52 protein-coding genes, 1 tRNA gene and 1 pseudogene (1 of these 54 running past the window's edge) are annotated in these 57671 nt (G+C 55.3%); 8 read left to right on the top strand and 46 right to left on the bottom strand.

The features are described 5' to 3' along the window. Window positions 1–620: the 3' portion of a TIGR01777 family oxidoreductase gene (locus BFG58_RS19995; RefSeq protein ID WP_045908733.1), read on the top strand. 274 nt of this gene lie to the left of the window's left edge; 620 of the gene's 894 nt are visible here — the last part of the coding sequence; the start codon falls outside the window, past its left edge; its stop codon occupies window positions 618–620. A gap of 44 nt (window positions 621–664) precedes the next feature. Next, complete coding sequence (locus tag BFG58_RS19990; RefSeq protein ID WP_048029674.1) at window positions 665–1174, top strand: GNAT family N-acetyltransferase; 510 nt, start codon at window positions 665–667, stop codon at window positions 1172–1174. Between the two features lie 98 nt (window positions 1175–1272). Here BFG58_RS19990 and hisP read toward each other — a convergent pair whose 3' ends face one another. From hisP to pdxB, 15 genes are all read right to left on the bottom strand, one after another. Further along, window positions 1273–2046 (bottom strand): histidine ABC transporter ATP-binding protein HisP, encoded by a 774-nt coding sequence (gene hisP / locus BFG58_RS19985; protein ID WP_045908735.1) that lies wholly within the window; start codon window positions 2044–2046, stop codon window positions 1273–1275. 8 nt (window positions 2047–2054) lie between these two features. Further along, complete coding sequence (locus tag BFG58_RS19980) at window positions 2055–2771, bottom strand: ABC transporter permease (RefSeq protein WP_008502590.1); 717 nt, start codon at window positions 2769–2771, stop codon at window positions 2055–2057. After that, on the bottom strand, window positions 2768–3454 hold the full coding sequence (locus BFG58_RS19975) for a histidine ABC transporter permease HisQ (RefSeq protein ID WP_014832782.1): 687 nt from the start codon (window positions 3452–3454) through the stop codon (window positions 2768–2770). The genes BFG58_RS19980 and BFG58_RS19975 overlap by 4 nt, the downstream gene beginning before the upstream one ends. A gap of 88 nt (window positions 3455–3542) precedes the next feature. Next, the gene (gene hisJ / locus BFG58_RS19970) at window positions 3543–4325 is read right to left on the bottom strand and encodes a histidine ABC transporter substrate-binding protein HisJ (RefSeq protein WP_008502592.1); all 783 of its coding nucleotides are present in this window, start codon (window positions 4323–4325) and stop codon (window positions 3543–3545) included. 226 nt (window positions 4326–4551) lie between these two features. Continuing rightward, entirely contained in the window at window positions 4552–5334 is a 783-nt protein-coding gene (argT, locus tag BFG58_RS19965) for a lysine/arginine/ornithine ABC transporter substrate-binding protein ArgT (RefSeq protein ID WP_069720440.1), read from the bottom strand. A 291-nt stretch (window positions 5335–5625) separates the two neighbouring features. After that, window positions 5626–6195: a UbiX family flavin prenyltransferase gene (locus tag BFG58_RS19960; protein ID WP_045908736.1), complete on the bottom strand. Its 570-nt coding sequence runs from the start codon at window positions 6193–6195 to the stop codon at window positions 5626–5628. A gap of 89 nt (window positions 6196–6284) precedes the next feature. Further along, entirely contained in the window at window positions 6285–7802 is a 1518-nt protein-coding gene (purF, locus tag BFG58_RS19955) for an amidophosphoribosyltransferase (RefSeq protein WP_021241570.1), read from the bottom strand. A gap of 33 nt (window positions 7803–7835) precedes the next feature. Further along, a complete protein-coding gene (cvpA, locus tag BFG58_RS19950) occupies window positions 7836–8324 on the bottom strand; it encodes a colicin V production protein (protein ID WP_000262116.1) in 489 nt (162 codons plus the stop codon). A gap of 165 nt (window positions 8325–8489) precedes the next feature. After that, complete coding sequence (gene dedD, locus BFG58_RS19945) at window positions 8490–9188, bottom strand: cell division protein DedD (RefSeq protein WP_045908737.1); 699 nt, start codon at window positions 9186–9188, stop codon at window positions 8490–8492. Continuing rightward, window positions 9178–10446: a bifunctional tetrahydrofolate synthase/dihydrofolate synthase gene (gene folC, locus BFG58_RS19940; RefSeq protein ID WP_069720439.1), complete on the bottom strand. Its 1269-nt coding sequence runs from the start codon at window positions 10444–10446 to the stop codon at window positions 9178–9180. Before folC ends, dedD begins: the two co-directional genes overlap by 11 nt. A 70-nt stretch (window positions 10447–10516) precedes the next feature. Beyond that, the gene (accD, locus tag BFG58_RS19935) at window positions 10517–11422 is read right to left on the bottom strand and encodes an acetyl-CoA carboxylase, carboxyltransferase subunit beta (RefSeq protein WP_023312564.1); all 906 of its coding nucleotides are present in this window, start codon (window positions 11420–11422) and stop codon (window positions 10517–10519) included. 154 nt (window positions 11423–11576) lie between these two features. Beyond that, window positions 11577–12236, bottom strand: a complete 660-nt coding sequence (locus BFG58_RS19930; protein WP_069720438.1) for a DedA family protein — start codon at window positions 12234–12236, stop codon at window positions 11577–11579. Between the two features lie 28 nt (window positions 12237–12264). Next, a complete protein-coding gene (truA, locus tag BFG58_RS19925) occupies window positions 12265–13077 on the bottom strand; it encodes a tRNA pseudouridine(38-40) synthase TruA (RefSeq protein WP_008502600.1) in 813 nt (270 codons plus the stop codon). Then, window positions 13077–14090 carry an aspartate-semialdehyde dehydrogenase gene (locus BFG58_RS19920; protein ID WP_032646629.1) on the bottom strand — a complete coding sequence of 338 codons (1014 nt, stop codon included), beginning with the start codon at window positions 14088–14090 and terminating at the stop codon, window positions 13077–13079. The genes truA and BFG58_RS19920 overlap by 1 nt, the downstream gene beginning before the upstream one ends. Before the next feature lie 67 nt (window positions 14091–14157). Continuing rightward, the gene (gene pdxB, locus BFG58_RS19915) at window positions 14158–15294 is read right to left on the bottom strand and encodes a 4-phosphoerythronate dehydrogenase PdxB (protein ID WP_069720437.1); all 1137 of its coding nucleotides are present in this window, start codon (window positions 15292–15294) and stop codon (window positions 14158–14160) included. 113 nt (window positions 15295–15407) lie between these two features. Here pdxB and flk point away from each other — a divergent pair, with 113 nt between their 5' ends. Continuing rightward, on the top strand, window positions 15408–16412 hold the full coding sequence (gene flk / locus BFG58_RS19910) for a flagella biosynthesis regulator Flk (RefSeq protein WP_063622179.1): 1005 nt from the start codon (window positions 15408–15410) through the stop codon (window positions 16410–16412). A 90-nt stretch (window positions 16413–16502) separates the two neighbouring features. Here flk and BFG58_RS19905 read toward each other — a convergent pair whose 3' ends face one another. Then, on the bottom strand, window positions 16503–17681 hold the full coding sequence (locus BFG58_RS19905; RefSeq protein WP_039023974.1) for an MFS transporter: 1179 nt from the start codon (window positions 17679–17681) through the stop codon (window positions 16503–16505). A gap of 208 nt (window positions 17682–17889) precedes the next feature. After that, complete coding sequence (gene fabB / locus BFG58_RS19900; protein ID WP_014832795.1) at window positions 17890–19107, bottom strand: beta-ketoacyl-ACP synthase I; 1218 nt, start codon at window positions 19105–19107, stop codon at window positions 17890–17892. A gap of 158 nt (window positions 19108–19265) precedes the next feature. Between fabB and mnmC the strand changes: the two genes are divergently transcribed. Next, window positions 19266–21263, top strand: a complete 1998-nt coding sequence (mnmC, locus tag BFG58_RS19895) for a bifunctional tRNA (5-methylaminomethyl-2-thiouridine)(34)-methyltransferase MnmD/FAD-dependent 5-carboxymethylaminomethyl-2-thiouridine(34) oxidoreductase MnmC (RefSeq protein WP_069720436.1) — start codon at window positions 19266–19268, stop codon at window positions 21261–21263. A gap of 36 nt (window positions 21264–21299) precedes the next feature. On the opposite strand, the gene BFG58_RS19890 is transcribed toward mnmC, so the two are convergent. The 6 genes from BFG58_RS19890 to prmB are packed head-to-tail and all read right to left on the bottom strand — an operon-like array spanning window position 21300 to window position 25851. After that, entirely contained in the window at window positions 21300–21578 is a 279-nt protein-coding gene (locus tag BFG58_RS19890) for a YfcL family protein (protein WP_048029667.1), read from the bottom strand. Between the two features lie 13 nt (window positions 21579–21591). Further along, window positions 21592–22137 (bottom strand): elongation factor P hydroxylase, encoded by a 546-nt coding sequence (locus BFG58_RS19885; protein ID WP_048029666.1) that lies wholly within the window; start codon window positions 22135–22137, stop codon window positions 21592–21594. Then, entirely contained in the window at window positions 22137–22946 is an 810-nt protein-coding gene (locus BFG58_RS19880; protein WP_045908744.1) for a sulfite exporter TauE/SafE family protein, read from the bottom strand. The genes BFG58_RS19885 and BFG58_RS19880 overlap by 1 nt, the downstream gene beginning before the upstream one ends. Beyond that, the gene (gene mepA, locus BFG58_RS19875; protein WP_069720435.1) at window positions 22946–23770 is read right to left on the bottom strand and encodes a penicillin-insensitive murein endopeptidase; all 825 of its coding nucleotides are present in this window, start codon (window positions 23768–23770) and stop codon (window positions 22946–22948) included. The genes BFG58_RS19880 and mepA overlap by 1 nt, the downstream gene beginning before the upstream one ends. 2 nt (window positions 23771–23772) lie before the next feature. Next, complete coding sequence (aroC, locus tag BFG58_RS19870; RefSeq protein WP_069720434.1) at window positions 23773–24858, bottom strand: chorismate synthase; 1086 nt, start codon at window positions 24856–24858, stop codon at window positions 23773–23775. A gap of 60 nt (window positions 24859–24918) precedes the next feature. Beyond that, window positions 24919–25851 carry a 50S ribosomal protein L3 N(5)-glutamine methyltransferase gene (gene prmB, locus BFG58_RS19865; RefSeq protein ID WP_008502612.1) on the bottom strand — a complete coding sequence of 311 codons (933 nt, stop codon included), beginning with the start codon at window positions 25849–25851 and terminating at the stop codon, window positions 24919–24921. A 145-nt stretch (window positions 25852–25996) separates the two neighbouring features. Between prmB and smrB the strand changes: the two genes are divergently transcribed. After that, complete coding sequence (gene smrB / locus BFG58_RS19860) at window positions 25997–26548, top strand: endonuclease SmrB (RefSeq protein WP_008502613.1); 552 nt, start codon at window positions 25997–25999, stop codon at window positions 26546–26548. A 49-nt stretch (window positions 26549–26597) separates the two neighbouring features. Here the strand turns inward: smrB and sixA are convergent, their stop codons facing one another. The 4 genes from sixA to BFG58_RS19840 all read right to left on the bottom strand — a co-directional run bounded on the left by sixA (window position 26598) and on the right by BFG58_RS19840 (window position 31313). Then, window positions 26598–27083 carry a phosphohistidine phosphatase SixA gene (gene sixA / locus BFG58_RS19855; protein ID WP_032623034.1) on the bottom strand — a complete coding sequence of 162 codons (486 nt, stop codon included), beginning with the start codon at window positions 27081–27083 and terminating at the stop codon, window positions 26598–26600. 209 nt (window positions 27084–27292) lie between these two features. Then, the gene (gene fadJ, locus BFG58_RS19850; RefSeq protein ID WP_069720433.1) at window positions 27293–29440 is read right to left on the bottom strand and encodes a fatty acid oxidation complex subunit alpha FadJ; all 2148 of its coding nucleotides are present in this window, start codon (window positions 29438–29440) and stop codon (window positions 27293–27295) included. After that, window positions 29440–30750: an acetyl-CoA C-acyltransferase FadI gene (gene fadI, locus BFG58_RS19845; protein WP_069720432.1), complete on the bottom strand. Its 1311-nt coding sequence runs from the start codon at window positions 30748–30750 to the stop codon at window positions 29440–29442. Before fadI ends, fadJ begins: the two co-directional genes overlap by 1 nt. 278 nt (window positions 30751–31028) lie before the next feature. Beyond that, a complete protein-coding gene (locus BFG58_RS19840; RefSeq protein ID WP_023336445.1) occupies window positions 31029–31313 on the bottom strand; it encodes a YfcZ/YiiS family protein in 285 nt (94 codons plus the stop codon). 372 nt (window positions 31314–31685) lie between these two features. Between BFG58_RS19840 and fadL the strand changes: the two genes are divergently transcribed. Next, window positions 31686–32969, top strand: a complete 1284-nt coding sequence (fadL, locus tag BFG58_RS19835) for a long-chain fatty acid transporter FadL (protein ID WP_045908748.1) — start codon at window positions 31686–31688, stop codon at window positions 32967–32969. 44 nt (window positions 32970–33013) lie between these two features. On the opposite strand, the gene mlaA is transcribed toward fadL, so the two are convergent. After that, window positions 33014–33766 carry a phospholipid-binding lipoprotein MlaA gene (gene mlaA / locus BFG58_RS19830; RefSeq protein ID WP_023336447.1) on the bottom strand — a complete coding sequence of 251 codons (753 nt, stop codon included), beginning with the start codon at window positions 33764–33766 and terminating at the stop codon, window positions 33014–33016. 315 nt (window positions 33767–34081) lie between these two features. Between mlaA and BFG58_RS19825 the strand changes: the two genes are divergently transcribed. Together BFG58_RS19825 and BFG58_RS19820 are read left to right on the top strand one after the other, a co-directional pair. Beyond that, window positions 34082–35011 (top strand): formate/nitrite transporter family protein, encoded by a 930-nt coding sequence (locus tag BFG58_RS19825; RefSeq protein ID WP_069720431.1) that lies wholly within the window; start codon window positions 34082–34084, stop codon window positions 35009–35011. 75 nt (window positions 35012–35086) lie between these two features. After that, a tRNA-Arg gene (locus BFG58_RS19820) sits at window positions 35087–35158 on the top strand. Between the two features lie 49 nt (window positions 35159–35207). On the opposite strand, the gene BFG58_RS19815 is transcribed toward BFG58_RS19820, so the two are convergent. The 18 genes and pseudogenes from BFG58_RS19815 to BFG58_RS24135 all read right to left on the bottom strand — a co-directional run. Beyond that, complete coding sequence (locus tag BFG58_RS19815) at window positions 35208–36545, bottom strand: VasL domain-containing protein (protein ID WP_069720430.1); 1338 nt, start codon at window positions 36543–36545, stop codon at window positions 35208–35210. A 46-nt stretch (window positions 36546–36591) separates the two neighbouring features. Next, a complete protein-coding gene (locus BFG58_RS19810) occupies window positions 36592–37836 on the bottom strand; it encodes a GIY-YIG nuclease family protein (protein ID WP_069720429.1) in 1245 nt (414 codons plus the stop codon). Between the two features lie 605 nt (window positions 37837–38441). After that, on the bottom strand, window positions 38442–38912 hold the full coding sequence (locus BFG58_RS19805; protein WP_069720428.1) for a hypothetical protein: 471 nt from the start codon (window positions 38910–38912) through the stop codon (window positions 38442–38444). Between the two features lie 14 nt (window positions 38913–38926). Next, window positions 38927–39376, bottom strand: coding sequence for a type VI secretion system baseplate subunit TssE (gene tssE / locus BFG58_RS19800; RefSeq protein WP_139125334.1), 450 nt, complete (start codon window positions 39374–39376; stop codon window positions 38927–38929). A 444-nt stretch (window positions 39377–39820) separates the two neighbouring features. After that, a complete protein-coding gene (locus tag BFG58_RS19795; RefSeq protein ID WP_069720427.1) occupies window positions 39821–41608 on the bottom strand; it encodes a DUF2235 domain-containing protein in 1788 nt (595 codons plus the stop codon). 14 nt (window positions 41609–41622) lie between these two features. After that, window positions 41623–42147, bottom strand: coding sequence for a DUF3304 domain-containing protein (locus BFG58_RS23575; RefSeq protein ID WP_083261545.1), 525 nt, complete (start codon window positions 42145–42147; stop codon window positions 41623–41625). A gap of 22 nt (window positions 42148–42169) precedes the next feature. Further along, on the bottom strand, window positions 42170–42667 hold the full coding sequence (locus BFG58_RS19790; protein ID WP_069720426.1) for a DUF3304 domain-containing protein: 498 nt from the start codon (window positions 42665–42667) through the stop codon (window positions 42170–42172). Window positions 42668–42712: 45 nt separating this feature from the next. Further along, window positions 42713–43540, bottom strand: a complete 828-nt coding sequence (locus tag BFG58_RS19785; RefSeq protein ID WP_069720425.1) for a DUF4123 domain-containing protein — start codon at window positions 43538–43540, stop codon at window positions 42713–42715. A 2-nt stretch (window positions 43541–43542) separates the two neighbouring features. Then, window positions 43543–45885 (bottom strand): type VI secretion system Vgr family protein, encoded by a 2343-nt coding sequence (locus BFG58_RS19780; protein WP_069720424.1) that lies wholly within the window; start codon window positions 45883–45885, stop codon window positions 43543–43545. Between the two features lie 4 nt (window positions 45886–45889). Continuing rightward, window positions 45890–46417, bottom strand: a complete 528-nt coding sequence (tssJ, locus tag BFG58_RS19775) for a type VI secretion system lipoprotein TssJ (protein ID WP_069720423.1) — start codon at window positions 46415–46417, stop codon at window positions 45890–45892. Between the two features lie 76 nt (window positions 46418–46493). Continuing rightward, window positions 46494–47573 (bottom strand): type VI secretion system baseplate subunit TssG, encoded by a 1080-nt coding sequence (gene tssG, locus BFG58_RS19770; protein WP_069720422.1) that lies wholly within the window; start codon window positions 47571–47573, stop codon window positions 46494–46496. Then, a complete protein-coding gene (tssF, locus tag BFG58_RS19765) occupies window positions 47537–49306 on the bottom strand; it encodes a type VI secretion system baseplate subunit TssF (RefSeq protein ID WP_069720421.1) in 1770 nt (589 codons plus the stop codon). Before tssF ends, tssG begins: the two co-directional genes overlap by 37 nt. Window positions 49307–49382: 76 nt before the next feature. Next, entirely contained in the window at window positions 49383–51002 is a 1620-nt protein-coding gene (gene tssA, locus BFG58_RS19760; RefSeq protein WP_069720420.1) for a type VI secretion system protein TssA, read from the bottom strand. After that, the gene (locus BFG58_RS19755) at window positions 51003–54374 is read right to left on the bottom strand and encodes an ImcF-related family protein (RefSeq protein ID WP_069720419.1); all 3372 of its coding nucleotides are present in this window, start codon (window positions 54372–54374) and stop codon (window positions 51003–51005) included. Window positions 54375–54400: 26 nt separating this feature from the next. Next, window positions 54401–55561 carry a hypothetical protein gene (locus BFG58_RS19750; RefSeq protein WP_069720418.1) on the bottom strand — a complete coding sequence of 387 codons (1161 nt, stop codon included), beginning with the start codon at window positions 55559–55561 and terminating at the stop codon, window positions 54401–54403. Between the two features lie 2 nt (window positions 55562–55563). Continuing rightward, window positions 55564–55821 (bottom strand): PAAR domain-containing protein, encoded by a 258-nt coding sequence (locus BFG58_RS23570; RefSeq protein ID WP_072000524.1) that lies wholly within the window; start codon window positions 55819–55821, stop codon window positions 55564–55566. A 25-nt stretch (window positions 55822–55846) separates the two neighbouring features. Beyond that, on the bottom strand, window positions 55847–56668 hold the full coding sequence (locus BFG58_RS19745) for a hypothetical protein (RefSeq protein WP_254665210.1): 822 nt from the start codon (window positions 56666–56668) through the stop codon (window positions 55847–55849). 5 nt (window positions 56669–56673) lie between these two features. Further along, window positions 56674–57671: pseudogene (locus BFG58_RS24135) on the bottom strand (hypothetical protein); the annotation flags it as partial.

Genomic DNA, 57671 nt, shown 5'->3' with positions numbered 1-57671 from the left:
CCGAAAAGCTGGTCGAGCTGATCCGCAACAGCCACACGCCGCCTTCCGTGCTGATTTCGGGTTCCGCCGTGGGCTACTACGGCGATCTTGGCGAGGTGGTGGTGACCGAGGAAGAGCCGCCCCATAACGAGTTTACCCACAAACTCTGTGCCCAGTGGGAGCGTATCGCCAGTGCGGCGCAAAGCGATCGAACCCGCGTCTGCCTGCTGCGGACCGGTGTCGTTCTGGCGCCGAAAGGCGGCATCCTGGCGAAGATGCTTCCCCCTTTCAGGCTCGGACTCGGGGGCCCCATTGGTAATGGCCGTCAGTATATGGCCTGGATCCATATCGACGATATGGTCAACGGGATTCTCTGGCTACTGGATAACGATCTGCGCGGGCCGTTCAATATGGTTGCGCCGTATCCGGTGCGTAATGAACAGTTTGCTCACGCGCTGGGGCATGCCCTGCACCGTCCGGCAATTTTGCGCGTGCCTGCCACGGTCATTCGTCTGCTGATGGGTGAAGCGTCTGTTCTGGTATTAGGCGGACAGAGAGCGCTGCCAAAACGACTGGAAGCGGCCGGGTTTGCGTTCCGCTGGTATGAATTAGAAGAGGCGCTGGGGGATGTGGTGCGGTGAATATGGTACAGTGACAGGCCATTTTCCGAAGATATGGCGTCACAATGGCAACCATCACCACACCCCGACTTCACCTCACCCCTTTCGAACCCACTGACTGGGCCTTCTTCCGCTCGCTGCGTGAAGATCGCGCCATCATGCGCTATATGGCCGCCATCGCCCCGGAAAAAGAGACCCGACGCGTGTTTGCCGCGCGACTCGCTGCTGCTCATGTGTTTGTCATTCGCGCCCGGGATGATGATACGCCGCTGGGCGATATCGGCCTGCAAATCAGCGCAGAGAATCGTGAAGAGGCGGATATCGGTTATACGGTTGTGCCTGCCGCGCAGGGGAAAGGTATCGCCAGCGAGGCGCTGCGCGCGGTGTGTGATTACGCGTTCAACCAGACTGGCGTGAAGGCGATTAACGCGTACGTGCTGGCGGACAACGGCGGTTCGGTGCGGGTGCTGGAGAAAGCCGGGTTTGTGCGTATGCAGGTGCTGGAAAAGGCGTATGAGATTGACGGCGTGCGCTATGACGACTGGGTGTACCGGCTGGAGTGTCGTGCGGCCTGAATGCCGGGCGGCACTGCGTTTGCCCGGCCTACGGTTTTGTAGGCCCGGTAAGCGAAGCGCCACCGGGCGATTGGCCTGCACTACGGTCTGATGCCCTCTTACTTCAGGGAGCCTTTAAGGAACTGCTGCAAACGCGGACTTTGCGGGTTCGCCAGCACCTCGTCCGGGTGTCCCTGCTCTTCAATTTTCCCCTGGTGCAGGAAAATCACGTGGTTCGAGACGTTACGGGCGAAGCCCATCTCGTGCGTCACCACCACCATCGTTTTGCCCTCTTCAGCCAGCTTCTGCATGATGCGCAGCACTTCGCCAACGAGTTCCGGGTCGAGCGCGGAGGTCGGTTCGTCGAACAGCAGCACCTCGGGCTCCATCGCCAGCGCGCGCGCAATGGAGACACGCTGCTGCTGACCGCCGGAGAGATGCACCGGGTATTTCATTTGCTGGCGCTCGTCGATGCCCACTTTTGCCAGGTATTTCACCGCGCGCTCGCGGGCTTCATGCTTGCTCAGGCCAAGCACCTGAACCGGCGCTTCCATCACGTTCTCCAGCACCGTCATGTGGCTCCAGAGGTTAAAATGCTGGAACACCATCGTCAGACGCGTACGCAGCAGACGCAGCTGGTGCTTATCGGCCACCTTCAGCTGACCGTCTTTGTCACGCACCAGGTTGATGTTCTGCCCGCTCACCACAATCGAGCCTTCGCTCGGCTTTTCCAGGAAGTTAATGCAGCGCAGGAAGGTACTTTTACCCGAGCCGGATGAGCCGATGATACTGATCACGTCGCCCGCGTTAGCCTGCAGCGACACCCCTTTCAGCACTTCATGTTCGCCGTAGCGTTTGTGCAAATCAATAACGTTTAATTTGTTCTCAGCCATCATCTTTCTCAGTGCGTCGAAGAAGGTTTTATATGCTGCAACCAGCGTTTTTCAGCCTTACGGAACAGGCTAATCAGAACATAAGAGATAATTAAATAGAGCACCGCCGCAATGCCAAATGCGGTAAACGGCTGATAGGTCGCGGAGTTAATATCGCGCGCGATTTTAAGCAGATCCGGCACCGTCGCGGTAAAGGCAAGCGCGGTCGAGTGCAGCATCAAAATCACCTCATTACTGTACGCCGGTAACGCGATACGCAAGGCCGACGGCAGAATGATGCAGCGGTACAGTTTCACCGACGAGAAGCCGTAGGCCCGCGCGGCTTCAATCTCACCGTAAGGGACAGAGCGAATTGCCCCCGCGAAAATCTCGGTGGTGTAGGCGCAGGTGTTGAGCGTCAACGCCAGCACCGTACAGTTCAGACCGCTGCGGAAGAACGCATTCAGCATCTCAGTGCCTTTTACGATCTCAAGCGTGTACATCCCCGAGTAGAACACCAGCAGCTGCACGTACAGCGGCGTACCGCGAAACACGTAGGTGAAGAGCCAGATCGGGAACTGGATAAATTTATTGTTCGACACGCGGCCAATGGCGAGAAACACCGCCAGAATTCCGCCCATTACCACGGAGGAGATCAGCAGCCAGAGCGTAATCGCCACGCCGGTAAAGCGGTAGCCATCCGTCCACAGCAGCGATTTCCAGTATTCCTGAATAATCTCAATCACAGGTCAGCCCTCTTCACACCCACGGAGTAGCGACGCTCGAGCAGAAGCAGCACACCATTGGAGACGGTCGTAAAGACCAGATAAATCACGCCACAGACCACCGCAAAGTAGAACGGCTCCCAGGTACTCTTGCCCGCCAGTTGAGTCGCTTTCACGACGTCTTCCAGACCGAGCAGCGAGACCAGCGCTGTCGCTTTGAGGATAACCTGCCAGTTGTTGCCGATGCCCGGGAGCGCATAACGCATCATGGCCGGGAACATAATCCGACGAAACGTTTGTGATGAGGTAAAACCAAATGCGGTTGCCGCCTCAATGTGACCTTTCGGCACGGCCATGTAAGCACCGCGGAAGGTTTCGGTGAAGTAGGCGCCGTAGATAAAACCGAGGGTAATAATACCGGCCACCATTGGGTCGATATCAATTTGTCCCATGCCCATCGCGTCCGTCACGCTGTTCAGCGCAATCTGCAGACCGTAAAAGATAAGCAGCATCAGCACCAGATCGGGAACGCCGCGAATAAGCGTGGTGTAGCCTTCAAAGATCAGCGCCAGCGGTTTGTTAGCCGAAAGCTTCGCCCCTGCGCCTGCCAGTCCTATCAGCACCGCCAGCACCACGGAGCTGATAGCCAGCTCAAGGGTGACAAGCGCGCCCTGTAAAATAACGCCAGAAAATCCGTACAGCATACCGCGAGCCCTGTCGTATCGTGAGTGGTGGAACCGTGTCTTTTCCCCTCCCGCCGTGGGAGGGGCCGCACGTTATATGACGGGGCGATTAGCCGCCGTAAACATTAAAATCAAAGTACTTTTTCGCCAGCTTGTCGTAGGTGCCGTCAGCGCGCATTTCAGCGAACGCTTTGTTCAGCGCCTCACGCAGTTCGTTGTCTTCTTTGCGCAGGCCCATACCGGTGCCCACACCAAACAACTTCACATCCTTAATGGACGGGCCGCCAAACTTGTAATCTTTACCCACCGGCGTTTTCAGGAAGCCTTCGCTAGCCGCGACTTCATCCTGGAATGCGGCATCAATTCGGCCTGCCGTCAGGTCAGCGTAGATATTTTCCTGGCCCTGATAGGAGACAATTTCAATCCCCTTCGGTGCCCAGTGTTCGTTACCGTAGGTTTCCTGAGTAGTGCCCTGCAGCACGCCCACGCGTTTGCCCTTCAGCGACTCCAGCGTTGGCTGAATGTCAGACGATTTCGCCACCACCAGACGTGAATCGGCCGCGTAGAGTTTGTCGGTGAAGGCAATCTCCTGCTGGCGTTTTTCGGTGATGGAGAGGGAGGACATGATCACGTCGATTTTTTTCGCTTTCAGGGAAGGGATCAGCGCATCCAGCGGGTTCTCAACGTAGGTACACTGTGCTTTGATGCGTTTGCACAGCTCATTGGCCAGATCGATGTCAAAACCGACCAGTTCACCCTTTGAATTCTTCGATTCGAACGGCGCATAGGTAGGGTCGGTACCAATGCGAATTTTCTGCGGAATAGCTGCGAATGCCGCGGTGGCGCTGGAAAAGGCCAGTACCAGTGATAATGACAACACGAGTTTTTTCATATTTGTCCTCAACAAACTGTCTTCATACGGGATTTTTACGACGACGGGGTGGTGCTAATGTGCCATTAATCCCCTCAGTCAGGCAAAGATTAATGCCTTTCAGGCGGGAATTTTTGCATTATAAATGCGTAAGTATGCACAAAGCGATCCAATACGGTGCAACACATGCACCGTATTGGGTCAACCGCTCCCGTAACGCACCGTAACGGTGCGTTACCGCCAGGTGTTATTCACCGTATACGTTGAAGTCGAAGTATTTCTTCGCCAGTTTGTCGTAAGTACCGTCTTTACGCAGCTCCGCAAAGGCTTTGTCAAAGGCGGCTTTCAGCTCGGTATCATCCTTACGCAGGCCAATCCCGGTGCCGTCACCAAAGTACTTTTTGTCTTTCACCGACGGGCCTGCAAACGCGAATTCTTTGCCCGCAGGCTGCTTCAGGAAGCCTTCGCTCGCGGCGACTTCATCCTGGAATGCCGCATCCAGACGGCCTGCCGCCAGGTCAGAGTAAATCAGATCCTGGTTCTGATAAGCCACCACGTCTACGCCCTTCTCACGCCAGTTAGCATTGGCATAGCCTTCCTGCGTCGAACCCTGAAGCACGCCGACGTGTTTGCCTTTCAGCGAGTCGATGTTGGGCTTAATCGGGGAGCCTTTAGGGGCAATCAGGCGAGAATCCGCGGCGTAGAGCTTGTCAGAGAAGGCAATCTCCTGCTGGCGTTTTTCGGTGATGGAGAGAGAAGAGATAATGGCGTCGATTTTCTTGGCTTTCAGCGACGGAATTAACGCGTCAAAGTCGCTGCCCACCCATGTGCATTTCACCGCAATACGCTTGCACATTTCATTACCCAGATCGATATCAAACCCCACGAAATCGCCTTTCGCATCCTTGGAAGAGAATGGCGCGTAGGTTGCGTCTGTACCGATACGTACCGTCTGTGGAAGCGCTGCGTAGCTACCTGCTGCCGCACTTAACCCCACGAGCAAAGACAGAGCCAGAACCGTCTTCTTCATACATTTACCCTCAAGTACCGTGATTTTATTATGTATTGTGTTGTGTGTTGTGTTGCAGGCTTCATCTTGCAGGTCTTATGCCACATTGCCGTCTGGTCAAAACTTCGACGTTAAATATGTTAATAAAACGTTGCGATATTGCCTTAATGGTGAAAGATAGCAGGTCTGCCGAACGAACCGGAGAGAGAAAAAGGGAAAAAACGAATTAAATGTCGAGGATATGATCGCCGTTGCATAATTGCCCTGAAACAGGGCAACTTGTCTTTTCATGCACCTGGTTTGTGCACAGATTCAGGCACCCTGCCAGCGGGTGAAGAGATCGTCGGGCAGGTCGATGTCAAACTGATCGAGCACCCGGTTAACCGTCTGATTGATGACGTCGTCCAGCGTTTGCGGGCGATGGTAGAACGCGGGTACCGGCGGCATGATGACCGCGCCCAGCTCCGCAGCCTGCGTCATTAAGCGCAGATGGCCCAGGTGCAGCGGCGTTTCCCGCACGCACAGCACCAGAGGACGCCGCTCCTTCAGCACCACATCCGCCGCGCGCGTCACCAGGGTGTCCGTATAGCTATTCACAATGCCGGAGAGCGTTTTAATTGAACAGGGCAGGATAACCATGCCGGCTGTTTTAAATGAGCCTGAGGAGATGCTGGCAGCGATATCACGGGCATCGTGAACGACATCCGCCAGCGCCTGAACATCGCGCAGGGAGAGATCGGTTTCCAGCGAGAGGGTCTGCCGCGCCGCCTGGCTCATCACCAGATGGGTTTCGACGTCCACCACGTTACGCAGAACCTGTAACAAACGTACGCCGTAAATCGCGCCGCTGGCGCCGCTGAGCCCAACTATGAGTCGTTTCATGATTTTCGCCCTTACTGATTTCAGGGCAGACTGTGCAGGATTTTCCGGGGAGTTGCAAGTGAGGGCATACGCCCTCACCTGCCAGAGCATCAACCTTCGTTGTGCATCTCCAAGCTTTCAAGATCGTTCTGCAGCTGGACGGCTTTGGCGTCGTCGTTGCGCAGCGAATCAAGATAGTCGAGGTACTGCTGGTCAACGTCCTTGGTCACGTAAATACCGTTGAACACGGAGCATTCAAACTGCTGAATTTCTGGATTCTCGGCACGTACCGCGTCGATGAGATCGTTCAGGTCCTGGAAAATCAGGCCATCAGCGCCGATGATCTGGCGAATTTCATCCACTTCACGGCCGTGAGCGATCAGCTCGTTGGCGGTTGGCATATCAATACCGTACACGTTCGGGAAGCGAATCTCCGGCGCAGCAGAGGCCAGATAGACTTTCTTCGCACCCGCTTCGCGGGCCATCTCGATAATCTGCTCAGAGGTGGTGCCACGAACAATGGAGTCATCCACCAGCAGAACGTTCTTATCGCGGAATTCCGCGCGGTTGGCGTTCAGCTTGCGACGCACGGACTTACGGCGCAGATGCTGACCCGGCATGATAAACGTGCGGCCAACGTAGCGGTTCTTCACGAAGCCCTGACGGTATGGCTTGTCCAGAATGCGGGCGATCTCCAGCGCGATATCGCAGGAGGTTTCCGGGATAGGAATCACCACGTCGATGTCCAGATCGTCCCACTCGCGGGCAATCTTCTCGCCGAGCTTCGTGCCCATATTGACGCGCGCGCTGTAGACGGAAATCTTGTCGATGAACGAATCCGGACGGGCAAAGTAAACGTATTCAAACAGGCACGGGTTGCTGACCGGGTTGTCGGCACACTGGCGGGTAAACAGCTGGCCCTTCTCGGTGATGTAGACCGCTTCGCCCGGCGCCACGTCGCGCAGGAATTCAAAGCCCAGGGTGTCCAGCGCCACGCTCTCAGAGGCAACCATATATTCAGTACGGCCATCGCCGAGGTCGCGCTTGCCGAGCACCAGCGGACGAATGCCGTTTGGATCGCGGAAGGCGACCATACCGTGACCGATGATCATCGCAACGCAGGCGTACGCGCCGCGGATCTGACGGTTTGTCGCGGCAATCGCGGCAAAAATGTTGTCTGCTTCCAGCGGATAGTGACGGAAGTTATCCAGCTCACTGGCGAACACATTGAGCAGGATTTCAGAATCAGAGGTGGTGTTAATGTGGCGACGTTTCTCTTCGAACAGCTTTTTACGCAGTTCATGCGCGTTGGTCAGGTTGCCGTTATGAGCAAGGGTGATGCCATACGGTGAGTTGACGTAGAAAGGCTGTGCCTCAGAGGCGCTGGAACTGCCAGCAGTAGGATAACGAACGTGACCGATCCCCATATTACCTTGCAGACGCTGCATATGGCGGGCTTCAAACACATCGTTTACCAGGCCATTCGCCTTACGTAAACGGAAGCAGTTGTTTGCATCAATGGTGATGATACCCGCAGCATCCTGCCCACGGTGCTGAAGCACCGTTAACGCGTCATAAATCGACTGGTTTACCGGCATGAAACCGGCGATACCGACAATACCGCACATTCGTCTTTTCCTCGTTAAGCCACATCTCAGGGTTTATGCCCTGGGCAAAAAACTCGACGAGCTTTGCAGATAGTCAAAGAACCATCTGATGATGAAGCTGAACTCTGGAATGAGCTGCGATTTCTGCCAGTCTTCGCTTTTGGAGAACCCGGTGAAGGTATCCAGGAAGAACAGAATCGCGGCCACAATCAGCACGCCTCGTAATGCCCCGAAACAGATCCCGAGCACCCTGTCCGTTCCTGACAGACCGGTTTTCTCGACCAGCTGACCTATCACGTAATTCACGATAGCGCCGACAATCAGCGTTGCGATAAACAGCACCGCGATAGCGATTCCATTTCGGACCAGTTCATCTTCAAAGCCCGTGAACCAGACAGACAGGTAAGTGTAGTAATGACTGGCGACAAAGAAAGCACAACCCCAGGTCACCAGCGATAACGCTTCACGAACAAAGCCACGGATCAGGCTAACCAGACAGGAAAAACCAATCACCGCAATGATGGCGTAATCAATCCAGACCATATGTGTCCCACGATTTAACGCCCTGTCATCCAGTTCGGGGCGAATTCTAACAGAAAAAGAAAACGTTTGCGTAGGGATTTCCTTCCCGCGCGTAAATAAAAAAGGCGCTGAAAAAATGTTCAACGCCGTGGCTTATCGCCTCTCTCTTAAAGGAGCAGGTCGTACTTAGTTTGCGCTGTAGCCCATCACCACACCGCTCAGGCCGGAGATCTGCTTCAGCTCACCCAGCGACCCTTTCAGTTTGTCTTTAGACGCTTCTGGCCCCACGAGGATACGCGTAATTTTACCCTGCACCGGCGTGGAAGGTGAAGTGTAAACACGATATCCCGCACTGCGCAGTTTGCTCACGACCTCGTTGACTTTATCGGCATTTTTCAATGCACCGAGCTGCACCACATAGGCTTTACCCGTTGGGGCAGCAGCGTCCTGCTGCGTCGGTTTTGCTGGCGGAGGCGTCTCTGACGCCGCGGCGAGCTGTTCTGCCGCTTTATCACGCTGCGGTTTCGGCTGCGGCTTCTCAACCGGCTTCGGTTTTTCAACCGGTTTAGGCTGCTCGACCGGCACAGGATCGATATCGCTGTTGCTCGTGGCCGCCAGGCGAGACGGGTCGAGCGACGGTGCGGCGGCATCACCCGCGCGCACTTCTTCCGCCGCGCCTTCCGGTGGCTGAGCAGGCAGCGCCTGCGTCGCCGCGGGCAGCATATCCGGCTCATCGCGGTCACCCGGTTTCGGCACCAGAGGAATCGCGGCAAACTCATCCTGATAATGCTTTTTCTGCCCGTCGAGCAGCCCGGGAAGAATAATCACCCCGAGCGCGACCAGCACAATGGTTCCTGTTAAACGGTTCTGAAACTTACTCGCCACCGGTTCTCCCCGCGTCCATCACTTCCATGACATGTGCCACCGTGTGGAATGAACCACACACCAGCACGGTATCTTCTGGTTTAGCATCCGCCATCGCGGCATGCCAGGCCTGCGCCACGCTACTGTAGATTGCGCCTTTGCCGAGATGTTCCATCAGCTGCTCAGCCGTCGCGCCGCGAGGCCCCTCCAGAGGAGCACAATACCAGCTATCGACCACACTCTCCATGCAGGCCAGCGTCCCGCCGATATCTTTATCATGAAGCATACCGATAACCGCCAGCACGCGCCCGGTTTTTAGTAACGATTTGAGACGTCCCGCGAGATACGCCGCCGCGTGGGGGTTGTGCGCCACATCCAGGATCAGGCGCGGTGACTCGCTGACTAACTGAAAACGTCCGGGCAGAATCGCGTTTTGTATGCCCTCGCGGATCGCCTGTTCGCTGACCACGAGGCCGCTGGCGCGCAGTGCCGCCAGCGCGGTGGCTGCGTTCGGCTGCGGCACCTGGGGCAGCGGCAGGTTGTCAAGCGCCCCCTGCGCATCGCTAAAGCGCCAGCCGTTGTCCTGAACCTCATACTGCCAGTCAACACCGCGGCGCAGCAGCTGCGCGCCCTTCTCCTTCGCCACGTCAGCAATGGTATGCGGCATATCCGGCTCGCCGACCACCGCGGGCTTATTTGCCCGGAAAATACCGGCCTTCTCACGGCCGATACTTTCACGATCGGGCCCCAGCCAGTCGACATGATCCAGCGCGATGGAAGTCACCACCGCCACGTCCGCATCCACGATATTGGTCGCATCAAGACGTCCGCCGAGACCGACCTCAAGGATCACCACATCCAGTTGCGCCTGTTTAAACAGCCACAGGGCCGACAGGGTACCGTATTCAAAATAGGTTAATGAGATCTCTCCGCGCGCGGCTTCAATTTCAGCAAACGACGCCGTATGCGCGGATTCCGGCAGCTCGCGGTTCTGTACGCGAACCCGCTCGGTGTAGCGTACCAGGTGTGGAGAGCTGTAAACGCCAACCCTGTAACCCGCCGCCATCAGGACGGATTCCAGCGTACGGCAGGTCGTGCCTTTGCCGTTGGTTCCCGCGACGGTGAACACGAAAGGCGCCGGTTTGAGCACGTCAAGACGCGCCGCAACCTGGCTTACGCGTTCAAGCCCCATATCGATGGTTTTACTGTGCAGGTTTTCCAGATAAGAAAGCCACGTGGCCAGGGGCGACGTGGCTTGGGGAATGCTTTTATTTTCCATAATGCCCGGTTGTCATTAACAGATTAGAAAGCAAAAGGGCAGCGCCAACCGGCCCTGCCCTTTTCAGTTATCAGGCCTCGGGTTCCTGATCCGGTACCACCACGCCTTCGCGCGGTTCATCCGGGTTCGGCGCTGGCAGATTCATCAGCTTCGCCAGGATGCTCGCCAGCTTCAGGCGCATTTCCGGACGGCGGACGATCATGTCGATGGCGCCTTTCTCGATGAGGAACTCACTGCGCTGGAAGCCCGGCGGCAGTTTTTCACGAACGGTCTGCTCGATAACGCGAGGACCCGCAAAGCCGATCAGCGCTTTTGGCTCAGCGATGTTCAGATCGCCCAGCATCGCGAAGCTCGCGGAGACGCCGCCCATGGTTGGGTCGGTCAGCACGGAGATATACGGCAGACCGCGCTCCTGCATCTTCGCCAGCGCTGCAGAGGTTTTTGCCATCTGCATCAGCGACATCAGCGCTTCCTGCATGCGCGCACCGCCGGAGGCAGAGAAGCAGATCAGCGGACAGTTGTCTTCCAGCGCCTGCTCAACGGCACGCACGAAGCGCGCACCGACCACGGAGCCCATTGAGCCGCCCATAAAGGAGAACTCAAACGCAGCGGCAACAGCTGGCATCCCGTGCAGGGTGCCTTTCATGACGACCAGCGCGTCTTTCTCGCCGGTCTCTTTCTGTGCAGAGGCCAGACGATCTTTATATTTTTTGGAATCGCGGAACTTCAGCACGTCTTTTGGCTCAAGCTCGCTGCCCAGTTCTACCAGAGAACCTTCGTCCAGCAGGCTATGCAGGCGGTTGCGCGCCGACATACGCATATGGTGGTCACACTTCGGACACACCTCAAGGTTGCGCTCCAGCTCTGCGCGATACAGAACCTGGCCGCAGCTATCACACTTCGTCCATACCCCTTCAGGAATGCTCGCTTTACGCGTTGGGGTAATGTTGCTTTTAATTCGTTCAATCCAGCTCATTGATAACCTTTCTGCCTGAACCTGGTCGTATGCCAGTTTTGCTATAAGAGGCGAATAATGCCATTTTTGCCTCCAACAGACCATGAATGTTGCACATTAAAACATAACAGCCCGAAACTTTGGATAAAAAAGTGGTCGAACCGCCAGTGTGCATTTACTTCGCTTGCTTTGCCGCCGCACGTTTATGACGAATGATTTCGATAACGCCCGGCAGTACGGAAAGCACAATAATCGCTACAATCAGTAACTTAAGATTTTCCTGAACCACCGGGAGATCGCCAAACAGGTAGCCTGCATAGGTAAACAGCAGCACCCACAACAGCGCCCCCACGACGTTATACATGGCAAAATGACGATAGGACATATGCCCCATTCCCGCCACAAACGGTGCAAATGTGCGCACAATAGGCACAAAGCGCGCAAGGATAATGGTTTTTCCGCCATGGCGTTCATAAAACGCATGGGTTTTGTCTAAATAGCTGCGACGGAAAATTTTTGAATCCGGATTACTGAACAGCCGCTCACCGAATACGCGTCCAATCGTGTAGTTGACCGCATCACCGACGATGGCGGCAATCACCATCAGCACCACCATAAGATGCACGTTCAGATCGTTGGTGGGCAGCGCCGATAACGCCCCGGCAACGAACAGTAGAGAATCCCCCGGCAGGAACGGGGTTACAACCAGCCCGGTTTCACAGAACAGAATGAGGAACAGAATAGCGTAAACCCAGACGCCATACTGCGCGACCAGCTCCGCCAGGTGAACATCAATATGCAGGATGAAATCAATTATAAAACGAATTACGTCCATATTGTCTAAGCCCTAATTGCACCTTTGTTTAGTCCGCTAAAAACAGCGGACCCATTGGCGGTTTCGGCAGGTCAAACCGATCCGGATAGTCTACCGAGACCAGATACAACCCTTCCGCTTTCGCCGTGGCTGCCGCAAGCGTTCTGTCCTTCGCTGCCAGCAGGTCTGCAATCCAGCTCTCCGGCTGGTGTCCGGCACCCACTTCCATCAGGCTGCCCACAATATTCCGCACCATATGATGTACAAAGGCATTGGCTTTGATATCCACCACCACATACGCGCCAAAACGGCTGACGTTGATGTGCATGACGTTACGCCACGGCGTGCGGGACTGACACTGCACCGCACGAAACGAGGTAAAGTCATTCTCCCCAATCAGACACTGCGCCGCGCGATGCATACGTTCCGCATCGAGCGGTTCATAAAAATGCGTCACGCCCTGGCTTAACACCGCCGGACGCAGACGCTGATTGTAGATGACATAACGGTAGCGACGCGCGGTGGCGCTGAAGCGCGCGTGAAAATCATCCGGCACAGCTTTCACCCAGCGCACCGCAATGTCACCAGGCAAATTCGCATTTACCCCCAGCGTCCAGGCGGCATCCTTACGCACGGCGGTGGTTTCAAAGTGCACCACCTGCCCCGTGCCGTGAACGCCCGCATCCGTACGGCCTGCGCACAGGACGTTAATCGGCTCGTTTGCCACCTGAGAGAGCGCTTTCTCCAGCTTCTCCTGGACGCTGCGCACCTCATTCTGACGCTGCCAGCCATAATATTTACTGCCATCGTACTCAATACCGAGGGCAATTTTATGAACCGGCTTTTGTTCCACGTCTGACATCAGTACAGGTACTCCTGCACCAGTTTTTCAGCGATCTTGACCGCCATCAGCGCGCCGCCGAAACGAACGTTGTCGGCAACGGACCAGAACTGGACCTGCTCCGGCATACCGTAGTCGTTACGCACGCAGCCAACGGAAAGATGCGCGCTGCCGGTGGCATCGCCCACCTGGGTCGGGAACTCGCTCTCTTCAGAGAGGACGATGTCTTCCCCGCGGCCAAACGCATCGCGCGCCTCTTCTGCCGCCAGCGGACGCAGCGCTTCAAAGCCGACCATCTGCGCGTGGCCGTAGAAGACCGGGGACTGCACGACGCTTGCGGAGATCATCAGGCCATCGTCCTGCAGAATTTTACGCACTTCATCGACGATACGACGCTCTTCGCGCACGGAACCCTCGCGGTCCGGCAGCAGCGGCAGCATGTTGAACGCCAGCTGGCGGCCAAAGAAATCATCTTCGTCAATCGGAATGCCGTTCAGCAGCTTCGCGCTCTGCCCGGCCAGCGCGTCAACGGCCTTTTTGCCGTTTGCGGACGCGGACAGCAGACTGGTGACGGTAATGCGCGACAGGCCGCCGTCGTCGATCAGCGGTTTCAGGGCGGTCAGCAGCTGGCTGGTCAGGCTGTTCGGTACCGCAATGACGTTACGGTTGCGGTAATCAGCCAGTACAAACGGGTTCACGTCCGGCACCACCAGCGGCACATCCGGCTCCATGGAGAACAGGCCGCTAAGGTCGATGACCAGGCAGCCTGCGTTGGTCGCCTCTTCAACGTACGCCGCAGTGGCTTCAGCGCCTGCGGCGAAAAACGCCAGCTGCGCCTGCGTCCAGTCGAACGCCGCCGCATCCTGAACCATGACGGATTTACTGTTAAAACGCAGATGCTCACCCGCGCTATCGGTACGCGCCAGCGCATAGATATCGCCCACCGGGAACTGACGCTCAGCAAGCGTTTCGAGCAGGGCTTCGCCCACGGCACCCGTGGCACCTAAAATGGCAATGTTCCAGCCTTCAGACATGGTGGTTTACTCCAGAAATAAAAAAGCGTCCCTGTCGGAGTATCCGACAGGGAGCATTAAGAAGACATTAATGCGCCGGGTGATGAACGGCGTTAAACCCCAGCTTGTGCAGCAGCGTCGCCGCCGACGCATCGTCGCACATGACATACAGGGAAGACCACTCGCGGCGCTCAACGTAGTGCTTGCGCAGCTTATCAAACTCACCCGGGATCCCTGCCACTTTACGCAGCAGCGCATCATCGCGGCGCACATCATACACCAAATGCACCAGCCTTTTCAGCGTTGCCTGATCGAGCGGGCCGTGAAGGGTAATGCGGCCAAATTCAGGCGCGGGGAGTAAGGTATCCAGCGCCACCTGCTGCGGATGACCGATAAAGGCGCTGTAGGCCTCGAAGACCTGCGTCGTGCCGCGGGCTTTCCCTTCGAGGGTATAACCGGCGATATGTGCGGTGCCCACGTCCACCTTGTTAAGCAGCTCAACGTTGAGGTCCGGCTCCGGCTCCCAGACGTCCAGCACCACGCTGAGATCTTGTCCTTCGTTCAGACACGTCAGCAGCGCGGCGTTATCGACTACCGGACCACGACAGGCATTTATCAGAATAGTGCCAGCCTTCAGACGGCGAATGAGCGCCTCATCGGCAAGATGCAGCGACTTATACGGCCCCTCTTTAAACAGCGGCGTGTGGAACGTCAGCACGTCACACTGTTCAACCAGCTCGTCCAGCGAGCGGAAATCCCCGTCATCGCCATTGTCTTTGCGCGGCGGATCGCACAGCAGCGTGCGGATCCCTAACGCTTCCAGGCGCTTTTGCAGGCGCCCGCCGACGTTACCCACGCCGACAATCCCCACGGTGCGGTCTTTCAGCGCAAACCCGTCGCGCTCGGCCAGCATCAGCAGCGAGGAGAAAACGTATTCCACGACGGCAATCGCGTTACAGCCCGGCGCGGCGGAGAAACCGATTCCGGCCTGCTTCAGCCATTTATCATCCACATGATCGGTCCCTGCCGTTGCGGTCCCAACGAACTTAACCGCCTTACCGGCGAGCAACGCCTCATTTACTTTGGTCACCGAGCGCACCATCAGGGCGTCGGCGTCGTCCAGTTCGTTGACCGGGATCGGGCGACCAGGAACAGCCTTAACGTTACCCAGGCGGCTAAACAGCTCACGGGCGTAAGGCATATTTTCATCAACGAGGATTTTCACGTCTGAGTACCTGTTTGAGAGGAAGAAAACCTGCCAAGTGTGCCATAATCTGGCCGCCAGGCATATACGTCTGCCAGGTTTACGCTGAGTTTTGACTTTAAGGATTTTTGACGATGCAGCCCATTTCAGGTACGCCGCCACGCCCTCCGGGTGAAGGCCCTGTCACGCCAAACGTTGCCGGTGAACAACCGCTATCCACGCAACAGCGCACCGTGCTGGAGCGACTGATCACGCGCCTGATTGCGCTGACTTCGCAGCAAAACGCGGAAGTCTGGGCCGGGGTGAAGCATGATTTAGGCGTGAGGAACGACGCACCGCTGCAGTCGCGTCATTTCCCCGCTGCCGAGCAAAATCTGAACCAGCGTATTACGACCGCGCAGCAGAACCACACCACGCGCCAGATTGTTTCTCAGCTGACGGAGCTGCTGGGCCAGGGAAATAACCGCCAGGCGGTGAGTGATTTTATTCGCCAGCAGTATGGTCAGACCGCGCTGGGCCAGCTGACGCCCGATCAGCTCAAAACCGTGCTGACGCTGCTGCAGAACAATGAGCTGTCGATTCCGCAGCCGCAGGTACGCCCGGCGACCGAGCGTCCGCTGCTGCCCGCCGAGCACAATACGCTCAAGCAGATGGTGACCAAGCTGGCCGCGGCCACCGGCGAGCCGACGAAGCTCATCTGGCAATCCATGCTGGAGCTGTCCGGCGTGAAGGCGGGCGAGCTGATCCCGGCCAAACAGTTTACCCATCTGGTGACCTGGCTCCAGGCACGCCAGACGCTCAGCACCCAGAGCGCCCCGACTCTGCATACTGTCCAGGCCGCGCTGAAACAGCCGCTTGAACCACACGAGTTCGAGGTGATTCGGGATTATGCCCAGCAAAACTGGCAGGCCACGCCGCAGACGGTACTGACTACCGCGCAGGTGCAAGACCTGCTCAACCAGATCTTCGTTCGCCGCGCCGAACGTGAAGGCGGCGTGCCGGAGGTGAGAAATGTTCAGCCGATTTACAGCCCGCTGTTTGCACCGGTCGTGGAGACCTTCAGAACACTTTCTGCGCGTCCGGGATTGATGTTTATTGCACTGCTGATTGCGCTGGCGATTTTCTGGCTGGTTGCCTGATATTTTGCCCGGTGGCGCTGCGCTTACCGGGCCTACAACGGCTCGAACCGTAGGCCGGGTAAGGCGCAGCCGCCACCCGGCAACAAAGACTCACGTTCTGCGAAACGCCACCAGCGTCACCACGATCCCCACCACCGCGGAAACCGCACCGGCCAGGAAGACGGACGGATAGCCAAACGAGGTCGCTAACAGCCCGGCCAGCGGCCCGGTAACGCCGTATGAGATATCCTGAAACGCCGCATAGCCGCCCAGCGCCGTCCCGCGCACCTGAGGGGCCACGCGCTTCACCACTTCAACGCCCAGCGCCGGGAAGATCAGAGAACAGCCGCAGCCGGTCAGCGCCGCCCCCAGAAGCGCCACGGATGCCACGGGTGCGTTCCATAACAGCAGAAGACCGATGGTTTCAATGACCAGCGACGCCACCGCTACCTTCACGCCGCCGAAGCGATCCGGCATCCAGCCAAAAAGCACGCGCATCAGCACAAACGCGCCGCCAAACGCAGTAAGCGTAAAACCGGCCATCGCCCAGCCGCGGCTCATAAAATAGAGCGAGACGAACGTCCCTATTACCGCAAAACCCACACCCTGCAGCGCCAGGCCCAGGCCCGGCTGCCAGATTTGGCCGACCACGCTCCACAGGGAAGGACGCTCGCCTTTGTGCGCGGGCACCTTACGCACCGAGCCGTTAAACGCCCATGCCACCAGCGGCAGCGCCATGGTGGTGGCAGCCAGCGCCGCAAAACCAAACTGGCTGTTGATCAGCAGGCCAAGCGGTGCACCGGCGGCCAGCGCGCCGTAGATGGCCATGCCGTTCCAGGACATCACCTTGCCGGAACGTGCTGGCCCCACCAGCCCCATTCCCCAGGTCAGGGTGCCGGTCAGCAACTGGCTTTCACCGAAGCCAAGAATTAAACGGCCCAGCACCAGCAGCGCAAATTTATACGCCGCATCGACCGGCAGAAGAGCCGCCAGCAGCCAGGCGCCGCCCGCCAGCCCGCAGGCAAACATCCCCTGCAGCGCCGAGCGTTTGGCACCGTGCTGATCCGCCAGCCGTCCAGCGTATCCGCGGGTTAATACCGTGGCTAAAAACTGAATGCCCACGGCAATGCCGACCATGGTGTTGCCATAGCCCAGCTCCTGATGAACGAACAGCGGGATCACCGGCAGCGGCAGGCCAACGGTCATATAGGTCAGAAATACCGCAAAGGCGATACGGAACAGCGAGACGTTCGCTGAAGGGGTTGTTTCTGTTTGAGTTACTGCAGTCATGCTTTACTCCGAAATGAAGAGTAAGGCGGGGAAATGCCACGCCCCCTCTACCTGATTATCAGGATTAAGGTGCGTTGGTTGACGTTAAACGCTTACGCATTATCGTGAGGATAATGTTGAGTGGTGAAGTTTGCCTGTGAGATCAGCTGCTTGTCAATGCATAAAAAAAGGGAGCCTTATGGCTCCCCTTCTGAATCAAACATAAAACTTATGCTTTCAGCTTACGCATGACCAGCGTGGCGTTGGTGCCGCCGAAACCGAAGCTGTTGGACATGACAGTAGTCAGCGTCGCTTCCGTTGGTTTGGTCACGATGTTCAGGCCAGCAGCCTGCTCGTCCATCTCTTCGATATTGATGCTTGGGGCGATAAAGCCGTTTTCCAGCATCAGCAGAGAGTAGATCGCTTCCTGAACGCCAGCCGCACCCAGAGAGTGACCGGTCATGGCTTTGGTCGCAGAGATCGCCGGGCTGTTGTCGCCGAAGACTTCGCGGATCGCACCCAGCTCTTTCACGTCGCCTACCGGCGTAGAGGTACCGTGAGAGTTCAGGTAGTCGATTGGAGTGTCAACGCCGTGCATCGCCATCTTCATGCAGCGCACCGCGCCTTCGCCGGATGGCGCAACCATGTCGGCGCCGTCAGACGTTGCACCGTAGCCCACGATCTCAGCATAGATGTGCGCACCACGTGCCAGGGCGTGCTCCAGCTCTTCAACCACAACCATACCGCCGCCGCCCGCGATGACGAAACCGTCACGGTGCGCATCGTAGGTACGAGAAGCTTTGTCCGGAGTCTCATTGTACTTGGTGGACAGTGCGCCCATCGCGTCGAATTCACAGGCCATTTCCCAGCCCAGCTCTTCGCCGCCGCCAGCAAATACGATGTCCTGTTTACCCAGTTGGATCTGCTCAACAGCATTACCGATGCAGTGCGCGGAAGTCGCACACGCAGAGCTGATGGAGTAGTTCACACCGTGGATTTTGAACGGGGTCGCCAGGCATGCGGAAACCGCAGAACCCATGGCTTTAGTCACCACGTACGGACCTACCGCTTTCAGACCACGCGGGCTACGCATTGCGTCAGCACCAAATACCTGCGCTTTAGATGAGCCGCCGGAACCGGCGATCAAACCCACGCGCGGGTTGTTCTGATAAACCTCTTCGCTCAGGCCAGAATCTTTGATCGCTTCCTGCATGGAGAGATAAGCATAAATAGAGGCATCGTTCATGAAACGAACCACTTTGCGGTCAATCAAACCGGTGGTGTCCAGTTTGACGTTACCCCATACGTGGCTACGCATACCTGAATCTTTAAACTCTTCAGAGAAAGTGATCCCGGAGCGTCCTTCACGCAGAGATGCCAGGACTTCCTGCTGGTTATTACCGATGCTGGAAACAATGCCCAGGCCAGTAATCACTGCACGTTTCATTCAATACCTCTGTAAGTCGCACTATAGTAAGTTTCGAGTCGCACAATAGCGTACACTTGTACGCCGAACAAGTCCGATCAGACATTTTCTGCGGAAATTTGCACCGATGGACTCACATCGTTAAGATCGTGCCACTGCCTGTCAGACGAGTAACTTACGTGAAACAAAACGCTATACAACCCGCCAACCTCGAATTCAACGCTGAGGGTACACCTGTTTCCCGAGATTTTGATGATGTCTATTTTTCTAATGATAACGGACTCGAAGAAACTCGCTATGTTTTCCTCGACGGAAACCAGCTCAGCACCCGCTTCCCGGCGCACCCCCGGAGCCTGTTTGTGGTCGCGGAAAGTGGATTCGGCACCGGGCTGAATTTTTTAACCCTCTGGCAGGCGTTTAACCAGTTCCACGCTGCTCACCCCGAGGCTACGCTACAAAGATTACATTTCATCAGTTTCGAAAAATTCCCGCTTACCGCGCACGATCTGCGGCTTGCCCACCAGCGCTGGCCGGATCTTGCGCCCTGGGCAGAGCAGCTTCAGGCGCAGTGGCCACCCCACATCGGCGGCTGTCATCGTCTGTTGCTGGACGGCGGACGCGTCACGCTGGACTTATGGCTCGGCGACATCAACGACCTGACCGACAGGCTCGATGATTCGATGAATCAGAAGGTCGACGCGTGGTTCCTGGACGGTTTTGCCCCTGCCAAAAACCCGGACATGTGGAGCCAGCATCTGTTTAACGCGATGGCGCGGCTGGCTCGCCCTGGCGCAACGCTTGCCACCTTCACCTCGGCGGGCTTTGTCCGCCGTGGGCTGCAGGAGGCGGGCTTTACCATGCAGAAGACCAAAGGCTTTGGCCGCAAACGCGACATGCTGGTCGGCAGGATGGAGCAGACGCAGGAGATCCCCGCTCAGACGCCCTGGTTTGCGCGCCGCGCCAGCGCATCGCGCGACGTGGCGATCGTTGGCGGTGGGATCGCCAGCGCCCTGCTTTCGCTCGCGCTTCTCCAGCGTGGCTGGCAGGTCACGCTCTACTGCGCTGACGACGCGCCCGCCAGCGGCGCGTCCGGCAACCGTCAGGGGGCGCTCTATCCGCTTTTAAGCGCGCACGACCCGGCCCTGTTCCAGTTTTTCCCGGCAGCGTTTACCTTCGCCCGTCGCCTGTATGACGCGCTTCCGGTGGCGTTCGACCATGACTGGTGCGGCGTCACGCAGCTTGGCTGGGATGAAAAGAGCCAGCAGAAGATCGCGCAGATGCTCTCTCTGGGCCTGCCCGAAGAAATTGCCCGCGCGGTGAGCGCGCAAGAGGTGAAAGACACCGCTGGCGTGGAAACCGGGTGTGGGGGCATTCAGTATCCGCTCGGCGGCTGGCTGTGCCCGGCTGAACTGACCGCGGCGGTCATTGCCCTGGCGCAGTCGCGCGGGCTGATGGTGCAGTATGGCCACAAGGTGGCATCGCTCACCCGGACAGAACGCTGGGATCTACGTTTCGCTGATGGCAGGGAGGCGAGCCATGCCAGCGTTGTGCTGGCCAACGGGCATCACATCAGCCAGTTTATTCAGACAGCGACGTTGCCGGTTTATCCGGTCGGCGGCCAGGTGAGCCATATCCCGACCGCGCCTGCGCTCGGCAAACTGCGCCAGGTGCTGTGCTATGACGGCTATCTGACGCCGCAAAATCCGTCTAACGGCCATCACTGCATCGGGGCCAGCTATCATCGTGGCGAAACGGAGATGCACTACAGCGAGGCGGATCAGTTGCAAAACCGCCAGCGCCTGATTGACTGTTTCCCGGATGCGGCGTGGGCGAAAGAGGTCGACGTTAGCGAGGGTGACGCGCGCTGCGGCGTGCGTTGCGCCACCCGCGACCATCTGCCGATGGCGGGCAACGTGCCGGACTACGAGGCGACGCTTGCGGCCTATGAGGATCTGGCTGAACACCAGGAAACGGCGGTGACTTCACCGGTCTATCCAGAGCTGTTTATGCTGGGCGGACTGGGTTCCCGCGGGCTGTGCTCTGCCCCGCTGCTGGCCGAAGTGTTAGCCGCGCAGATGAGCGACGAGCCGATTCCGCTGGACAGGGTTACGCTTGCGGGCCTGAATCCGAATCGATTATGGGTACGGAAACTGCTGAAGGGGAAGCAGGTTAAGTAGGGTGCCCTCTCCCACCGGGAGAGGGAGGTGAAACGCTTACTTCGCTTTCGCCTGCTGGAACAGGTTGTCCCACATGCCCAGCACCAGAGACTGGTCGCGCGGAGAAAGTTCCCCGGCCTGAATGGCTTTCTCCAGACTGCGGGTCACTTCCTCATGAACAGCATCGGCAGAGTGATCGTCACCTGCTTCCAGCTCAGCTACCGCGAGCGTCAGGTGACCACGCAGATAACCGCTGGCGAACAGCTCATCATCGCTGGCGTGTTCCACCATGTCATCAATTAACGCCAGAATGCGTGATTCAAATTCTGCGATCATCTTCTTTCCTCTGTTAAAGATCTTCCGGCCAAGGGAAGCATTCCGCCGTGATCACCGGCGTGTGGTAATAATTCTGTAAGGCCTCAATCAGGCGCGCCGGACGTTCCGGGATGCCTTTCTCAAGATAGTCCATCACCTGCGCATGCACGCGGCGCTGGAAGACGATACGGTCTGGCTCGAAGTCGCCTTCGAGGTTGTCACAGCTCACATTGAATGGGAAACCCGCCGCGACGCAGAATAGCCATTCCAGCGCCTGCGGCTTCACTTCCACATCCTCAAACTGCCCCTGCGTTGCGGCGTCACGCCCGTCCGGGCAGTACCAGTAACCAAAGTCCACCAGCTCGCGACGCGCTTTTCCGGCGATGCACCAGTGCGAAATTTCGTGCAAACCGCTGGCGTAAAAGCCGTGCGCAAAGACGATGCGGTTATACGGAACCTCTGCATCAGCAGGAAGATAGATCGGTTCGTCGTCGCCTTTAATCAGACGGGTATTAAAATCGTCAGCAAAACAGCCGTCAAAAATCTCAATCAGCTGTTCGTATTTATGCGTACTGTTCATTAATGCATCCCCAACCAGGTGAGGATCTCCTGTCCATGGCTGTCATAAAGAAGTTTGGCGCTCATTACGGCCGAGACGATGACGATCATCGGTCGAATCAGCTTTTGTCCTTTGCTTAATACCAGACGCGAACCCGCGCGCGCGCCCAGGAACTGCCCTGCCATCATGACGAATCCGGTTGCCCAGATGACCTTGCCGCCAATGATAAACAGCAGCAGACCGCCGAGGTTCGACGTCGCGTTGAGCACTTTGGCATGAGCGGTCGACTTGGCGAGGTTAAACCCGGCCAGCGTCACGAACGCCAGCGCGTAAAACGAGCCCGCCCCCGGGCCGAAGAAACCGTCGTAAAAACCGACGCAGCCACCGGCAATCAGGGCAAACGGCAGACCGTGCAGACGACGCTGGCGGTCTTCCTCGCCGAGCTTCGGCATCAGCAGAAAATAAAGCCCGATGCAGATGACCAGAACCGGCAGGATCTGGCGCAAAATATCCGACTGCACGTGCTGAACCAGCAGCGCGCCCGACGTGGAACCGATAAAGGTCATCAGGATATTGAGCTTCTGGTCGGCCAGGCTCACCACCTTGCGGCGGATAAAATAGAGCGACGCTGAGAGCGAGCCGCCGCAGGCCTGCAGCTTGTTGGTGGCAAGCGCCTGCGCCGGGCTCATGCCCGCCGCCAGCAGCGCGGGTACGGTTAATAACCCACCGCCGCCCGCAAGGGCATCAATAAAACCGGCCAGCATGGCCACGAAGAACAGCACCACCAGCAGCAGCGGTGACACCATAAACAGATCGACGAAATTATCCATTAAAGTACATGCTCATCCAGTAGCGCCTGGCAGGAAGGCGGCAACGGAGGCGGTGTCTTCTTCTCAGGCTTAGAGGTTCCAGGTTTTGCCGGTTCAAACCAGCTTTGCAGTTCCGCACCGCAGCCATCGCCTGGCGGCGGAAGCGGCTGATCTTCACATTCCAGGCTGTTCGCCGGGCAACGCAGGCGAACGTGCATGTGCGCGCGATGCTGGAACCACGGGCGCACTTTGCGCAGCCAGTCGCGGTCCGTTCCGGCATCCAGGCAGAGCTGCTGCTTGATGGCCGGGTTGACGAAAATCCGCGTGACGTCGTTATCTTCTGCCGCCAGCTTGATCATGCTGGAGACCTCTCGCGTCCACAGGGACGGCACAACGCGCTTGCCGTCGCTCGCCACCAGATCCAGCGCCTGCGGCTTCAGCAGCTGCGCTGAACTCCAGCGCGCTTTCGGCAGCTGCAGGAAGATATCGACATCCAGTCCGGTCTGGTGACTGGCGTGTCCCCCATTAAAACGCCCGCCGGCAGGCATCCCCATATCACCGATCAGCATCGTGCCCAGCCCCAGGTTATGCACCTGGTTGCCAAGACGCTGAATAAACAGCACCAGATCCGGGTGGCCAAAATAGCGACGCTGGTCGGTACGCATCACCTGATAGGTGTCTGATTGCAGTGGAAGTTCCTGCGCGCCGACGATACAGCCGTTGGAAAAGGCGCCGATGGACTGCGCGCTCCCCGCCACCGGGTGGGTGATTTTTTGCCATGGCGTCGCGGCCAGACTGGCTCCACTGGCCAGCAGCGCCAGCAGAGCAATTGCGGTTTTTTTCATGTTTACCAGCGTGGAATGGTGGTCGTCACATCCGCATTCTGCGCGCGCTGGCGCAGGAAGTGATCCATCAGCACGATCGCCAGCATCGCTTCTGCGATCGGCACCGCGCGGATCCCCACGCACGGATCGTGACGTCCTTTGGTGATCATCTCAACTTCTTCGCCATCGCGGTTAATCGTGTGGCCCGGCACGGTAATGCTGGAGGTTGGCTTCAGCGCGATGTTGGCAATAATCTGCTGCCCGCTGCTGATACCGCCCAGAATGCCGCCCGCGTGGTTGCTCTGGAAGCCCGCCTTCGTGATCTCGTCACGGTTCTGGCTACCGCGCAGGGATACCACGTCAAAACCGTCGCCAATCTCAACGCCCTTCACCGCGTTGATGCTCATCAGCGCGTGGGCGATGTCGGCGTCGAGACGGTCAAATACCGGCTCGCCCCAGCCTGGCGGGACGCCGTCGGCCACAACGGTCACTTTCGCCCCGATGGAGTCGCCCTCTTTTTTCAGGCCCCGCATCATTTCGTCCAGCGCGTCCAGCTTGTCGGCATCGGCACAGAAGAACGGGTTTTGCTCGACCAGATCCCAGTCTTTGATCGCCAGCGGAATGTCGCCCATCTGGGTCAGACAGCCGCGGATAACGATGCCAAATTTCTGCTGCAGGTATTTTTTGGCAATGGCGCCAGCCGCCACGCGCATCGCGGTTTCACGCGCAGAAGAACGTCCGCCGCCACGATAGTCGCGGAAGCCGTACTTTTGTTCGTAGGTATAGTCGGCGTGGCCCGGACGGAACACGTCTTTGATGGCGCCGTAATCCTGGGAGCGCTGATCGGTGTTTTCAATCAGCAGACCAATGCTGGTGCCTGTAGTGCGTCCTTCAAAGACGCCGGAGAGAATTTTGACCTGGTCCGGCTCGCGACGCTGCGTGGTGTAGCGAGAGGTGCCCGGACGACGACGGTCGAGGTCGTGCTGCAAATCGGCTTCGGTCAGTTCGATGCCTGGCGGTACGCCATCAACGATACAGCCCAGCGCCAGCCCGTGCGACTCGCCAAAGGTGGTCACGCGGAATACCTGTCCAATACTGTTTCCTGCCATCACGGCTCCGATGTTGTTGTTTGTGTTTGAGCGTTGTGAAACGGGCCGAAGCCCGCTGGATTAATCTTTATAGATGCTGAAGTGTTCGCGCGCGTCGAGCAGCTGCGCTTTGGTCAGCATAAAGACGCCGTCACCGCCGTTGTCGAACTCAAGCCAGGTGAACGGCACATCCGGGTACTGCTCTATCAGATGTACCATGCTGTTGCCCACTTCACAAATCAGAACGCCGTCGTCGGTCAGATAATCCGGCGCGCAGGCCAGAATGCGGCGGGTCAGCTTCAGGCCGTCAGATCCTGACGCCAGACCCAGCTCCGGCTCGTGACGGTATTCGTTCGGCAGATCGGACATGTCTTCCGCATCGACGTACGGCGGGTTGGTGACGATCAGATCGTACTGCAGCGTCGGCAGATCGCGGAATAGATCGGAGCGAATTGGCGTGACGTGATGGATCAGGCCGTGCTCTTCAATGTTGTGCTCGGTCACGGCCAGCGCGTCGGTGGAGATATCGACGGCATCGACTTCCGCTTCCGGGAAGGCGTAAGCGCAGGCAATCGCGATACAACCGCTGCCGGTACACATATCCAGGATGTGTTGCGGCTGATGGCCGATCAGGCCTTCAAAGTGGTTGTTAATCAGCTCACCAATCGGCGAGCGCGGCACCAGCACGCGTTCATCGACATAGAACTCGTGACCGCAGAACCAGGCTTTGTTGGTCAGGTAGGCGACCGGGATGCGTTCGTTGACGCGACGGATCACGCGCTCAACGATGCGGTGTTTTTCGCTGGAGGTCAGACGCGCGGTGCGCATGTCTTCCGGAATATCCAGCGGCAGATAGAGTGACGGCAGCACCAGCTGTACGGCCTCATCCCACGGGTTGTCGGTACCGTGTCCGTACCAGATATTGGCGGCGCTGAAGCGGCTAACCGACCAGCGCAACATGTCCTGTATGGTATGCAGCTCGTTTACTGCTTCATCGACAAATATTTTATCCACTCTTTCCTCCAGGGCATGCTCGCATAATTTTCGGCGGCTAGTTTGCCATGAAGACGGCGATAAATCAGCAATGACGCGTACCGCTTGAGGTTAAAAAATGCGTTTAGTCGGGTACACTATCGGAAATACGAGATGAGAATGACGAATGAAAAAGAAAACATCGCTCAGCGAGGAGGATCAGGCGCTCTTCCGCCAGCTAATGACCGGGACGCGGAAAATCGCGCAGGACACCATCGTTCATCGCCCGCAGCGTAAAAAAATCAGCGAAGTCCCGGTCAAACGGCTGCTGCAGGAGCAGGCGGATAACAGCCACTATTTTTCAGATGAATTTCAGCCGCTGCTCAATACGCAGGGTGCGGTGAAGTACGTGCGCGAAGACGTCAGCCATTTTGAACTGAAAAAGTTACGTCGCGGAGATTATTCGCCGGAGCTGTTTCTCGATCTGCATGGTTTAACGCAGATGCAGGCAAAACAGGAGCTGGGGGCATTGATCGCCGCCTGTCGCCGCGAACATGTTTTTTGCGCCTGCGTGATGCACGGCCACGGTAAGCATATCCTCAAGCAGCAGACGCCGCTGTGGCTGGCTCAGCATCCACACGTGATGGCGTTTCATCAGGCACCCAAAGAGTACGGCGGAGATGCCGCATTGCTGGTGTTGATTGAAGTGGAAGAGTGGCAGCCGCCAGAATTACCCTGACAGGAAGGCGGGAGGCCTGTTTTGCGCCCCCGCACAATCACACGTCACGTCAGATGGCTTTTGCCATCCTCAGGTTGCACGGACTCATTTGCCAGTTAAAGACACCTTTACCCGTTTCGTCCAGAGACACATTGGCAATGGCGGATGTCGTGAACATCGGCGGCGTTTCGCCCGGGCACAACTCAGATACCAGATAGCCAACCAGTGGCAGGTGGGAAATGACCAGCGCGGACGCAACACCTTCATTGCACAGCGCCTGAAGATAGGCACTGACAAGGCCTACATCGCCACAGGGGGTGAGTTCAGGAAGAACATCCACGCTGGCAGGCAGGTTCATACACTCCCCTACCACCTCCAGCGTCTGTTCAGCACGCAGGAACGGACTCACCAGAACACGTTCGATGTCCACTTTTTGACCTTTAAGCCAGGTCGCCATCTGACGAGATTCGTCGCAGCCACACACGGTCAAAGGACGTACTGAGTCACTGGCGGCATCGAGTGCCGCGTCGCCGTGACGCATGATAAAAACTTGCATATTGCACCGCTTTTGTTAACCAGAATCACCGGCGTTAACTACCCGCGATAAATGCTGAGAGGTAGAAAACCCGATGGCCGGGCATTGTGCCTGATCCATTCGGTGAATGAAACGCTGTTTTTTACCTCAATGGCGTAAGTATAGTCAATCTCTGTTTACAAAATCGCCAAAACAGGTTCATTCACTTCAGGATTTACCCTTCTTTGACCTCAGCTTACGAGGACAGTTTCCCTTGCAGGCCAAAATGTCTGGCCCCGTTCCGCCATCTGCAATAATTCGTCACACGGTGTAAAGCGTGGACCATATTGCGAAGCCAGACGTTGCAGGATAGCAACCACTTCACCCGCGCCGAGCGTATCCATGTAACGGAACGGGCCGCCAAGGAACGGCGGGAAACCTATGCCAAATACCGCGCCGATGTCGCCATCGCGCGCGCTTTTGATTACCTGCTCACCAAAGCAGCGCGCCGCTTCATTGAGCATCATCATCACGCAGCGTTCAGCGCACTGTACGGCGGACAGTTTTCCCTGACCGGTGGTCGAAATAAGCCCATAAACCGAAGGGTCGACCTGTTTCTTGCTTTTACGCCCTTTCGCGCCGTAAAGATAGAAACCGCGTTCATTTTTTCTGCCTTTGCGATCGTCCTTCAAAATTGCAGAAACAATGTTTGCAGGCGGGCTAAAACGATCGCCATAAGCCGCCTCCAGTACAGGTATAATTTTAGTGCCGGTGTCTATTCCCACCTCATCCAAAAGTTGGATTGGGCCCACGGGGAAACCAAACTTTACCAGCGCCTCGTCGACGTGCTCGATCTTCTCGCCTTCCGTCAGCAGCCGCATGGCTTCATTAATATACGGCGCCAGAATACGGTTGACGTAGAAGCCAGCTTTGTCTGCGACCACGATCGGCGTTTTACCCTGCTTCTTCGCAAGTTTGACTACCGTGGCGATGGTTTGCGGACTGGTGGTGGCATGTGGAATAACTTCCACCAGCGGCATTTTTTCTACCGGGCTAAAGAAGTGCAGTCCGATCACCTGCTCCGGACGCGCGGCTTTTGCTGCGATATCGCCAATCGGTAATGACGACGTGTTAGAGGCAAAAATGGTGTGCGGGGCGCAGTGCTGCTCAACGTCTGCCACCATCTGCTGCTTAAGCGCCAGATCCTCAAACACGGCTTCAATCACCAGATCGCGATGCGCAAAACCGCTGTAATCCGTTGTGCCGGAGATCATCGCCAGGGTTTTATCACGTTCGCTTGCCTTGATATGGCGGCGCTTGACCTTTTGATCAAGGTTCTGCCAGCTGTACTGCAGCGCGTGGTTGATTCCCTTAGAATTAATGTCTTTGATGCGTACAGGCAATTTGCCTTTGCTTGCGGTAACAAAAGCGATACCGCCGCCCATAAGCCCCCCACCCAGCACGCCAATGGCACGTAGCGGCGCAGGCGATGCCTCGCTGCCCGGGTCTTTTTTCACCTCTGTGCTGGCGAAGAAGATGCTGCGCAGCGCCTGTGACTGGGGCGTCATCGCCAGTTCGCCAAAGGCTTTGGCCTCCGCGGCATAGCCGCTGCTGCTGCCCTGCGATAGCCCGATTTCGATCACGTCCAGGATCCGCTTTGCCGCCGGGTAATTGCCTTTGGTCTTTTGTTCGGTCTTTTTGCCCACCATGTTGAACAGGAGCGTTCTGCCCAGCGGGCCGGCCAGCACGCGCTCGCGAACCGGCAGAGGACGTCTTGCCTGACGCCCTTTCAGCGCAAGCTCAACGGCGGCCTCCAGCAAAATGGACTGCGGCACGACGTCATCGACCAGACCGGCTTTCAGCGCCTGACGGGCACGCAGCTGTTTACCGGTTAAGATCATCTCCAGCGCCGTGCTGACGCCCACCAGGCGCGGCAGACGTTGCGTTCCGCCGGAGCCAGGCAGCAGCCCCAGCTGCACTTCAGGCAGGCCCAGAATGGTTTTCGGATCGTCGGTACATATACGGCTATGGCAGGCCAGCGCAAGCTCCAGCCCACCGCCCAGACACGCCCCGTGGATCGCGGCGATAACCGGGATTGGCAGGCTGTTGATCTCCGCCATCACCTGCTGGCCTTGACGCGCCAGCTCTTCGGCCTCCAGCGCGCTTTGCGCCCGGGCGATCATGTTGATATCTGCCCCGGCTATAAAGTTGTCGGGTTTGGCAGAGATAAACACCAGACCGCGAATGGCTTTGTTGTCGCGGATCTGCTTTAGCATCGCGCGCACCTGAACGCCAAATTCGGCCTTCAGGGTATTCATCTTTTCATCAGGCACATCAATAGTGATAACGGCCACGTTATCGAGGCGAACCGTCATATTAAATGCAGATGGCATATCCATTATTCAGCCTCCAGAACCATTGCTGCGCCAAGGCCGCCCGCCGCACAGGCGGTTACAAGGCCAAACCCGCCGCCACGGCGACGGAGTTCATGTAATGTTTGCGTGATCATTCGCGCGCCGGTGGCGGCAAACGGATGACCGTAGGCGATAGAGCCGCCCAGCACGTTGAATTTACTCTGTTCCACTTCGCCTGTGGCATGGGCGCGGCCCAGCACATCGCGTGCGAAACGCTCGCTTGCCAGCAGCTGGACGTTTGCCAGGGTTTGCGCGGCAAACGCTTCGTGCATATCAATCAGGGTTAAATCAGCCAGCGTCAGCCCCGCGCGATCCAGCGCCAGCGGCGTGGACCACGCCGGACCTAACAGCATGTCCTGCCAGACGTCAATGGCGGTGAAGGCGTAGCTGCGTAAATAGCCCAGGGGAGTAATGCCCAGCTCCTTCGCACGAGATTCGGTCATCAGGATCACGGCGGCAGCCCCGTCCGTCAGCGGCGTACTGTTCGCCGCCGTCACGGTGCCGTGCTTGCGGTCAAATGCCGGGCGCAGTTTGGCGTAATCCGCCAGCGTTGAGGTGCCGCGAATATTGTTATCTTCCGCAAGCGGTTCGCGATAGGGCGGAATGTAGGCGGTCATGACCTCGTCGGTCAGCTTGCCTTCCGACCAGGCTTTTGCCGCAAGCTGATGCGAGCGATGCGCCAGCGCATCCTGCTGTTCACGGGTAATGCCGTAGGTTTTCGCCATCTGCTCGGCGGTATCGCCCATGCGCAGGCCGGTGGAATATTCCGCTACGGCAGGGGGGACAGGCATCAGATCGCGCAGACGTAAACGCGAGAAGAGTTTGAGCTTCTGACCCGTCGTGCGGGCTTTGTTGGCATCGACCAGGATACGCGCCAGCTTTTTACTGACCCCAATCGGCAGTACCGAAGAGGAGTCCGCTCCACCCGCTATCCCGGCGCGAATGGTACCCGCCATCAGACTTTCGGCGACATTCGCCACGGCCTGGAAGCTGGTTGCGCAGGCACGGCTGACGCTGTAGGCGTCGGTATGAACATTCATCCCGGTACCGAGGACGATTTCCCGCGCGATGTTGGGGGCTTCAGGCATCTGCACGACCTGGCCAAAAACCAGCTGTTCGATGACCTCCGGCGGAATTTCGCTGCGAGCCAGCATCTCCCCCACTACCATTTTCCCCAGGTCGACGGCCGGTATGCCATGAAACGCCGTTGCCTGACGCGCAAATGGCGTGCGCAATCCACTGACGATGGCAATGCGATCGCCCTGACGGGTAATAAGCGGTAATGCCTGACTCATAACACTCCCCTGTAAAAAAATTTTCGCAAACGCAAAGTGGTCTGACCTGATAATAGTCTTAACCATTTTTTTACATTCAGCCAATCGGGGAAACGAAAAAATGCGAGCTAAAACACAGAGAAGAAAAAGAAAATGCCCCTGCATGGCAGGGGCATTTGTGCGGTATGTTGCCGGGTGCGCAAGGTAAAAGCAAAACGGTAACCCGTAGGTTACCGTTTTTAATGTTTGCGCCCTCTCCCGTGGGAGAGGGTCGGGGTGAGGGCATCAGGCCGCAGAAATTAACGCAGACCCAGCTGGAATATCAGCGTTTCTGCTTCGCAAGCGAAAACAAAGTCGATGTCCAACTTCACGCCGCCTTCCACTTCGGTAAAGGTCGACTTGATTTCACACGGATCGGATTCAACATCACGCGCACGCTTGCTCAGCGCGGCCAGGGTCTCTTCCGCTTCGGCGCGGTTGGTGAACACACGGCTGTAAGACGCGGTGCAATCGGTGTTGTCCATGATGGTCCCAACATCCATACAGCAGCAAACCGGGGTTTCATCAGCACTGCATTTACTCATAGCTCAATTTCCTCTGTATTCGCGCAGCGCGCGAGATAAACACGATGCTGCTATTTTACGCCCCGGCTCGGGCTCTCTCCAGCCGTTAATGGCGCAAAATCGGATAAGTGACCAATATCACACTAAAAAATGATCTAAAACAAAAACCACCCTTTTGGGTGAGTCGCGATGGTCACAATTTTGCCAACCAGATCTCGTTTCACGAAACATGTTTGAAAATATTAATAAACAAACTTGCAACATTCAGGCTGGTCGGACCTATACTCTGGCCACTGGTCTGATTTGTCTGTCATACCTCAGACCCTACACTTCGCGCTCCTGTTACGGTATGTAACAATTATTGAATAAAAATAACTCAATGAGGTTATGGTCATGAGCCAGAAAACCCTGTTCAACAAGACTGCGCTGGCAGTCGCAGTGGCACTCGTCTCCACTTCCGCATGGTCAGCGGGCTTTCAGTTAAACGAATTTTCTTCCTCTGGCCTTGGCCGCGCGTATTCGGGGGAAGGTGCGATTGCGGATGATGCGGGTAACGCGAGTCGTAACCCTGCATTGATCATGATGTTTGATCGTCCGACCTTCTCTGCTGGTGCGGTTTATATCGATCCTGATGTCAACATTTCAGGCAAGTCGCCTTTCACTGGTGCGAGCCTTAAAGCGGACAATATTGCCCCAACAGCATGGGTCCCTAACCTGCACTTCGTTGCACCTATCAATGAACAGTTTGGCTGGGGAGCATCCGTAACCTCTAACTACGGCCTTGCTACCGAGTTCAATAGCAACTATCCGGCTGGTGAATACGGCGGTAAAACAGACCTTACTACGCTGAACCTGAACCTGAGCGGTGCTTATCGCCTGAACGATAACTGGAGCTTTGGTCTGGGCTTTGATGCCGTCTACGCCGATGCCAAAATTGAACGTTACTCCGGAGAGCAAACTGCTCGCCTGCCAAAAAACAGCAATAAAATTGCCAGCCTTGAAGGTGATGAGTGGGGCTATGGCTGGAACGCCGGTATCCTGTACGAGCTGGACAAAAACAACCGTTGGGGCCTGACCTATCGTTCCGAAGTGAAAATTGACTTCGACGGCGATTACAAGAGCGGCATCCTGAAGCCGGTGAACAACCTGGTTCCTGGTGCGGGTACCACCATTCCTTGGGGAACGTCAAACCAGACCGTTCCAGGTTCACTGTCACTGCATTTGCCAGAAATGTGGGAAGTGTCCGGTTACAACCGCGTTGCACCTCAATGGGCGATCCACTATAGCCTGGCCTATACCAGCTGGAGCCAGTTCCAGGAGCTGAAAGCGACCGGAACCAATGGTCAAACGCTGTTCTATAAGGACGAAAGCTTCCACGACGCCTATCGTATTGCGTTGGGTACCACCTACTACTACGATAAAAACTGGACTTTCCGCTCCGGTATCGCATTTGACGACAGCCCGGTTCCGGCAGACAAGCGTTCTATTTCCATTCCGGATCAGGACCGCTTCTGGTTAAGTGCTGGCGCGACATATGCGTTCAACGAGAATGCATCCATCGATGCGGGCGTTTCTTATATGCACGGTCAGAAAGTTACGTTCCAGGAAGGCCCTTACGAGTTTACCTCTGAAGGTAAAGCCTGGCTGTTCGGTACGAACTTCAACTACGCGTTCTAATCGTACTGGAATCAAAAAAGGTGAGCATTGCTCACCTTTTTTATTTACTCGGAATCGATATCTTTTAGTTCGTTTTCGATAGCCTTCGCGTTTGGATTTTCTTCCGGCTTCAGCTTACCGCCGTTGGCAATAAAGTCATGATTCTGGAAGTACGCTTCACGCACCATAATGTACGGGTCAGAAGACTGGCGCAGCAGACCGTCAGAGTCAAGCAGTTGCGCACGGGTTTCAATCCCTTCCACCGTCCATTTACCTACCGACAGCGGCCAAGTCAGCCACGACAGAACCGGATACAGCGTATCGACCATATCACCGCCATCATCACGCACGGTGAAGCTGCCATAGAACGGCAGATGAACATAAGGGCCGTAGCCGACACCATAATGCCCCAGCGTACTACCAAAACGGTGCGGCTGTTCACGCTGCAGTTTCGGGTTCGCCATGCCAGCGACGTCAATAAAGCCGCCCATACCCAGAATGGAGTTCAGGAAGAAGCGGGTAAAGTGCACCATCCCCTGATACGGGTCGCCCTGCAGGAAGTAGTTCACCATTACCGCAGGCTCTTCGAGGTTGCTGGTAAAGTTACTTAACCCGTTACGCGCGGGTTGTGGAACATAATCGCGCCATGCCACTGCCACCGGGCGAACCACATACGGGTCCAGCACGTTGTAGTTAAAGCTATACATGGAGCGGTTAAATCCTTCGAGAGGATCGGAGCGTCCCGTTTGCTCCCCGGAGCTGGCGCAGCCCACAAGCATCGTCGCGCCCAGCGCAAGCGCCGACAGCCGAAGTTTCATAAATATCTCCCTGTTCAGTATGGCTATCGTTGATTGCCATCCGTAACGGAGCCGTTGACGCTCCGTCTGTAAACGTGCAAGCGATTGTAACAGCACGTTTACCGATGTCTATGAGCACAATTACGGGCAGTAACCACCGTGACTCTGATCTCAGCATAGCCTGGCTTTTGGAATTCGTTTCGCTGGCAATTTTATAATGTCTTTGAAAGAGATGTATCACCTTTGTTGTCATTGCCGCCAATTTAAGAGCATCCCCACAGGCATCCCGATAAAAGCCGCTACGCTTAACAGAAAGATCAACCTCCGGGAGCAGATATGAAAGAAGTGGGCGAAGAAAAAATTGGCGAGAGCAATGAGGAAATTGAAATTGAAAGCGAGGAGAAAGCGCGTGGCGAGAAAATAGAAATTGATGAAGATCGCCTGCCTTCCCGCGCGATGGCCATCCACGAGCATATCCGCCAGGACGGTGAAAAAGAGATGGAGCGCGATGCCATGGCCCTCTTCTGGTCAGCTATCGCCGCTGGGCTCTCAATGGGCGCATCTTTGCTCGCCAAAGGGATATTTCATGTTCAGCTGGAAGGCGTACCCGGCGGATTTTTACTCGAGAACCTCGGCTATACCTTCGGCTTTGTGATTGTCATCATGGCCCGCCAGCAGCTGTTTACCGAGAACACGGTGACCGCCGTTCTGCCGGTAATGCAAAACCCCACCATCGGCAATTTCGGTTTATTGATGCGTCTGTGGAGCGTCGTCCTGCTGGGTAATATCATCGGCACAGGCATCGCGGCCTGGGCGTTTGAATACATGCCGATCTTTGATGAACCCACCCGGGACGCGTTTGTAAAAATCGGCATGGATGTGATGAAAAACACGCCGGTGGAGATGTTCTCGAATGCCATCATCTCCGGCTGGATCATCGCCACAATGGTCTGGATGTTTCCTTCAGCAGGGAGCGCCAAAATTGTGGTGATTATATTGATGACCTGGCTGATTGCGCTGGCTGATACCACGCATATCGTGGTCGGTACCGTTGAAATACTGTATCTGGTCTTTAACGGTACGCTTCACTGGAGCGATTTTTTCTGGCCGTTCGCCCTACCGACGCTGGCGGGTAACATCTGCGGCGGAACGTTTATCTTCGCGCTGTTAAGCCATGCCCAAATCCGTAACGACATGTCGAACAAACGCAAAGCTGAGCTTAAGGCACGGGAAAATGATGATAAATCGACAAAAAAACCGTCCTGAATGGTGACTCTTTGAGCAGTCAGGCGGCGATGCGCTTAACGCATAGTGTAAATAAGGCTATACTCGTGCCGCCTCGTCCCCTTAGTTAAATGGATATAACGAGCCCCTCCTAAGGGCTAGTTGCAGGTTCGATTCCTGCAGGGGACACTTTGAACTCCACGCGTTGTTGAACACATTCGCCTGTCCACCGCAGAATTCACTGCGAAGAAGAATCCCGTTTTATTTGAGCGTAACGCGTTGCCAGCTGTTTAAGACGCAACTCCAGCTGGGTCTTTTCAGCTTCAGGAAGCACACCTCCTGCGGGATGCTGTGACAGGCGTCTGAGTTGTTCTTCAGCCGGTATTGTTTGGTTAAATGACTGTATAGTCGAAAAAACCACCGATTTAAGCTCACTCACGGTGATATATTTTCCCTTTTGCTCATCCAGACTACTCAGCCGATGGCTCAGTTGCTGAAGCTTCATCATTCCCTGGTACCAGCTGTTCATGGCCTCAGCAGGCAACGCTGCCGCGTTAAATTTTTGCTGCCACTGCACGGCGAGCGGCTTCGCCTCCTCCGGCCGCACCGTCTGGAGTTGCGCTAACAACTGAAGGCTGTAGGAAATATTCCAGTCAGGAGGCAGCTTATCCAGTCGGGCAAGCTGCTGCTGCGTTTCAGTGATAAATGTGGACGGTAAAGTGCCTCGCTGTGCTAACGCCTCTTGCTGAGCAGGTGTAAGCGCTTCAGGTAACGGCACCAGCGAGGCAACAGCCTGAATCGTTAAGGGATCGGGTCTGGACAGAAAGCCCCCTTCCCACGCCACGGCGACGCAGACCACCAGCATAGAACACATCCCGGCGACAAAGGGCTTCCATGGTCTGACCGACCCGTGCGCTGTCGTAAGCCCCTCTGCATCAGGCTGATTTTCCGGCTGCACAACATAGACCCATTTCACTTCGTCAACCGGCTCTGCCCTTTCCTGAGGTATTTCGCAACCGGGCATCATGCGTGCATTCTGATCTGATGCGTCATTACTGCTTTCCAGCCGTTCAGCATTCGAACGTATCATTGTTCGTAACGTATCGAACTGGCTTAGGTGTTTCAGTTCAAGACGCTGGAGCACCGCACTCAGCCGGGTAAGCAACGTTTCAGCACTGTAAAGCTCACTTAGATGGCTGTTGTTGAGTGGAAGCATACGCATGCGCTGCTGCAGTCGCTGGCTCAGGCCGGTAAGGATCTCCAGACGAGTATGTAACGTCTTCGGCCAGAAAACGTCCCACTGATGGCTAATCAGGGCCTCCAGAATCGCCAGCCCTTCGTTCAGGCCAGCCAATCCAGACAGGTGAGTCCGGGCAAGGGTGTACCAGGCCGCAGTCTGCAACTCCACACCGTTTTGTTCAAACAGAGAGAGACAGCGTTTTTCGACATATTGCCAGTTTACATCCGGGCGAGCAGGATGCGTCAGCTTGCTGAGTTCATCGCGGAGAGCAGCGTAATCTGGCAGCGTGCGCGGGTCGCCGCCGGTTTTAATTTTACGTGGGATGATATTATTCATGACCATATATCCATTTGATGTGGCTTGAACCAGACGAAATTAACGTTTATGCGGCTTCGCTTTCTGCGTATTCGAGACTCTGCAGATACTGTAGCGCCACCGGGTCAGCAATATATTCAACCTGCCCGTGGTGACGCTCCACCTCATCGATAATTCGACTAAGCTCTACCCGGAAAAACTCCTTGCGCAGATTAATTCGGTTAATCCGGTAGCGTTCCAGATGGTCATGTAACGTCTTTTCAAGCGCAGGGGCGTCATCGCAGGAAATCATGGCATGGACGTCAAAATCAAACGGCACTGCTGCTCCGCTCAGTTCTTTCACGCGCTCCATAGGCTCCAGTCGTCGGGTCATACCGATTTTAAATACGTTTTCACCGAAGGAGCCAATATTCGAAATCACATATACGTGTCCCTGCTTCGTGAGCTGGGCCATGGATTTGGCGCGTTCATACTGTTGATGCACGTCCTGGATTTTCTGCTCCAGCTCCAGACGCTGTCTTTCCAGCTCTTCCCTGTGCGCACCTTCAGCGGCGAGCAGAGCGTCTTCCAGTAAACGCTGCTGCTCAGCAAGGCGTTGCTCCTCCTCTTCCGCTTCTCGCTGCTGCTGCTCCAGTTCATCCTGACGCTGTTTCTCTTCCCGCATCTGACGCTTGAGCTCAGCCTGATATTCTTTTTCTTCCTGCGCTTTTTCCAGCAGAGCTACCTTATTCAGAAACTGCTGTTTTACGCCTTCCCAGTCGGCATTATCTTCCAGTTCCAGAAAGGTAATTTTCTCGCTTATAGCAGCATAAGCGTCTCTCTCTTTTCTGAGCTGGTCGTACTTGCTTTGCCAGTTATTTACCGTGGTGCCGGAAAGCAGGGTTTTGACTTTGAATTTATACGCGGAGTCCACAATACGCTGTAGTGCCCGGGAGGCTTTATTTCTGGCATTGTGAAAGTCATCCCATTGACCGGAAAGCTCTTTCTTTTCCTGATACAGGCCACGAGCCACTTCAGTACTGACCGTTTCGTCAAAGGCTTTCTCTTTCTGGGCCAGGTCCGACATGGCCTGCTCGAGTTCTGCTGTTTTCTTCCGGAAACCCCGGTAAATGAAAACCCGGATTATCAACGCAACGGCTATCAGTAAACCAAAGAACAGACCGATGATTCCGGCCGGATTCGACACAGATTCAATAAATCGCTCATTGATATTGATTAATGCTCTTACCGCAACATAAATACCCCAGACAACGACGCCAATAATAACCAGAATAATACCCGCAGCATTGTCATCTTTTTTTCTTCGTGCCATATTTTATTTTTTTCCTTTTTTCTTTTAATCCTGACTATTTAATCTTTACAACGGGCAGGGAATCTTTTCCATATCCGATTAATACTGATTCCCTGAACAAATCGGTAAATGGGTATATCCGGGCTTACTGGCCATATAGAGGGGCGCGCATGTGGGCGGTCGGGGTTGGGTACTGACCGGTTCGTCGTTCTCTTCAACACGTTGCGGGTCCTGCTTTTTCGCCGTTGTCACTTTTTTCGTCTTAGCTTTGCGGGTGGAAGTGGACGGTCTTACCGGATTGCTGGTTTCTGAAGAACGATACCCGGAACAGAATCGTTTCGACTGACTCAGACTCCCGTCATTACAGACAAAGCGTCCATCCGATGTGCAGTGCGCTATACCCCCCTTTGAACCGGAACAGGGCTGCCTTCCACGCGCAGCATCAGCCTGTGCTGTAAAAAAAATTTCTGAAACCAGAAGGAAGATTAATTTTCTCATTTCCATATCCGTAATTTATTTCGTAATTTTGTGGCTCTGTTCTCCGTCAGCTATTAACTGTTTCGCCAGGTAATTATGCAATGACTGACAGGCAAAAAAATATATAGCTATTGCTCATTCCGGTTGCACTATGGAAGGAGCACCAGAATCAAACCAAAAAAAGTGCTCTCATCAAAACCCTGCCCTGGGCGGGATAAAACACCAGGCGGAATAAAGGTCCAGTTGTTCACCCTTCCTGACCGCATGAATAAACGTCCCAGTGAAGTCCTATGTCTCCCATCATGGAAGGTCGCCTCCACGCACCCGGTCACACCCTGACCATAAAGGAACGCTGGCACAAATTTTACAGACCGGTCATCGATACGCAGAACGAGGGCGGTAATCTCAAAAGTCCCGTTCTTCACCAGCAGATCCGTAACGGATGTACTGTACGCTTCCACGCTTAGTCCGGTACTTTCCAGCCACACGTCCATCTGCTCCTTAAGTTGCGTCATTCGCAGGCAAAACTCAGCTATATCGGCCTGACTCTTACTGACAGATGAAGCCGGAGCAGACTGTCTGGTCTGCAATTTATCAAGAAACTGTGATTTTACTGACATGATGCTCTCTGGCCTTACAGATGGGTTGCAGTATCGATATACTGCTGTTGCTTAAGATGGCGTAACATTACTCGTCCCTCCGGCATAAACTCAGTGCCATAGCGCACCAGACCAACACCGCTAAGTTCTGCATCTATGGCGTAGCGCAGCTCACCAGGAATTTCCTGATCAAGCAGTAACACCTCAATAGACTTCAGGCGCGGCTCATATTTCAGCAAGACCGCAGACAGCGTCGACATCAGCTTATGCGCGGTGCCGGGAAGTCCCTGCAGAATGGTGGTCATATCTGGCAGACCATAGTCTGGCAGATGTGACAGAGTACCGGCGCGACAGTTAAGGATCCGCTGCATATTATCCAGCACCGACAGGATAACCTGATTTTCTTCACTGATATGCTGAAGGTCGAGATCACCGACAAAATTGCCATAAAGCATCTCGCACAGAGAGGGGGGATTTTTATTCAAGGGTCACTTCCTTCATAATTACGATTAAGCTCAATCTAGTCAACATTAACATTGCTTTAGTTATTTCATTAATTATAAAGAGTCAAACTGCTCAAGGTAATTCGAATGCAACGAGAACACGGTGGCAATACAATTAATCATCGCTCCTGCACTACTTAATAAAATCAACAAATTTCTTTCTTCATCACGATATGAACAACCATCTCAATTACGATTATCAAGTTTGCTTTTTAGCTGTACTTGAGTTTTTTAAGGGAGAAATCCAAGAGCAAAGTTATTCCATAATTGAATAGTAACTATAATCTGCCGAGGCCACTACGCATGCGAAGCATTATTTTCTTCATACCACACACCATCTGTATCCTGGCAATGACGGGATATCAAGTAATAAGCGTTAAAGAATAGATAAAGATGAATGACCCAAGGATCAATGACGGTTACAGGTTACACCTCAGGTTTTTCCAGTGAACGAATCACCAGGAAATCCTGAGAGATGCCAACATCATTTCCAGTTGCTTGTCTGTTATGAATAAACCAGGCATACATATCAGAGGGCGCATTATCTTCGGGGAAAGGCTGAGGCTGACCAAGATAAGCTGCATGGGCATAATCGAGAAAACGTCTCGCTCGCCTCAATGCAGGCCTGTAGATATCAGGCACGATGTGGATACGCTTATCATTGGGATTGTTTTCCATACTGTTCTTCATTCTTATTGCGGCATCATGGACATCGTCCAGCCAACCCCAATTTTTGTACAACACATCAAGTTCATTCTGGTAATGTCTTGACGCTTCTTTTGCCTGTGGTGAAATCCCCAATAACCCGGCAGAAGCACCGGCGGAGACTAAAATATCGCCACGTTGTTTTTCATACTTCATGCACTCACAGCGGTATTGATAATATTGTTGCCCAAGCCACTCAATATAGCTGTCCAGATGACGGTTCTGCGATCCGATATTGACAGCGTTAAAAGGCATCGCTTGCTGATACAGCTTTGTCCATTGAGTGACAGACTTGTTCTTAACCTTGTCCTGCATGATGAAATAGGCAGCAACATCAGTATCCGTCTGATCTAGTGTTTGTAAATCTGGAAATGGAACACCAGCCATCGTTGCGGCCCGGTACATCCGGTGAAGAGCAACCCGACAAAGTTCTGCACTCGGTTTTTGTTCATTTGGCTTCAGGCCTCCCCCTACGTCCTCTGCACAGCCGGGTAACAACTCTTCCTTATGTTTATTATTACTCCCACCAAGGCAATAGACGCTACGCCATGGCCGGTTTTCATGGGCTGCGACCAGGTGCAGTGCATTTTTAACCGTATCCGGCAATGCCGATTCCTGATCAACAGACTTATCGCCCATCAGCACGCTAATCCCTTTTACTGGCCCCCCGAAAGCAGAAATAAACCAGTCCACGCCATTATTATTACTGGCAGGGGTATGACGAGCACAGTCAAACAGGCCGGCAAAAACAATCTCTACGGGGATCCCCTGGTAAGTATGTTTATCACCCTGTTTCTGACAAATATCATCAATCAACATATCAATGAATTTACGTGCAAGAGTCGCTCCGACATCGTATCCAAAGAGTGAAATAGATATTAGTTTTACTGGTACCGGACTCTTAGTTTTGATTTCTTTAAAAGCTTCTTCAAATGTAGTTTTCGTCGAAGTAATTCTGGTATCAACACCTGTTACCAACATATCGGCAATAGTGGGATTATCACGCAACCAAGGGGTTGCCTCGATACCTGATTTCTTTGCAGCGTTTTTGGTTACATCACCCACCAGCGATTTCCACTCTGAAGGGCTTATCAGTTTTTTTCCTGAGTCCTTTAAAACCTCCCACCAGTCACTACCTTTCAGTAATTCCATACCGGCATCTTTCGCTATTTCTTTTGGCTGATCTTTAAGGTCATCCATAACAGAACTCTGGGCACCGTCCATAATAGCATGAAGTTTTGAGGTTAGATTTTCTTTGAATGGGGTGCCTAACCCGGAAATATAGAATTTTGAATAGTTTTCATGGGATGTATCTTGCTGCATACTGGGAAAAGCCCGAAATAAACGAGCAACGTTACTTAGGCGATTCTCTGACGCATCCTGTTCAATATTACGGTGAATACCATCAAAAAAGAATCCCACCAGCCAATTTCGATTGCAATTCCCTATATTTTCATCTTCAGCTTGCTGTGCACGATTCGCTGCTGCAATTATGCTTTCAATATCCATGTCTATAATTCCTGTCAGTCAGCATGCTCTAAAATCACTTCAGCCTTAGGGCTTACGAAGCCAGTTCCCCACCATAGTCGAACTTTATCTCCTGGAAAAAAATAAACATGGAGATAATTTTCTTCCCATTTTCTTTTTGGTAATGGCATAATAACCCGACGAGTTTCTTTACGAAGACCCGCATCGTACTGAGCACGTGTGGTACTTAATGTCCAAATGACTTCCGCCGTATTACCACTGATACTGCCACAACAAGTTGATCCACCTGGTCCCGAACCATATGGATTATTTTTGTCATGAGCAGAAGCATTTGCCCCTGCCACTCCGTTAACACTGAATCCCAGAATGGGCCTGTCAATTTCACTGTGAATAATTAATGTTACTGGCCCCGTCGGTGGCCCCCAGATGGATGCCCAGACTAGCCAGCCACCGTATGCCAGAACCACCACCAATAAACTGCCCCAGATCCATTTCCCCCAGCGGGCATAGCCACGATTTACAGCGTTATCAACTTTGTAGTAAGTCTTAAAAAATCCCATTTTTATTTCCCTGACTCACCCGTTATTTAATATTTTCTGGCCGCTTTTCATAAGGCGACCAGGCATTATCGCTCCAGCCCAGTAACACTTTATCCCCGGGCAAAAAGTGAACATGCAAATCATTCTCTCCCCACTTTCTTTCTGGCATTGGCATCACAACCCGACGTTTTTCAAGACGCATACCTTTGAGATACTGCTCATGAGTAATATCAAGGGTCCATATTACCTCCGCTGTTTTCCCGCTGATGCTGCCGCAACAGGTTGCGCCACCACCACCATGGGCAAAAGCGTTTGAGCCTGCCACTCCGTTAACACTGAATCCCAGAATGGGCCTGTCAATTTCACTGTGAATGATCAATGTTACTGGACCCGTCGGCGGCCCCCAGATTAATGCCCAGACTAGCCAGCCACCGTATGTCAGAACCACCGCCAATAAACTGCCCCAGATCCATTTTTTCCAGCGGGCATAGCCACGATTGACGGCGTTATCAACTTTGTCGTAAGTCTTAAAAAATCCCATTTTTATTTCCCTGATTGAAGCAACTACCATTAACCGTTCAGATTTTCAGTACTGTATATCCGCAAGGTTAACCAACACCTCTGCCAGCGACTGTGTTCCATTCAGCACCTTTGGTAATGCAACCTTCAGTGCATCTGATTCCAGCTCCTGCCGCCCACCATTAAGGTAATACAGCGCGTACACTTTCTGATCAGCCGCGGATAACAAACCCGATTCTTTACTTTTATTCAGCGCCTTAATCACCATCAGTCGCTGCGCACAAGCTGGGAACGCCCTGCTGGTCGGCATTTTTTGCCATTCTCTCAACACACTGGTCACTTCCGGCTTATCCGTAATCTGCTCCCATGTCGCTTTATCAAGCCTGATAATAGGATTAGTGGGCTTATCTGCTTCCAGGGGCTTTATGGCAAGCGCCTGCCACTGTGTTTCGCCAGGAAGCCACCATTGTGTGATGCCGTTGAACAGAAAGGCATGCCAGTCGTTCTCGGCACACTGCGCCAGCACACCGATAACGTGGCTCGCATAGAAGCGCGTCAGCGCCGTAGAACCATCAGGTTGCACAATAGTGCATCCACGTGATAGCTGCACTGACAGCATTGATGAATAACGCGTTGAAACAATGACTGCGGCACATCCCGGCAAAGACGTCAGATAATCAGGTAACTGCTCTGCATTATCAATTTCCAGCAACCAGGGGCCGTAGTTCTGAAATTCTGTCAATTGAGGATGGATATACAGAGAATGCAGCCTGTGAGCATGCTGCTCTTTAAATGCCAGAAAATCGGCCTCCGGCTGCGCTCCGGCTTCAAACAGCAGGCTGATGTTCTCGTCTGAACTGCAGGATAACGCTGTAATGAGTTCTGTACTGTCCAATTTTATGCTCCCTGCACTATCGCATCATTCGCCTGAATAGCTTTAAGCAGACAAGGAATACAAATTTTATTTTCGATTGGCGGGTACAAAACTGGCATTTCTATCCTCTGTGAAGCACCACCTTCCGTGTCCAGTCGTCTGGCCTTGCGGGTGTACGTTCCCGCCGTCTCGTACTTGATTTGCCCCTGCTCGATGAGGATGGAGCTCCCGCCACCCACCAGACGAATTCGCTTCTTCCCGGCCAGCAGCATCTCTCTGGCAGAGATGAGAGACAGTTTCTGCTCCGCACTCAGGTTCATCACGCCGTTCTGCGCCTGAAACTGGACCGGCCCCTGAGCCGAAATCAGGCTCAGCTTGCCGTGCTGAGCAAACATTCCCACGCTGTCGCCTGCCAGTCCGGTGATATGCCCCTGGGTCCCGACACTGATATCACCACCGGCATTCAGGGCAATATTGTCAGTGGCCGCCAGCTGCAGATGCTCTGCGCTGGTAAAAGCCATCCCCTCGGGTGCTGAGAAGTGAAGCATCTCATTGAGAGTTTTCAGCCGTGTGGCGAACATTGCCTGCTGGCTGGCGATATCAGCTTCGAGGGCTTTCGCCTGTCGGGTTGCTGTGGCCAGTCCCTCGATTTGCGTCCGGACGGCCTCAATTTCCTTTAGTGGCACGTCCATATCCAGCACATCGCCTTCGCCGTGCACTTTGCCATCGGCGGTGACCAGCAGCCCTTTTGCCACACGTATAACCCCGAACTCATCGGTGCGCAGCTCAAAGCCGGTGCCCCGCGGCTCGTTCTGTGCATCAACGATATGGCCCTGGTTAAGGGCCGTGGCTCCAAACGGCGTTTTCAGCGCAATATGCTCGCTTTGGCGCAGGTCTTCCATTCGCAGTTCGTTCTGACCTGCGGTGCGCAGGATGTTCTGGCTGCGATTGTCCCGGGTGACCACGTCCGGATGTTCAGAATCATGGAACGCATGGGCGATATACGGGCGGTCCGGGTCGCCGCCGTCAAAGGCAATCCCCACTTCAGTGCCATTTATCAGCGGCGTGTGCCAGCCGTACGTTTCCCCGGCGTACGGTTTGGCCTGGCGTATCCACAGGTAGTTATAACCGGGCTCTGCGTCTTCACGGCTGAAGTCCAGCTTCACCCGGTAACGCCCCGTTTCATCGAGATGGGCATACGGTGCGTTCTTCTCGTCACTCTCCACGCGGGCCATCAGCGTACCGGCGATCAGCGGGCGTGGTACAGGCTCAGGTCTGAAGCAAAACTGCTCGCTGTAGGGCATACCCCACACGGAAACGTGCAGACGGGTATCCCGGGCCGCGCGGAAGGTGGTGAGTGTAATCACTAGCCCCTCTTTCAGCTCCGGCACGCCACTGTCGTCGGTCTCCAGCACCATGCCCGGCGTCAGGTGGCTGGCGTTACTAAAGAGATGCAGGCGGATGGCCCTGTTCAGTTCACGTTCGTGATGGATACGAGCATAAAACGCCCCGCTTTCGGTTTCCGGCTCAGAAGTACTGTCATCGCCCGCTTTGCGGTACGAGGCCGCATAGCGATAGCGTTCGCCAGTGGTGGCCGCCTCGTTTCTGACGGTTGCGGTCGCATCCATCGGCGTGCTGGCGGTGCGGTAGTTATAATCCCGTGTGGCCACACTGCCGGTCACCGTGTGGTGCCACACTCTGGCATCCCATACCGCCTCCACCGCGCCGTCATGGAGGGCAGAAGGCTCACGATACGGCAGGCGTACATCAAACTGATACTGAAGCTGGCTGTCGGCGAAGGTCACCGTATCCAGCCCGGTGGTAGTGTTGACCCCGGTGCGGAACCAGATGCCGTCTTCGGCCAGTATTCGCTGAATAAACTGCAGGTCGGTCTCACGCCACTGGGTTATCAGTTTGCGGACCGGGTAAGTCCGTTCCAGCCGGAATTCAAAATCTCCTCCTTCCAGCCCGTGGCTGCGCAGGACCTGCGCCACCATTTCTGGTACCGAAACATTCTGCCAGACCGCGCAGCGGCGGGTATGGGCAAGCAGTGCCAGGCGCGATGAAAGCGTTACGGCGAAATGCGTCTGGTCCACGGTTTCGTTGAGGACCTCAAAGCCGGTAATGATACCCTGCACGACTCTGCCACTGAGCATGCTGAGGGTGGCATACTTCAGCATCGCATCCTGACGGCTGATGCCTTTCTGCGGCGTGGTGAACTCAATGCGCCATTTGAACGGTGCATTCAGCGCTTCCCGACCGTGGAGGTTCAGCACATCCGGCTTCAGGATGCTGTCGTTTATCTCAAAGCGGTAGCGGGTCTGCCCGTCAAACAGCGCCAGCCAGTTATCGAGGGTGGTGTCCATGGGTTTACTCCTTCACCGGAACCAGGGTCAGCCCGGTGCTGTTGAGCTGGATGGTGCGCGGCTTGTCCGGGTCGAGGTCGTCGCGGCTCAGTACCAGCTTCCAGGTGTTGTTTTTGATATCCGGCCGATTAAACAGCCCCACCACCGCCACAAATTTCGCCTCTTCGCTCATCGGCATATTGAGCGTCACGCTGCCTTTGGGCATCACCAGTAGAGACTTGCTGGCGACAATGTCCTCTTTAAGGGTGTTATCCGCATCGCGCAGCAGTTTCTGGTAGTCGGCCGCATCCACCTTCTGGCGGTCCCGGAGCTGATAAACCTGCATCATGGTGGCCAGTGGTGTCTGCCCTTCATCGGCATTGGCAGCGGCACGTGGCTCGAAGTCCAGGTGCAGCACCTTTATTTTTTTGTAGAAAATGGCTCTGGTTGCGCTGACAGTGCCGTCCGACACGGCCTGAGTCAGGCCACATGCGGTCAAAAGGGAACAGAGCAGCATCAGTGCGGCGCTGCGCGACAGGGAAGCGAAAGTCATTCGTGGAGTCCTTTTCAGCGTTCAGAAACAGGGGCGTGTTGAATGTGTCTGGTATTGGGTATTGCATTCCGGAAAATCAGTCGAAGCGATAGCCGCCGGGCTCGGCCGGCCGCAGGGTCTCACAGGTCAGGCCTTCACAGGTGCCCAGACTTACGGTGAGGTGCGTACGGATCGTGGGACGGTCGCGTTTGAGGCCCAGCACGCCGGTGCGGCCCAGTTGAACCCGGCTTGTCTTACCCAGACGTGGTTCAGGCAGACAGCTTACCGGTACCGTGAGGCGAAGGCGTACATCGGAGCGATAACCCATGTACACCCGCAGCAGCACCATCAGGTCAGTGTGCAGCTGACCGCCGGGCAACCAGCCCTGCGCCTCCTGCGGATTGTCAGTCGCCAGCATCAGGAGGATACGGCTGCAGGCTTCTTTCCCGGTCCTGCCGAGTGTGGCCCGCTGTGACAGCGACACGCGGTTGGCTTTGCCGAGTCCACTGCGGCTCTCCACGGGGACTTTCACCGGGTCCGGGCTGATAACCATGGCCCGGGTCTCCGGGGCCAGCAGGCCCACCAGCTGGCGGATGCCTTCGGCGTTTCGGGTTGGCAACCGCATGGTGCCAAGCAGCGCCAGGAAGCGGGAGACCGGCGTGGCAATCTGCTCCGCCGTACCCGGGATGCCAAGACCGACCAGTCCCAGCAGGCACTGAGATGTGTCATCCACGCCGCCGTCTTCGAAGGTGGCCGGGTAAGCGTATTTGCGCCAGATACGATAGTACTGGGTGTGAATACGGTGGCTGAAGATATCGAGAAACGCTGTGGTGGCTTCATACCCCTCCCGGCGCTGCACAATATCATCGAGGTACGCCGTCGGTAGCGGGGAGTCCACCCCGTACATTCCGAGGAAAGTGGTCCGCACCGTCGGCGACAGGTCCGGGTGGTCCTCATCGGTTTCAACCGCCTTCAGTTCACTGACCGGGAAGCCCATTCCCGGCCACGGACGAAAACGCACCGGGTCGGCGGACAGTTTCTCGGTACTGCCCAGTTTCGGCGCGTCCGGGTTCTCCTGCTCCAGCAACTGACAGAAGCGGTAGAAATTAACCCGCCAGATGTCGTCGCGAAGCGCTTCTGTCAGCCCGGAACGTGCTGGCTGTGATTCTCTTTCCATCGCAGTCGTTTCCCTGTCGGTTGCAGGACCAGCGTGAGCTGATTAAAGAGGTGGACATCGGCATAAAGGGCAAAGAAGCGATGCAGCATCTCGCCAAACAGCGTGACGTCGCCCTCCCCGGCAAAGTTATCGGCATTAAGGGTGATTTCAATGTCCACCCCGCGCAGCATAAAGCCCTTTTCAAAGCGACGAATAAGCGTGTGCTTCACGGCAACAATCGCCTCCAGGCGTCGGCGGTTCATCTCATCGTCGGTCCAGTCATACAGCGCCAGCGTGCCGCGTAACACTTCCGGGTTATCCATCATGCTTAAGAAACTTGAACCCAGATGGCTCATCACCCGCCAGTGGAAGCGGTCATTTGCCGGTGGGTAAAGCGGCAAAGTTGGCACCGTCAGGTTCATGACCCGAACCGGCACTTTACCCGCCTTCACCACTCTGTCCAGCAGCGTGCTCTGGAGTGAGCGGCGCGGCAGTTGTCCGTTAGTGCCCGTAATGCGGATGGAGAGCGACTCCGGGGCCTGCGACAGCTGCTCCAGTTCGAATGACTTACCGCCAAGGATAAGCCACGTGTCATACAGTCCCGAGGGTCCACGCTTGACGCGGGTATGGAAGTAACGCTCCGGCGCGTCATGGCGCATCATGCCACCGCGGTGACGGAAACTGGTGAACGGTACGTATGGATGTTTGCCATTCTTCACCGCACCATGAATAGAGTCCACACTGTAGATTTCCGTATGCCCATCCTGCACGCGCATCGGCCGCAGCAGGTATTCGTTCTGCAGCGGATCAGGCGTCAGCGGGTCCGCCTCCAGTGAGAACAAATTAATGACCGGCGCGCAGTGCAGACGGAAATTATCGGTCTCAAACGGCATGTCTGACGGCCAGCCGCCGTCGAGCACAATATCAGTCTCAAACCAGGTGGTTTTCTGACTCAACCCTGCCAGCTCCAGACCTCTGAGCTCCACGAACATGAACTTCTCGCGGAAGCTAAAATACTCCAGCAGCAACTGATAGCCACTGAACGCTGAGTCCCCTTTTGGCCACAGCCGGTCAGCATCATCAAAGCCCATTGGTTTACACCAGCCGTCAAAACGTACCCTCTCGGTACGGGTCTCACTGTGGCGGACATACATTGCCTGCACCCGGCGTGTCAGCGCCAGATGCAGAGCCGAGGCCACCGGGCTGTCTGCATCGAGGAAAATGGCAACCTTTTCAATCCCGGTTTTTGACCAGTCCACTTTTTCGGGGCATTCGAAACGCAGACGAATGGCGGCGCGTCCATCAGGCTCAGTCTGCAGGCGGGCCTCACTCAGATGCAACGGCTGCAATGGTACGTCACGGGTGGTGCGATACTGACAGACCGTGTTATCGGGACCGACCGGTCGCGACAGCACGGAAAAGCCGTTCTCAAGCACTTCCATTTTGCGAAGCTGACGCCAGTCCGGCGTGAACACTACCACGGAGAGCGACGGGATCGTGCGCATGTAATGCGGCCACAGCAGGCTCACCAGCCCTTCTGTCAGTTCCGGCAGGTCATCATCAAGCTTTTCACGCAGGCGTCCCATCAGGAAGGCGAATCCCTCGAACAGGCGCTCTACGTACGGGTCACGGGCCCCACTTTTATCCAGGTTGAGCATAGCCGCGCGGTCTGGATGAGCACGGGCAAACTCTTTACCTGCTTCACGCAGGTAGCGCATTTCAGCTTCATAGTAGCGCAGGGTTAAATCATCCATGGACGGACTTCCTGAGTGTAGAAATCAACAAAAAGAAAAGAGACGGCATCGGTACAATGTCACGTAAATGCAGAACCTACCCACACAGCACCATCGCACGCGCCGGGTCGAGGGTAATTAGCGCGGCCAGCAGACTATCCATTTCAGGGGCAAAACGGGTTTTGTCGCTCTCGCTGCGACCGGCTTTCAGGCGCAACAGCCGAAGACGGCGGGCCTGTACATCAAACAACAGCCCCGGCTCCCACTCACTGAGGGTGAGCAGCGGTGCGCTCCCGGAAAGTTCACCGAGCAGGTGCAGCGCGAGTTCGTTACGCCCGTACTGCTCTGCCACCCGGGCCATGATTAAACGGATTAACCAGCGGCTTCGGGGTGAAGCCATGTCCGGACGATTCTGAAGCCAGGTCAGCGCTGCCTCCGGGCCATCGCGGTCACCTTTTTCCATCGCTTCCACTTCCAGCGCAGATATGTCATCCGTCTGGCCTCCATTTGCCACCGCAGGCGCATCGGCAAACCCGGGCATGTCATCGTTGACCTTTTCGGCTATCCAGTTCAGTGTCACCTCATCGGCCAGCGGCGTGCCATCGTTCCAGGCAAGCGTCTCCAGGCCTGGCAGGCGTTTCAGTAACAGCCTCAGGTCGCTGAGTATGTACTCCGCCCAGTGTTCCCACGGCCCGCCAGCCCGGCTCAGCCCCTGCCACAGATACCACTGCAAATCGAGCCAGAAGCGGTTACCGCCTTCGGTGAACATAACATCCACCTGCTCCACCAGTTCAGTCCAGCTTTGCTGCAGATACAGGCGTTTAAGCTGAGCGCGGTATTCGGCTTTCGGCGGTAGCAAACGCGTCCTGCCGCTCGCATCCAGCGCTGGCAGTTGTGTCACCAGGTCCCAGCGGGCGGCCTTCATCATTCGGTGGGCGGCAAGCCAGCCCTGCGGCTGCTCAACCACCCAGCCGGAAAGCACGCGCAACTGGCGTACCAACTCCACCTCCGATTTGACGACAGCGGCTTCCGGCACAGTCGCGCCCGATGTCGCTTTGCTGTAGGGGGTTACACCAACATGATCCTGGCCTGATGCAGCCACTGGCGTATCCAGCCCACCGCTACCGGCAAGGCGGATTTCCAGCGTCCGCAGCAGACCGGCAAAGCTGGGGCGTTCCGCCTCCGGTAGTTGTTTCAGCGAGGTCTCCAGCAGGCACAGCGCCGCCGCCGTTCTTGCAGTCTCTTCACGCGTCACATCCGGCCAGCGCGAGAATGTATCGAGCACCTTCTCACTGTTCAGCCAGTCGAGTGCAGCCAGTCTTGCGGCGCTGCGCTGTGGGTGGCTGTGCGATCCGGCCTGCTCCAGCATGGCTGCCAGCAGCAGGATGCCATCCGTCAGCCCGGTATCGCCGTCACGCTGCAGGCGGGCAAAGGTATACCAGGTCACCACCCGGATATCCCGGGCATGGCGGGTAAGAATGCTTTCCGCCAGGCGGCACAGCATCCCAGTATCGGTACCAGACAGCTTGTTGATTTCCTCGCGCATCAGTTGGAAATCATCTTCATAGGTCGGGTCGTCTCCGGAACCATGACCGGTAGGGAGTACCGTCAGCCACGGCGCCCACCGGGAAAGGTTTTCCCGGGTCTGTACGAGCAGTGCAGCACGCTGGGCTGCATCCGGAAGACACAGGGTCAGAAGTGTTTCTGCAGTCGCCATTTATTCGTCTCCGGCAAAAGTGGGCGCGCTGTCAATTGCACCCACAGTAAAGATGGTCTGCGGCAGGCTGAAGCCCTGCAGTTCGAGCAGCGCCAGTGGCCCGTTGCTAAGCTCACTGCGCATGATAAATTTCAGAGGATTACCGTCCGGAGTGATCCACACCAGTTGGGTACGGCTGCTGTCAAGCGGGGTGATCAGCGCCTTATCGAGCAGACGAATAAAGCCCCAGTTACCCTGGTTGCTGGCAAAGAGACGCATTTCAGCGCTGGTTGAGCGCCAGCTCAGATCGACACCCGGATAGTACGTATTGCCCGGCCAGGTGAAGCTCTGCCAGCTTTCCATCTGGTTGAAGTAATCCAGTTTCTGACCATCAAGTGTCAGTTGGGTGCGGGCCACATCGCGTGACGGTCGGGCCATCAGTTCGAAATGCACCCCGGCATCGCCCTGGGCAAAGACAATATCCGAAATATCGGCAAGCTTATTGATGGCGGCGAGAAACGCAGGGCTGATGCTCATTCCCTGGCTGGCAGCCGGATTCACCACCCAGTGACTGCCTTCCTGATGCAGCATGCCGCCGAGATTGTTTTTGATAAATGCCGCGATACGCCCGGAGTCGCTGCGCAGGAACTGGGCCAGCAGTGGCAGTGAAGCATCGCTGCCGGTGGCCTTAAATGGATAGCGTCCGGCAAAGGCGGTGTTCCACTGCGAAACAATGGTGCTCTGCCAGCGGGCATTGAGGCTGCCTGCTGCCGGAGCCAGCACCTGACGCCAGGCCAGATCGAGCGGCTGCACAAACAATGCTTGCCCGAAACCGTTCCACTCCTGCCCGAGACTTGCCGCTACCAGAGAGCCGTAGTCACGGGTGTCAGTCAGATCGATGGCTTTTCCCTGGAAAACAGTCTGAGCCAGCATCTGCGCCATCGCCTGCGGATCAGGGGCGCTGGTCACCTGCTGCAGCTTGAGACGCACTTGGGTTACACGGGCAAGCCAGGACTGGAAGCTGAGGTTACCGTTTGAGCCGGTACCGTCCTTGCCGGCCATCAGTCCCGTGAGCGGACCAAAGACGCCGTCCAGCGGCCCTTTCGGCCCCTGTGCCTGTTCAATAAACTGTTTTGCACTCTTCTGACGCCCCACCAGTTTTTTCGCCGAGTCCACCAGGGTGTCAGCCAGAGCCTCTCCTTTTGTCCCGGTCTGTCCCTGCCAGGCAAGCGTATTCATCAGTGCCACCAGAGGGGACTGACGCACATCTGCCAGCAAGTTCAGCTGCGCAATGGCCTCCGAAAGCGATGACGCTTCGTGCCACTGGATACTGTTGGCCATGTTGAGCCAGGCGTTGCCAAAATCGGTGAAGTAACGCTCTGTCAGGCGCTGTTTGAGCGCTTCCGGCGAGACGTCGCTGCCCGGCTGATGGGTTTTGTCGGTCAGCACCCAGTCAATTTCATCACGGCGGGTCTTCACTACCTCATCAATCGCATCTTCAACCTGCTCTTCCCACGCCTGACGGGTGAACATCCCCGGCACCACTTCTTCAGAAGAAAACAGGGTTGACGCGTCCGTGTCGCCGGTCATATCCGCCAGGGTTAAATCCGGCCAGTTTCGGGCAATGCGCCCGAGCATCTCCTGGTACAGACCGGATTCGGCGTTACGCTGACCTATCTGTTTAAGCAAAATCTGGCGTACCGTCCCCACCAGTTCGCGGTCAGGAGAAATTTTCCACTCCGGGTGTGCCGGTAAGTTCTGCGCCCAGAAGCCGAGCAGCTTCGGCGCCTGGGTCTGCCACACGCTCTCCGGCACGCCGCTGCGGTGCGGCCAGGCCTTCAGCATATTGCCTGCCAGCCACTCCGCATCCGCTTTGTCTGGACGGGACAGCATCAGGTAGCCTTTAAGCAAACCATAGGTCTTCTGAGTGGCAGAGGTGCGCGCATCGCTTGCCGGAGGCAACTGCACGAAAGCGTTGAGCTGACGGTGAAGTTCGTCAGCCAGTGCATCACGCATCAGCGCCTGATTGTTACGGGCATACAATGGCCAGAGCAGCTTCAGCGTGTCGCTGTCCTGGTTCAGGCCAAAGCGGGTGTACCACGGCGCACCGTGCACTTCGCGGTTCTGCAGGCGGGCAATGGTCTGCTGCAGTGCTAACTGGTTACGCAGGCGCACCGGAAGAGGCTGTTTAGTGTCAGCGGCAACCCGGGCCGTATCCTGGGCCAGCCAGATTTGGGTGCGGTTGACGGACAGGGACAGTAGCGTGCCCGCACCCCAGAGCAGTACCAGACCGAGCAGCACCAGGCGCAGCACCTTTTGCCAGTGGAAACCGATTTTACGGGCATGTACCTGCAGGCTGTCGTTTTCGAGCGCCTGCCAGACCGGTGGTGAAAGGCGCGCATGCGGCACCGTTTCGGTCCCTGGCATTGCCGGACTGAACATCACCCCACGCAGACGGTATGGGGCTGGCCCTGACATCAGCGTGGTCAGCAGCGGGATCAGGGAGCGTCGCAACGAGCCGCGCAGGGCTTTCGACAGGCTCAACAGCCAGTGGTGCTGAGAGTTCTCCAGCAGCGCCGACACGCCTGGGGTTTGCAGGTCTGACGAGAGTGAGGTCAATGTCGAACGGACCTCTTCCGTTGTCGCACCTGGACCAAACAGCGCGCCGGCTGGAGGTACACCCACTCCGTCCTGGTCCCAGTAGCCTTCCCGGACAAGCCACAGCCAGACCGGCAGTTGCCAGCCCAGCTGAATATCGGTTTTCTGACGTACGCGCACCAGCGTGTCCTGCTTCGCCGTATCGGGCAGTGCAGCCGCGTTCATCACCTGCACCACGCCATCCAGTGGACGCTGTGGTCGCACTGCTTTCAGCACGGACAGGAACTCATCATCCGGCACGCTTTCCGCAAGACCGCCGTAAATAAGCACAATACCGTCACTTTCCTGCCAGTGATCGCCTTTAAGACCCGGCACAACCTTTTCGATATCACTGTCGGTACCCTGTACCAGCAGCAGGCGAACTTTGGCTTTCCAGCGACGGCGGTAGCGCAGGCGCAGATGATCGACCAGCGCCTCAGCCACAAACCGGGAGGTGTCCGCGTCGGTATGCTTTGCTTCAGGCTGGGATGCAGCAGCCTGCTGTCCGGAGGCGACCACATCCAGCGTTCCCTGTTTCTCACCGTTCTTCGTGAATACAGTTTCAAGTACCCAGCCGACGATCAGAGCTGCCAGCATCAGCAGCAGGCTGATTATCACTATGCCGGTCGTACTGAATGGCCCGATATTGAAGGTGTCCTTAACCCACTCCGGCCATAACAAGAGTGCGCCGCCAATGAGGCAGACAGATAGTGCGCCCAGAAGCAGCGCAAGCAGAAAAGTGGATGCGATTTTCATAACGGAGGAGAGCAATCCCTTGAGAGTTATTCCGGGGTGACAATACAGAGTTGTCGGTTGTCTTCTGAAAGTTCGGTGACAATTAGCTGGGTTTCACTGTCGCTCAAACACTGACGGGCTGCCAGCTGTAACGCCTGCCAGGGAGCGGCAACGCCCGCAAACCCGACAACCGTATCAATATGGGTAATTTTATCGGCTTTAAGCCCCGGGGCATGTGCCTCCCGGGCCTTGCTGAAGATATCGCCGGAGGCCATCTGGCCGCCGCTGGTCCATGCCTGCTTCAGTGCATTTTTTTCCAGTCCTGACCACATCATGACACGCTCAAATGCCCGATCGAGATTGCCATCGCGACAGATCTGCGGCCGGTGAACCCTGACCGACACATCCGGGATGTCCTTCAGGCGGCAGTTGGTCAGCAGTAACATGGAAATGGCCTCGCCACTGTCCTCTGGCGGGTGTTCGTAAAGCTGAGCGCTGACAACCAGTAACGCAGCAGCCCGGTCATAATGGCAGTCCAGCCAGTAGTCCAGGATTTCCAGCCCCGTCAGGTCGCGAATGCGCACCAGCGGGCGAGTAACGCTTTTTTGCAGGAGCGAAGGCAGTGTCGAAAACTGTTCACCGGTATCCACCGCCAGATAGCAGGTCAGCGTCGGCGGTAGCAACGACACCAGATTCTGAACGTGGGCGGTGATCTCCTGGAAGTAATGCGCTTCACGGTCAGCCATTTCTCCCATCGCCGCCAGCGCCCGGTGACGAACCGGATTCCCGCCATTAACGGGCTCACAGGGCATCATCAGGGGCTTTTTGGCTAACACCGCCTCGTGTGTCATCGGGCTGACAGGCCCCAGCCCGTTAATCAGGACTTCACCGATAAGCCAGGCAAAGCGCTGTCCGCGCGCAACGTCTGAGCGGTACCGGGCGGCGGTTGTTGCATTTTTTCTCTCACAACTGGCACAAAGGAGCACGTAGCCAAAATAGCGCCCGACAATCAAAAGGCCCCATAACACGACAGGTAGTCCTGTTGACAGCCCCCAGAACGCAGCACCGGAGCGCTCGCCCTTCCAGAACAGGAATGTAGCTGCAACTCCCGCCAGCAGCATCACAATGCCCAGGAGCAGCCAGCGTTTAAAACGCGGACGGGGCGGCAGTTTTTCCTGCGCGGGAATACGCTCAAGTTCAACCGGCACGTTTACCCCACCAGAGCATTGGGCAGTGAGCTGATAAGCGTGCAGCCGCAACCACACTTGTGGCCATGGAAAGCCACAGGAACTCCGCGATCGCGATAATTTGGGTTACCTTCGACAATAGTGGTATCACCATGCTCAGGGCAGGAAACACGGTCACCTTTACGGGCCACGCCAATATCACCAAAAAGCATGGTCGTTGAGCAGGACAATACGGCACCACCGTGTGTGGTTTTGTCGCCGAGACGGATTATTCCTTGCATATACTTCCCTTGATATTATTTATAGTCAATAAGACTCAAACATGGATTTTGAAACTTCACTACCATTTTCAGAATGACCTTTATCGCTTGAATAATCAAAAGACACATCATTAATTTTAACAAGCTTGCCATTGTCGAATGAGTAAATAGTTTTACTATACTTCTCGCAGCAATCATCCTTTGAATCAAATACTATATTTTTAGTGAATGGTCTGTATGTCAACGTACCATTTACGCCGCTTAATACTTTCTGCTCCACAAAGCCTTTACTGGTTGAAATATACACACTCTGACTTCCATTATTTGGCCTGTGATCAGTTCTGGCAATTACGTCATAAAAACCATCACCATTAACATCCATAAAATCGATGGTAGGAGTGTCAATAGATTCCGGCAAGGATATATTTTCAACTTTACCATTGAATTCCAACTTCAGTTCGGAACCACCATTCTCAGAATCAGATATTTTTACACCACTCAATAGACCGTCTTTAAATGAATCATGAGCTAAAAGGGTTACAGGAAGGCATTTCTTCCCACACCACTGACCTTTGTATCCATCTACTGTATGTTTGAGCGTTATCACTGCTGTACTTTCACCTACTTTCTCATTCAATACAACCGAGTCGGCAGAGGACGTTCCGTTTAGCAAGATGTTTTTCTTGAATTTATTATAAATATAAACACCAGAATACGTCCCGCTGGATGCAGTAAGGCTCATTGTGATGTTACCTTTCCCTATGGTGCCGTTATATAAGGAAGTTATCGTATATTCAGCATTAATTTCTTCGGACGCATTACAAAAAAAAGAAAACACACAAACAGACAATAATAGTATTTTTTTCATTTCGATCACTCCAGACCAAATGCATTCTTAGCTATCGATAATTTTGCCACTCGATCATCCATGTGGTTCGGTTCTTTAGCTTTGTCAGGATAATAAGGTTTCTTTTGTACAGCCCAGCCATTAACACAAACTGACACCCAGTATATATCATCTTTATCAGCCGAACTGTTTAACTTAGGTTTTATGTATCTCCAAAAGTAACCAGATGCTAGTGCCGCATACCTTGGGTTGTTTGAAAGGCGGCTAGCCTTAGCTGTTGTTGATGTTATATCGAATGAGTTGTCGTTAAGTTTGGTTCTTAGATACTGCTGACATTTTGTATAATTATCACGGCCTGTAATTTGTAATAACCCCCTCCCTTTAAACAAGGGACCATCTCCAGCTTGGTTATTACCTAAATCACTACGACCTTCGTAGGCTTTTCCTGATGCAGTTTCTTCAGTATATTTAAAGAAGCCCGTTTCATGAAGGATCTGTGCCATAAAATGCGCTTTTCTCAGAGGGGTATTTATTTCAAACAGCTTCATTGTTTCATTTAGAGGTTCAAGATAAATCTGTACATATTTTTCTTTGTCGGCAGGAAGCATTGCCTTTAATTGCTCGTAGGTGATCATTTCCTCGCCATCAGAAAGCGCATTCAAAAAAATCACCGGATGCATATGCCAGACAGGCGCACCACCACTTAATCCGTCCACCTTGCTCATCCATTCCATGTTGTCAAACCACTGTCTGACATAGCTGATGCACAGCGGATCCAGCTGCTTTAAAAATATTCTCCACCGGTGATGGTTGCTGCCGCCAAACCACTCACTGTCGTGTCTGACCACCATTCGTGCCGCGATATCCCTGACATCCAGTTCCGCGTAATTCACCGCCTGGCGCAGTTCTTCGCCGGAAAGGTCACCACTGTTGTCACTGTCCATTTTCTGCAGCAGGGATTTATAGTAGTCAGAGACCTGTTTTTCCCGGATACCACGTTCAGGGCGTACCCACTCAGCAATTC

Origin of the sequence: Enterobacter sp. ku-bf2 (genome assembly GCF_001742765.1) — a bacterium.
GTDB classification, from domain to species: domain Bacteria; phylum Pseudomonadota; class Gammaproteobacteria; order Enterobacterales; family Enterobacteriaceae; genus Enterobacter; species Enterobacter quasiroggenkampii.
Note: the sequence above shows the minus strand (reverse complement) of the source record. Positions and strands in the feature narration are given on the sequence as shown.

Bases quoted from the DNA above. Each gene is read 5' to 3' on its own strand.
- hisP (WP_045908735.1), bottom strand. From the start codon at position 2,046: ATGGCTGAGAACAAATTAAACGTTATTGATTTGCACAAACGCTACGGC.
- smrB (WP_008502613.1), top strand. From the start codon at position 25,997: ATGAAAAAGAAAACATCGCTCAGCGAGGAGGATCAGGCGCTCTTCCGC.
- BFG58_RS19815 (WP_069720430.1), bottom strand. From the start codon at position 36,545: ATGAATAATATCATCCCACGTAAAATTAAAACCGGCGGCGACCCGCGC.
- argT (WP_069720440.1), bottom strand. From the start codon at position 5,334: ATGAAGAAGACGGTTCTGGCTCTGTCTTTGCTCGTGGGGTTAAGTGCG.
- sixA (WP_032623034.1), bottom strand. From the start codon at position 27,083: ATGCAAGTTTTTATCATGCGTCACGGCGACGCGGCACTCGATGCCGCC.
- BFG58_RS19920 (WP_032646629.1), bottom strand. From the start codon at position 14,090: ATGTCTGAAGGCTGGAACATTGCCATTTTAGGTGCCACGGGTGCCGTG.
- folC (WP_069720439.1), bottom strand. From the start codon at position 10,446: ATGGAAAATAAAAGCATTCCCCAAGCCACGTCGCCCCTGGCCACGTGG.
- BFG58_RS19840 (WP_023336445.1), bottom strand. From the start codon at position 31,313: ATGAGTAAATGCAGTGCTGATGAAACCCCGGTTTGCTGCTGTATGGAT.
- cvpA (WP_000262116.1), bottom strand. From the start codon at position 8,324: ATGGTCTGGATTGATTACGCCATCATTGCGGTGATTGGTTTTTCCTGT.
- BFG58_RS19805 (WP_069720428.1), bottom strand. From the start codon at position 38,912: ATGTCAGTAAAATCACAGTTTCTTGATAAATTGCAGACCAGACAGTCT.
- mepA (WP_069720435.1), bottom strand. From the start codon at position 23,770: ATGAAAAAAACCGCAATTGCTCTGCTGGCGCTGCTGGCCAGTGGAGCC.
- tssF (WP_069720421.1), bottom strand. From the start codon at position 49,306: ATGGATGATTTAACCCTGCGCTACTATGAAGCTGAAATGCGCTACCTG.
- BFG58_RS19810 (WP_069720429.1), bottom strand. From the start codon at position 37,836: ATGGCACGAAGAAAAAAAGATGACAATGCTGCGGGTATTATTCTGGTT.
- BFG58_RS19960 (WP_045908736.1), bottom strand. From the start codon at position 6,195: ATGAAACGACTCATAGTTGGGCTCAGCGGCGCCAGCGGCGCGATTTAC.
- BFG58_RS19755 (WP_069720419.1), bottom strand. From the start codon at position 54,374: ATGAAAATCGCATCCACTTTTCTGCTTGCGCTGCTTCTGGGCGCACTA.
- BFG58_RS19880 (WP_045908744.1), bottom strand. From the start codon at position 22,946: ATGGATAATTTCGTCGATCTGTTTATGGTGTCACCGCTGCTGCTGGTG.
- BFG58_RS19790 (WP_069720426.1), bottom strand. From the start codon at position 42,667: ATGGGATTTTTTAAGACTTACGACAAAGTTGATAACGCCGTCAATCGT.
- tssG (WP_069720422.1), bottom strand. From the start codon at position 47,573: ATGGAAAGAGAATCACAGCCAGCACGTTCCGGGCTGACAGAAGCGCTT.
- BFG58_RS19795 (WP_069720427.1), bottom strand. From the start codon at position 41,608: ATGGATATTGAAAGCATAATTGCAGCAGCGAATCGTGCACAGCAAGCT.
- BFG58_RS19825 (WP_069720431.1), top strand. From the start codon at position 34,082: ATGAAAGAAGTGGGCGAAGAAAAAATTGGCGAGAGCAATGAGGAAATT.
- BFG58_RS19780 (WP_069720424.1), bottom strand. From the start codon at position 45,885: ATGGACACCACCCTCGATAACTGGCTGGCGCTGTTTGACGGGCAGACC.
- BFG58_RS19745 (WP_254665210.1), bottom strand. From the start codon at position 56,668: ATGAAAAAAATACTATTATTGTCTGTTTGTGTGTTTTCTTTTTTTTGT.
- accD (WP_023312564.1), bottom strand. From the start codon at position 11,422: ATGAGCTGGATTGAACGAATTAAAAGCAACATTACCCCAACGCGTAAA.
- flk (WP_063622179.1), top strand. From the start codon at position 15,408: ATGCAGCCCATTTCAGGTACGCCGCCACGCCCTCCGGGTGAAGGCCCT.
- fadL (WP_045908748.1), top strand. From the start codon at position 31,686: ATGAGCCAGAAAACCCTGTTCAACAAGACTGCGCTGGCAGTCGCAGTG.
- hisJ (WP_008502592.1), bottom strand. From the start codon at position 4,325: ATGAAAAAACTCGTGTTGTCATTATCACTGGTACTGGCCTTTTCCAGC.
- tssJ (WP_069720423.1), bottom strand. From the start codon at position 46,417: ATGACTTTCGCTTCCCTGTCGCGCAGCGCCGCACTGATGCTGCTCTGT.
- tssA (WP_069720420.1), bottom strand. From the start codon at position 51,002: ATGGCGACTGCAGAAACACTTCTGACCCTGTGTCTTCCGGATGCAGCC.
- BFG58_RS23570 (WP_072000524.1), bottom strand. From the start codon at position 55,821: ATGCAAGGAATAATCCGTCTCGGCGACAAAACCACACACGGTGGTGCC.
- BFG58_RS23575 (WP_083261545.1), bottom strand. From the start codon at position 42,147: ATGGGATTTTTTAAGACTTACTACAAAGTTGATAACGCTGTAAATCGT.
- mlaA (WP_023336447.1), bottom strand. From the start codon at position 33,766: ATGAAACTTCGGCTGTCGGCGCTTGCGCTGGGCGCGACGATGCTTGTG.
- fadJ (WP_069720433.1), bottom strand. From the start codon at position 29,440: ATGGATATGCCATCTGCATTTAATATGACGGTTCGCCTCGATAACGTG.
- BFG58_RS19975 (WP_014832782.1), bottom strand. From the start codon at position 3,454: ATGCTGTACGGATTTTCTGGCGTTATTTTACAGGGCGCGCTTGTCACC.
- fadI (WP_069720432.1), bottom strand. From the start codon at position 30,750: ATGAGTCAGGCATTACCGCTTATTACCCGTCAGGGCGATCGCATTGCC.
- purF (WP_021241570.1), bottom strand. From the start codon at position 7,802: ATGTGCGGTATTGTCGGTATCGCCGGTTTCATGCCGGTAAACCAGTCG.
- BFG58_RS19905 (WP_039023974.1), bottom strand. From the start codon at position 17,681: ATGACTGCAGTAACTCAAACAGAAACAACCCCTTCAGCGAACGTCTCG.
- BFG58_RS19930 (WP_069720438.1), bottom strand. From the start codon at position 12,236: ATGGACGTAATTCGTTTTATAATTGATTTCATCCTGCATATTGATGTT.
- BFG58_RS19890 (WP_048029667.1), bottom strand. From the start codon at position 21,578: ATGATCGCAGAATTTGAATCACGCATTCTGGCGTTAATTGATGACATG.
- BFG58_RS19990 (WP_048029674.1), top strand. From the start codon at position 665: ATGGCAACCATCACCACACCCCGACTTCACCTCACCCCTTTCGAACCC.
- BFG58_RS19885 (WP_048029666.1), bottom strand. From the start codon at position 22,137: ATGAACAGTACGCATAAATACGAACAGCTGATTGAGATTTTTGACGGC.
- aroC (WP_069720434.1), bottom strand. From the start codon at position 24,858: ATGGCAGGAAACAGTATTGGACAGGTATTCCGCGTGACCACCTTTGGC.
- fabB (WP_014832795.1), bottom strand. From the start codon at position 19,107: ATGAAACGTGCAGTGATTACTGGCCTGGGCATTGTTTCCAGCATCGGT.
- truA (WP_008502600.1), bottom strand. From the start codon at position 13,077: ATGTCAGACGTGGAACAAAAGCCGGTTCATAAAATTGCCCTCGGTATT.